The organism is Shewanella subflava, from assembly GCF_025971955.1.
In the GTDB taxonomy this organism is placed as follows: domain Bacteria; phylum Pseudomonadota; class Gammaproteobacteria; order Enterobacterales; family Shewanellaceae; genus Shewanella; species Shewanella subflava.
In genome coordinates, this window is record NZ_JAPDMX010000009.1 from 1 (window position 1) to 57671 (window position 57671).

General features: G+C 41.6%; 52 protein-coding genes, 1 tRNA gene, 2 pseudogenes and 1 riboswitch (1 of these 56 running past the window's edge). Of the genes and pseudogenes, 28 read left to right on the forward strand and 27 right to left on the reverse strand.

Annotation, left to right across the window (positions count from 1 at the left end; translation table 11 throughout):
* Position 1: 1 nt before the first annotated feature.
* Positions 2-77: transfer RNA gene (locus tag OHT75_RS05475), tRNA-Gly, on the reverse strand.
* Between the two features lie 228 nt (positions 78-305).
* Positions 306-1739 (reverse strand): glyceraldehyde-3-phosphate dehydrogenase, encoded by a 1434-nt coding sequence (locus tag OHT75_RS05480; RefSeq protein WP_264725457.1) that lies wholly within the window; start codon positions 1737-1739, stop codon positions 306-308.
* 202 nt (positions 1740-1941) lie between these two features.
* On the opposite strand from OHT75_RS05480, the gene OHT75_RS05485 reads away from it, so the two are divergent.
* Positions 1942-2793: a DUF2989 domain-containing protein gene (locus OHT75_RS05485; RefSeq protein WP_264725458.1), complete on the forward strand. Its 852-nt coding sequence runs from the start codon at positions 1942-1944 to the stop codon at positions 2791-2793.
* Between the two features lie 178 nt (positions 2794-2971).
* The gene (gene gap / locus OHT75_RS05490) at positions 2972-3982 is read left to right on the forward strand and encodes a type I glyceraldehyde-3-phosphate dehydrogenase (RefSeq protein WP_264725459.1); all 1011 of its coding nucleotides are present in this window, start codon (positions 2972-2974) and stop codon (positions 3980-3982) included.
* A gap of 226 nt (positions 3983-4208) precedes the next feature.
* Here gap and nadA read toward each other — a convergent pair whose 3' ends face one another.
* From nadA to astE, 5 genes are all read right to left on the reverse strand, one after another.
* Positions 4209-5276 carry a quinolinate synthase NadA gene (gene nadA / locus OHT75_RS05495; RefSeq protein WP_264725460.1) on the reverse strand — a complete coding sequence of 356 codons (1068 nt, stop codon included), beginning with the start codon at positions 5274-5276 and terminating at the stop codon, positions 4209-4211.
* A gap of 111 nt (positions 5277-5387) precedes the next feature.
* A complete protein-coding gene (locus OHT75_RS05500; RefSeq protein WP_264725461.1) occupies positions 5388-6959 on the reverse strand; it encodes a dihydrolipoyllysine-residue acetyltransferase in 1572 nt (523 codons plus the stop codon).
* 8 nt (positions 6960-6967) lie between these two features.
* The gene (locus OHT75_RS05505) at positions 6968-7945 is read right to left on the reverse strand and encodes an alpha-ketoacid dehydrogenase subunit beta (protein WP_264725462.1); all 978 of its coding nucleotides are present in this window, start codon (positions 7943-7945) and stop codon (positions 6968-6970) included.
* Positions 7946-7948: 3 nt separating this feature from the next.
* Positions 7949-9127, reverse strand: coding sequence for a thiamine pyrophosphate-dependent dehydrogenase E1 component subunit alpha (locus OHT75_RS05510; RefSeq protein WP_264725463.1), 1179 nt, complete (start codon positions 9125-9127; stop codon positions 7949-7951).
* A gap of 168 nt (positions 9128-9295) precedes the next feature.
* Positions 9296-10339 carry a succinylglutamate desuccinylase gene (gene astE / locus OHT75_RS05515; protein ID WP_264725464.1) on the reverse strand — a complete coding sequence of 348 codons (1044 nt, stop codon included), beginning with the start codon at positions 10337-10339 and terminating at the stop codon, positions 9296-9298.
* Positions 10340-10529: 190 nt separating this feature from the next.
* On the opposite strand from astE, the pseudogene msrA reads away from it, so the two are divergent.
* Positions 10530-10998: pseudogene (msrA, locus tag OHT75_RS05520) on the forward strand (peptide-methionine (S)-S-oxide reductase MsrA).
* Between the two features lie 163 nt (positions 10999-11161).
* Entirely contained in the window at positions 11162-12115 is a 954-nt protein-coding gene (gene trxB, locus OHT75_RS05525; protein ID WP_264725465.1) for a thioredoxin-disulfide reductase, read from the forward strand.
* 168 nt (positions 12116-12283) lie between these two features.
* On the opposite strand, the gene OHT75_RS05530 is transcribed toward trxB, so the two are convergent.
* Positions 12284-12853, reverse strand: a complete 570-nt coding sequence (locus OHT75_RS05530; protein WP_264725466.1) for a GNAT family N-acetyltransferase — start codon at positions 12851-12853, stop codon at positions 12284-12286.
* Positions 12854-13056: 203 nt separating this feature from the next.
* On the opposite strand from OHT75_RS05530, the gene OHT75_RS05535 reads away from it, so the two are divergent.
* From OHT75_RS05535 to OHT75_RS05565, 7 genes and pseudogenes are all read left to right on the forward strand, one after another.
* A complete protein-coding gene (locus OHT75_RS05535; protein ID WP_264725467.1) occupies positions 13057-14253 on the forward strand; it encodes an efflux RND transporter periplasmic adaptor subunit in 1197 nt (398 codons plus the stop codon).
* Positions 14254-14255: 2 nt separating this feature from the next.
* On the forward strand, positions 14256-17426 hold the full coding sequence (locus OHT75_RS05540; RefSeq protein WP_264725468.1) for an efflux RND transporter permease subunit: 3171 nt from the start codon (positions 14256-14258) through the stop codon (positions 17424-17426).
* A gap of 485 nt (positions 17427-17911) precedes the next feature.
* A complete protein-coding gene (locus OHT75_RS05545) occupies positions 17912-18403 on the forward strand; it encodes a LysR family transcriptional regulator (protein WP_264725469.1) in 492 nt (163 codons plus the stop codon).
* Positions 18403-18675 carry a hypothetical protein gene (locus OHT75_RS05550; RefSeq protein ID WP_264725470.1) on the forward strand — a complete coding sequence of 91 codons (273 nt, stop codon included), beginning with the start codon at positions 18403-18405 and terminating at the stop codon, positions 18673-18675. Before OHT75_RS05545 ends, OHT75_RS05550 begins: the two co-directional genes overlap by 1 nt.
* Positions 18676-18722: 47 nt before the next feature.
* Positions 18723-21446 (forward strand): bifunctional acetate--CoA ligase family protein/GNAT family N-acetyltransferase, encoded by a 2724-nt coding sequence (locus OHT75_RS05555; RefSeq protein WP_264725471.1) that lies wholly within the window; start codon positions 18723-18725, stop codon positions 21444-21446.
* A 2-nt stretch (positions 21447-21448) separates the two neighbouring features.
* Positions 21449-21613, forward strand: a pseudogene (locus OHT75_RS05560) (pentapeptide repeat-containing protein); the annotation flags it as partial.
* A 66-nt stretch (positions 21614-21679) separates the two neighbouring features.
* Positions 21680-22042, forward strand: a complete 363-nt coding sequence (locus OHT75_RS05565; protein ID WP_264725549.1) for a pentapeptide repeat-containing protein — start codon at positions 21680-21682, stop codon at positions 22040-22042.
* Positions 22043-22275: 233 nt separating this feature from the next.
* Here the strand turns inward: OHT75_RS05565 and OHT75_RS05570 are convergent, their stop codons facing one another.
* A complete protein-coding gene (locus tag OHT75_RS05570) occupies positions 22276-22695 on the reverse strand; it encodes a VOC family protein (RefSeq protein ID WP_264725473.1) in 420 nt (139 codons plus the stop codon).
* A 116-nt stretch (positions 22696-22811) separates the two neighbouring features.
* Between OHT75_RS05570 and soxR the strand changes: the two genes are divergently transcribed.
* On the forward strand, positions 22812-23258 hold the full coding sequence (gene soxR, locus OHT75_RS05575; protein ID WP_264725475.1) for a redox-sensitive transcriptional activator SoxR: 447 nt from the start codon (positions 22812-22814) through the stop codon (positions 23256-23258).
* A 326-nt stretch (positions 23259-23584) separates the two neighbouring features.
* Here soxR and OHT75_RS05580 read toward each other — a convergent pair whose 3' ends face one another.
* From OHT75_RS05580 to OHT75_RS05605, 6 genes are all read right to left on the reverse strand, one after another.
* Positions 23585-24034, reverse strand: coding sequence for an Hsp20 family protein (locus OHT75_RS05580; protein ID WP_264725477.1), 450 nt, complete (start codon positions 24032-24034; stop codon positions 23585-23587).
* Positions 24035-24288: 254 nt separating this feature from the next.
* Positions 24289-25995 carry a bifunctional UDP-sugar hydrolase/5'-nucleotidase UshA gene (ushA, locus tag OHT75_RS05585; protein ID WP_264725478.1) on the reverse strand — a complete coding sequence of 569 codons (1707 nt, stop codon included), beginning with the start codon at positions 25993-25995 and terminating at the stop codon, positions 24289-24291.
* Between the two features lie 340 nt (positions 25996-26335).
* Positions 26336-27007, reverse strand: coding sequence for an alpha/beta hydrolase (locus tag OHT75_RS05590; RefSeq protein WP_264725479.1), 672 nt, complete (start codon positions 27005-27007; stop codon positions 26336-26338).
* 31 nt (positions 27008-27038) lie between these two features.
* Positions 27039-27266 (reverse strand): DUF3389 domain-containing protein, encoded by a 228-nt coding sequence (locus OHT75_RS05595; RefSeq protein WP_264725480.1) that lies wholly within the window; start codon positions 27264-27266, stop codon positions 27039-27041.
* Positions 27267-27337: 71 nt separating this feature from the next.
* Positions 27338-27820, reverse strand: a complete 483-nt coding sequence (locus OHT75_RS05600; protein ID WP_264725481.1) for an FKBP-type peptidyl-prolyl cis-trans isomerase — start codon at positions 27818-27820, stop codon at positions 27338-27340.
* Between the two features lie 90 nt (positions 27821-27910).
* The gene (locus OHT75_RS05605; protein WP_264725550.1) at positions 27911-29059 is read right to left on the reverse strand and encodes a lytic murein transglycosylase; all 1149 of its coding nucleotides are present in this window, start codon (positions 29057-29059) and stop codon (positions 27911-27913) included.
* A gap of 280 nt (positions 29060-29339) precedes the next feature.
* Between OHT75_RS05605 and OHT75_RS05610 the strand changes: the two genes are divergently transcribed.
* The gene (locus tag OHT75_RS05610) at positions 29340-29699 is read left to right on the forward strand and encodes a DUF2750 domain-containing protein (RefSeq protein WP_264725482.1); all 360 of its coding nucleotides are present in this window, start codon (positions 29340-29342) and stop codon (positions 29697-29699) included.
* Positions 29700-29789: 90 nt separating this feature from the next.
* The gene (locus OHT75_RS05615) at positions 29790-30449 is read left to right on the forward strand and encodes a hypothetical protein (protein WP_264725483.1); all 660 of its coding nucleotides are present in this window, start codon (positions 29790-29792) and stop codon (positions 30447-30449) included.
* Between the two features lie 23 nt (positions 30450-30472).
* Here the strand turns inward: OHT75_RS05615 and OHT75_RS05620 are convergent, their stop codons facing one another.
* Positions 30473-31414: a chemotaxis protein CheV gene (locus OHT75_RS05620; RefSeq protein WP_264725484.1), complete on the reverse strand. Its 942-nt coding sequence runs from the start codon at positions 31412-31414 to the stop codon at positions 30473-30475.
* Between the two features lie 193 nt (positions 31415-31607).
* On the opposite strand from OHT75_RS05620, the gene OHT75_RS05625 reads away from it, so the two are divergent.
* Together OHT75_RS05625 and OHT75_RS05630 are read left to right on the forward strand one after the other, a co-directional pair.
* A complete protein-coding gene (locus OHT75_RS05625; protein ID WP_264725485.1) occupies positions 31608-32132 on the forward strand; it encodes a lipocalin family protein in 525 nt (174 codons plus the stop codon).
* 484 nt (positions 32133-32616) lie between these two features.
* Complete coding sequence (locus tag OHT75_RS05630; RefSeq protein ID WP_264725486.1) at positions 32617-33540, forward strand: LysR family transcriptional regulator; 924 nt, start codon at positions 32617-32619, stop codon at positions 33538-33540.
* On the opposite strand, the gene OHT75_RS05635 is transcribed toward OHT75_RS05630, so the two are convergent.
* The 8 genes from OHT75_RS05635 to thiC form a co-directional block, all read right to left on the reverse strand.
* The gene (locus OHT75_RS05635) at positions 33516-35000 is read right to left on the reverse strand and encodes a putative metalloprotease CJM1_0395 family protein (protein ID WP_264725487.1); all 1485 of its coding nucleotides are present in this window, start codon (positions 34998-35000) and stop codon (positions 33516-33518) included. The two genes, OHT75_RS05630 and OHT75_RS05635, sit on opposite strands and share 25 nt — an antisense overlap.
* A 62-nt stretch (positions 35001-35062) precedes the next feature.
* On the reverse strand, positions 35063-35344 hold the full coding sequence (locus OHT75_RS05640; protein ID WP_264725488.1) for a chemotaxis protein: 282 nt from the start codon (positions 35342-35344) through the stop codon (positions 35063-35065).
* A 69-nt stretch (positions 35345-35413) separates the two neighbouring features.
* Entirely contained in the window at positions 35414-36541 is a 1128-nt protein-coding gene (thiH, locus tag OHT75_RS05645) for a 2-iminoacetate synthase ThiH (protein ID WP_264725489.1), read from the reverse strand.
* Positions 36541-37317 carry a thiazole synthase gene (locus OHT75_RS05650; RefSeq protein WP_264725551.1) on the reverse strand — a complete coding sequence of 259 codons (777 nt, stop codon included), beginning with the start codon at positions 37315-37317 and terminating at the stop codon, positions 36541-36543. The genes thiH and OHT75_RS05650 overlap by 1 nt, the downstream gene beginning before the upstream one ends.
* A 2-nt stretch (positions 37318-37319) precedes the next feature.
* A complete protein-coding gene (gene thiS, locus OHT75_RS05655; RefSeq protein ID WP_264725490.1) occupies positions 37320-37523 on the reverse strand; it encodes a sulfur carrier protein ThiS in 204 nt (67 codons plus the stop codon).
* A 48-nt stretch (positions 37524-37571) separates the two neighbouring features.
* Positions 37572-38357, reverse strand: coding sequence for a HesA/MoeB/ThiF family protein (locus OHT75_RS05660; RefSeq protein WP_264725491.1), 786 nt, complete (start codon positions 38355-38357; stop codon positions 37572-37574).
* Positions 38354-40189 (reverse strand): bifunctional hydroxymethylpyrimidine kinase/phosphomethylpyrimidine kinase, encoded by a 1836-nt coding sequence (locus tag OHT75_RS05665; protein ID WP_264725492.1) that lies wholly within the window; start codon positions 40187-40189, stop codon positions 38354-38356. The genes OHT75_RS05660 and OHT75_RS05665 overlap by 4 nt, the downstream gene beginning before the upstream one ends.
* Entirely contained in the window at positions 40189-42162 is a 1974-nt protein-coding gene (gene thiC / locus OHT75_RS05670) for a phosphomethylpyrimidine synthase ThiC (RefSeq protein WP_264725493.1), read from the reverse strand. The genes OHT75_RS05665 and thiC overlap by 1 nt, the downstream gene beginning before the upstream one ends.
* A gap of 190 nt (positions 42163-42352) precedes the next feature.
* Positions 42353-42452: riboswitch (TPP riboswitch) on the reverse strand.
* Positions 42453-42701: 249 nt separating this feature from the next.
* On the opposite strand from thiC, the gene kdnA reads away from it, so the two are divergent.
* The 5 genes from kdnA to OHT75_RS05695 all read left to right on the forward strand — a co-directional run bounded on the left by kdnA (position 42702) and on the right by OHT75_RS05695 (position 46767).
* Entirely contained in the window at positions 42702-43886 is a 1185-nt protein-coding gene (kdnA, locus tag OHT75_RS05675; protein ID WP_264725494.1) for an 8-amino-3,8-dideoxy-alpha-D-manno-octulosonate transaminase KdnA, read from the forward strand.
* Between the two features lie 76 nt (positions 43887-43962).
* Entirely contained in the window at positions 43963-45033 is a 1071-nt protein-coding gene (gene kdnB / locus OHT75_RS05680) for a 3-deoxy-alpha-D-manno-octulosonate 8-oxidase KdnB (protein WP_264725495.1), read from the forward strand.
* A gap of 71 nt (positions 45034-45104) precedes the next feature.
* A complete protein-coding gene (gene kdsB / locus OHT75_RS05685; RefSeq protein ID WP_264725496.1) occupies positions 45105-45842 on the forward strand; it encodes an 8-amino-3,8-dideoxy-manno-octulosonate cytidylyltransferase KdsB in 738 nt (245 codons plus the stop codon).
* A gap of 20 nt (positions 45843-45862) precedes the next feature.
* Entirely contained in the window at positions 45863-46078 is a 216-nt protein-coding gene (locus tag OHT75_RS05690) for a DUF2897 family protein (RefSeq protein ID WP_264725497.1), read from the forward strand.
* A 302-nt stretch (positions 46079-46380) separates the two neighbouring features.
* Positions 46381-46767: an acyl-CoA thioesterase gene (locus OHT75_RS05695; RefSeq protein ID WP_264725553.1), complete on the forward strand. Its 387-nt coding sequence runs from the start codon at positions 46381-46383 to the stop codon at positions 46765-46767.
* Positions 46768-46920: 153 nt separating this feature from the next.
* Here the strand turns inward: OHT75_RS05695 and katG are convergent, their stop codons facing one another.
* A complete protein-coding gene (gene katG / locus OHT75_RS05700; RefSeq protein WP_264725498.1) occupies positions 46921-49077 on the reverse strand; it encodes a catalase/peroxidase HPI in 2157 nt (718 codons plus the stop codon).
* A 564-nt stretch (positions 49078-49641) separates the two neighbouring features.
* On the opposite strand from katG, the gene OHT75_RS05705 reads away from it, so the two are divergent.
* The 6 genes from OHT75_RS05705 (at position 49642) to OHT75_RS05730 (ending at position 55615) form a co-directional block, all read left to right on the forward strand.
* Entirely contained in the window at positions 49642-50304 is a 663-nt protein-coding gene (locus OHT75_RS05705) for a response regulator transcription factor (RefSeq protein ID WP_264725499.1), read from the forward strand.
* Positions 50304-50903 (forward strand): class I SAM-dependent methyltransferase, encoded by a 600-nt coding sequence (locus tag OHT75_RS05710; protein WP_264725500.1) that lies wholly within the window; start codon positions 50304-50306, stop codon positions 50901-50903. Before OHT75_RS05705 ends, OHT75_RS05710 begins: the two co-directional genes overlap by 1 nt.
* A gap of 96 nt (positions 50904-50999) precedes the next feature.
* Positions 51000-51845: a D-hexose-6-phosphate mutarotase gene (locus tag OHT75_RS05715; protein WP_264725502.1), complete on the forward strand. Its 846-nt coding sequence runs from the start codon at positions 51000-51002 to the stop codon at positions 51843-51845.
* Positions 51846-51949: 104 nt separating this feature from the next.
* A complete protein-coding gene (locus OHT75_RS05720; protein WP_264725504.1) occupies positions 51950-55078 on the forward strand; it encodes a YdbH domain-containing protein in 3129 nt (1042 codons plus the stop codon).
* 10 nt (positions 55079-55088) lie between these two features.
* Positions 55089-55280 (forward strand): YnbE family lipoprotein, encoded by a 192-nt coding sequence (locus OHT75_RS05725; protein WP_406681977.1) that lies wholly within the window; start codon positions 55089-55091, stop codon positions 55278-55280.
* Positions 55281-55291: 11 nt separating this feature from the next.
* Positions 55292-55615 (forward strand): YdbL family protein, encoded by a 324-nt coding sequence (locus tag OHT75_RS05730; protein ID WP_264725505.1) that lies wholly within the window; start codon positions 55292-55294, stop codon positions 55613-55615.
* A 67-nt stretch (positions 55616-55682) separates the two neighbouring features.
* Here OHT75_RS05730 and OHT75_RS05735 read toward each other — a convergent pair whose 3' ends face one another.
* On the reverse strand, positions 55683-56435 hold the full coding sequence (locus OHT75_RS05735; RefSeq protein WP_319803627.1) for a Nif3-like dinuclear metal center hexameric protein: 753 nt from the start codon (positions 56433-56435) through the stop codon (positions 55683-55685).
* Positions 56436-57050: 615 nt separating this feature from the next.
* Here OHT75_RS05735 and OHT75_RS05740 point away from each other — a divergent pair.
* Positions 57051-57428 carry a hypothetical protein gene (locus OHT75_RS05740; protein WP_264725508.1) on the forward strand — a complete coding sequence of 126 codons (378 nt, stop codon included), beginning with the start codon at positions 57051-57053 and terminating at the stop codon, positions 57426-57428.
* Positions 57429-57497: 69 nt separating this feature from the next.
* Here OHT75_RS05740 and OHT75_RS05745 read toward each other — a convergent pair whose 3' ends face one another.
* A protein-coding gene (locus tag OHT75_RS05745; protein ID WP_264725556.1) for an outer membrane lipoprotein crosses the window boundary here: on the reverse strand, positions 57498-57671 show its 3' portion. 237 nt of this gene lie beyond the right edge of the window; 174 of the gene's 411 nt are visible here — the last part of the coding sequence; the start codon falls outside the window, past its right edge; it ends in the stop codon at positions 57498-57500.

Below are 57671 nucleotides of genomic sequence, written 5' to 3' on the forward strand. Positions count from 1 at the left end.
TTGGAGCGACATATCGGGTTCGAACCGATGACCTATACCTTGGCAAGGTATCGCTCTACCAACTGAGCTAATGTCGCTGAATCTTTACGCATTTAGTTTAACTGTCAGCTACTGCCGAAGTTCCCCTGAGTGCGGGTTCGCATTTTACCTTTTCTAATTTAAGAGTCAATCAATAAAATAACAATTTAATCTTATTCTTGCTCAACTGCTTTATAAATGTCCATAGTGGTGTAAATCATGGTAGAAAATCTGAAAAAAAATAAAAGCACCCGCAGATGCTTTTATTTACTTGCCACGTTAATAAATTACTTTGGCAATGATAGCGTTGTTAAACCAAGCATCTTTTGCATCACGCCAACAACTTGGCAGCTATAACCAAACTCGTTGTCATACCACACGTATAAAATGGCACGTTTACCATCCGCAATGGTCGCTTGAGAATCAATGACCCCTGCGTAACGTGAACCGACTAAATCACTCGATACAATTTCAGTCGACTCCGTAAAGTCGATTTGATTTTGTAACTCTGATAACAAAGCGATGTCTTTCAAGTACTCGTTTAGTTCATCACGGTTTGTTTCAGCATTTAAATTAACACTGATAATGGCCATTGACACATTTGGCGTAGGCACGCGGATAGCGTTACCCGTTAACTTACCCGCAAGCACTGGTAGCGCTTTAGCAACCGCTTTAGCTGCGCCTGTTTCGGTGATAACCATGTTCAATGGTGCACTTCTACCACGACGGTCAGCACTATGATAATTATCAATCAAGTTTTGATCGTTGGTGTAAGAGTGGATTGTTTCAACATGACCATTCTCGATACCATACTTATCGTTAACCGCTTTCAATACAGGTGTGATCGCATTAGTGGTACAGCTTGCTGCAGAGACAATTAAATCTTCTGCAAGAATATCGTCCTCGTTAACACCGTATACGACATTCTTGATTGCGCCTTTAGCGGGTGCAGTTAATAACACTTTTGAGGCACCAGGACTTTTTAAGTGCAATCCTAAACCGTCTTCATCTTTCCAAATACCGGTATTATCGACAATTAAAGCATCTTTAATACCGTATTTAGTGTAATCCACTTGATCAGGTGAATTCGCATAAATCACTTGAATATAAGTACCGTTGGCGATGATAGCGTTGTTTTCTTCATCCACTTCAACAGAACCATTAAATGGACCATGAACTGAGTCACGGCGTAATAAACTAGCACGCTTCTCTAAATCACCTTTCTTACCACCACGTAACACGATAGCACGTAAACATAACTTATTACTTTTGCCTGTTCTTTCAATTAATAAACGCGCAAGTAAACGTCCAATACGGCCAAAGCCATATAAAACCACATCACGAGCAGGCATATCATCGCCATGGTTGATACCTTGCGCTAATTGATTCGCCATGTAAGCTTCAATTTGGCTTGCATCGTTATGTTCACGCCAGTAGTTAACCGCTAACTTACCGATATCGACTTTGCAGTGCTTAACAGCAAGCTTGCTAAGCGCCTGAATAAATGGGAAACTTTCACGTAGTCTTAATTTTTCACCCACATGACGACGAACCAAACGGTGCGACTTGATGATTTCAATAGTCGATGCGTTTAATAATGGCTTACCGTATACCACAACCTCAACACCTTGGTTACGATATAACTTACCAAGTAGAGGCTGCATTGCCTCTGCCATTTCGAAACGTTCTTGCCAACTTTGTAGATGTTTATCTGCGCTCATGTAGGGTTCCTTTATCTCACTTTTCTTTAATATATTTTTAGAAAGGTTTGAGTAACAAAAAGAAAAGACCAATAATTAGTGTATTGTGGGGAATATCCCCGCTAGGTCGGCGACATTGTAATGAAATTAACCGCATTTCGCCAGTAACAAATTTTCGCTAAATATGTAATTTTATTAGACAAATACCCTAAAGGAGCTAGTTTTGAAGCGAAATCTAGTAATAATTACATCATTTAGTTTTATAAGTGCTTTTTTAGGGCTTTTAGGCTGCGAAAATGACCGAAATATTGATGTGATTTGTAAAAATAATCCTGAACTTTGTGCCGATTTACACAAAGATAGTTGGTGCAGATTCGAAAAAGGTGATCTTGTTCGCCACAGATTAGTACTCAAGAAAGCTGCAACACCTTCGGGACAACAACTGTTTCAACAACTTATTTATCTTGAAAACTACAGTAATTGTATCGAACTCGCTGCTGGTGTTCAGCACATATTAAATCCTCAACGTACCCAAGATAGAGAACGTGCTTTTGCTGTCAGCACTCAAACGTTAAGCGAACTGCGTGAATACACTAAAAACAATACTGATGTTTATCTCGCATATTACCGTTGGTTACGTTTTAACGACAAACCTTCACAAGATATTGTGATTGCGGCTTACGAAAAAAATTCGATCAGCGACCCGCAAATTTTAAATCAACTTGCGGCCTACTATGTCAGAGTTTCCCCCAGCGAGGCCAAACGTATCTACCGTGATTTATTTGCCCAAACGAGTTTTGATAAATTCAATTCTGACTGGTTACTTGGCCTAGCAAGCATTTTTCAACAACAACAAAATTTTGAATACGTTTACTTATTCACTAAAGCAAATACGTTACTCACCGACAATCAGGTTGATGAAAAACAACTTTTAGGCTTGATAGGAGGTAATCAGGTGTTAGCACAGGCATTAGATCGACAAGCGCAAGCTTTGATACTCGATTTGAAAAGTGACAATTTTGCCAATACAGCAAGCGCAACATTGCTTAATAACCCAGAAAATACCCAAGAATAACTTTCATTTTTTTGCTCACAAAAACCACAAAACACGCAAAATGGAAATAAATTACGAAATTTTCGGGTCTAAAAGCACTTTTAGAACCGATTTAGCTTGACGAACCCCACCAATTTGGTAATTTTACAACTAGGCGATTTATCTGCCACCAAATTTATTTTTAACTGAGGGATATGAGATGACTATCCGTGTTGCTATTAACGGCTATGGCCGTATCGGTCGTAATGTGTTACGTGCTTTGTATGAAAGCGAGAAAAACTACCCAATCAAAATCGTTGCTTTAAATGATTTGGGTGATGCTTCAATTAACGCACATTTAACCAAGTATGATTCTGTTCATGGTCGTTTCAACGCCAAAGTTGATCACGATGAAGAAGCGATTTACGTCAATGGTGATAAAATTCTCACTTTTCAAGAACGTGATCCTTCCAAATTACCTTGGGCTGACTTAAACGTTGATGTTGTATTCGAATGTACTGGCATTTTCACTTCAAAAGAATCGGTTCAGCCGCATCTGAATGCAGGCGCGAAGAAAGTCATAATCTCTGCGCCGGGTAAGAATGTCGACGCAACAGTGGTATATGGCGTGAACAACGACGTATTAACAGCAGACATGACTGTGATTTCAAATGCTTCATGTACAACCAACTGTTTAGCTCCTTTTGCTAAGCCATTAAGCGATGAAATTGGTATTGAATCAGGTTTAATGACCACCATTCATGCTTATACCAACGATCAACGTTTATCAGATGTATACCACACTGACTTACGTCGTGCTCGTGCTGCGGCAATGTCAATGATCCCAACTAAAACAGGTGCTGCGGCAGCTGTTGGGTTAGTGGTACCTGAGTTACAAGGTAAATTTGACGGTTTAGCTGTTCGTGTACCAACAGTAAACGTTTCTTTAGTTGATTTAACTTTCTTAGCGTCACGTGACACAACAGTTGAAGAAATCAATGAAATTGTAACCCGCGCTTCTAAACAAGCTCCAATGTCTGAAGTACTGGCCATTAATGAAGAACCTTTAGTGTCTATCGACTTCAACCACAATGCATTCTCTTCAAACTTCGATGCTACACAAACCCGTGTAAATGGTCGTCTTGTCAAAGTTATGTCATGGTATGACAACGAATGGGGTTTCAGTAACCGCATGCTAGATAATGCTGTCGCACTAATGAACGCTAAATAATCATCTGATCGATTAACTTAGCCTCTAGAAAGCCTCGCATAACGCGGGGCTTTTTGTTTTTTATTCGTTTTTCTACCTGGTATCTCGATAACAGCATTAAATTTTTAGACCGTAAAATAATGGTTTACCCTAAACATCTGCGTTAGTGTGCATTTTACTTTCACTATTTCTGATACATAAAAAAACCGACAATAAGTCGGCTTTTATGTTCAGCAAGTATTAACGTTTAAGCATTGCCCTTCACTTTCATGTTCAATGCTTTAGCAAAATCCAACATGCGTGTTAATGGAATAAGTGCTTTTAAACGTAATGCATCATCAACGAAAATTTCATGACCGCTTTTATCCGTATCCGATAAAGAGGCTTCAATGGCTTGTAAACCATTCATCGCCATCCAAGGACAATGAGCACAACTTTTACAGGTTGCACCATTTCCGCCCGTTGGCGCTTCGATTAACGTTTTACCTGGCGCAGCTTGCTGCATTTTGTAAAAAATGCCCCGATCGGTAGCCACAATGAATGTTTGGTTATCCATCGTTTGGGCTGCTTTTATCAACTGACTAGTTGAACCAACCGCATCAGCCATGTTAACTACGCTTGCAGGTGATTCTGGGTGCACCAAAATTGCCGCATCTGGATGTAACTTTTTTAACTCCAGTAATGCGTTAGATTTGAACTCATCATGAACAATACAATCGCCCTGCCACATCAGCATTTCTGCTCCTGTTTGCTTGGCAATATATGACCCTAAGTGACGATCTGGACCCCAAATGATTTTTTTACCCTCTGCATCCAAATGCTCAACAATTTCAAGGGCAATACTTGATGTCACAACCCAATCAGCACGGGCTTTAACCGCCGCAGAGGTATTAGCATACACCACAACTGTGTGATCGGGATGGGCATCACAAAACTCGCTAAACTCCTCAATAGGACATCCTATATCGAGTGAGCATGTGGCTTCTAGGGTCGGCATCAAAATGGTTTTCTCAGGGCTGAGAATTTTTGCTGTTTCGCCCATAAACTTTACACCTGCCACAATTAAGGTTTTAGCAGGATGATCACGACCAAAACGGGCCATTTCTAATGAATCTGAAACACAGCCTCCCGTTTCTTCAGCTAAAGCTTGAATTTCAGGATCGGTATAATAATGCGCCACTAATACGGCATTGTGATCAATCAATAATTGTTTAATACGGGCCTTATAATCCTGCTTTTGTGCATCAGACAAAACAGCAGGTTTAGGCGGAAAAGGATAATCAATTGTTTTAATTTGCGGTGCCGACAAGCTCATAACGGTTCCAATGGTGTGGATCTTGGGCAGAATTATACGAAAACTGACTCGAAAACTAAAGGACGCATTCAGCGTCCTTTATAATTAAACCTATTTACTGTATTCACTCGCTTAACGCATTGCCATCATCATTTCGTGTGGCTGCTCTAAATAGTGTTTCCACAGGTTACAAAAACGGGCAATCGTACCACCATCAATAACTCTATGGTCGCCAGACCAACTCACTTGCATAATCTTACGCGCTTCGACTTCACCTTTGGCATTGAATCGAGGTAAGGTTTGTAATTTTCCTAACGCCACAATTGCCACTTCAGGTTTATTGATGATTGGCGTGGCAACTGTGCCACCTAATGCACCTATGTTTGAAATTGAAATGGTACCTTCTTTCAAATCAGCTGGAGATACACGCCCGCTTCTTGCATCATTCGTCAAACGAGTAATTTCAGCAGCAACATCTAAAATCGATTTTAAATTCACATCTTTCACATTAGGGACTAATAAACCCACTTTTGAATCGACAGCCATACCAATATTATGGCGCGATTTATAGGTGATTTCAGTGCAATCAGCATTCACTTGGCTATTGAGTATCGGAAATTCATTCAATGCCAGTGACATGGCCTTCATAAAAAATGGCATCATGGTGAGTTTAACTTCATCGGATGAATAACGCTGCTTCATGCTTTCACGTAACGCAACCAGTTCTGTTAAATCAAACTCTTCGCAATAGGTAAAATGAGGAATAGTCGAAACAGACTCCACCATCATTCTTGCCATAACCGCTTTAACACCTTTTATCGGTTCAACGCGATCAGTACCTATTGCAACAGACGTTGCCACACTTGTTGAGGCCACAGCACTGCTTACAGCAGGTTCGATTACTGCAATCTTGGCCACTGCGCCTTTTTGGTGACGCTCTACATCTTCCTTGTAAACACGGCCATGTTTACCAGAACCTTGCACTTGGGCAATGTTGATGTCTAACGCCCTAGCTAAACGGCGCACCGCAGGGCTGGCTAATGCTTTACCTTGAACCACAGGTTCGATAGAAGCTGCAGTGCTAGCCACCTGATTAACAACTTGGTGTGTAGATTGAGACACGGAATTAGTTGCAACAACATCACTTTCGACTTCAATCGCAAACAATGGCGAATGAACTTTAGCCAGCTGGCCTTTGCGATAATAATGCTTCACGATTTTACCGGCTTTCATTGCAGGTATTTGAACTAACGCTTTATCTGTCATCACGTCAGCGATGGGTTGGTCTTCAACCACCATTTCACCTTCCGCAACGAGCCAATCGACAAGTTCACATTCAACGATACCTTCACCGATATCCGGTAAAAGAAAATCTTCAACCATCACACCTGAAACAACCGCTGTCGGTGTCACTTCAGCTGCCATTGCATTCACGGCGGTGTCGCTGGAATCTGAAACGCTATCATCAGCCACTTTTACTGCGTACAAAGGCGCATGAACGATTGCGATTTCGCCTTTGGCGTAATAAAGCTTAGTGATCACTCCTGCATAAGGCGCAGGAATTTGCACTAAAGCTTTATCTGTCATCACATCTGCAATGGGCTGATCTTCAACTACTGTGTCACCTTCAGCAACTAACCAGTCCACCAATTCGCATTCAACAACGCCTTCACCGATATCGGGTAAAATAAAATCTTTAATCATGACCACTCCTAAAATGCCATTGTTGCTTTGATAGCTTCAAATGTTTTCAGCTCATCTGGCATATATTCTTTTTCATGAATGAGTGGGTATGGTGTATCTAAACCACAAACTCGGTTGATGGGTGATTCTAGATGCAAGAAACACTCTTGTTGAATCGTGGCGGCAATCTCACCCGCAAAGCCACCGGTTAATGGCGCTTCATGGTTGATGACCAGACGACCCGTTTTCTTCACTGACTTAGCAACGGTATCAATATCCCAAGGAGATAAAGTACGTAAGTCAATTATTTCACAAGAAATGCCCTCTTTCTCAGCCATCACACAAGCTTTTTCAACAATTTCCATCTGTGCGCCCCAAGCAAGCACTGTAATATCAGTCCCTTGCTTGACGACATCTGCTTTACCTAACTCAATTTGATAATCGCCTTCAGGCACTTCGCCAACAGATGCACGATATAATCGTTTAGGTTCAAAGAAAATAACCGGATTAGGGTCGCGAATTGCCGCCAATAATAAGCCTTTGGCTTGTTCAGGATTACGCGGCACGACTACCTTCAAACCCGGTGTTTGAGTAAAATATGCCTCTGGAGATTGCGAATGATAATGTCCACCAGCAATGCCGCCGCCATAAGGGGTACGGAACGTTAATCCGCCCACATTAAATTCATTGCCACTACGGTAGCGAAATTTAGCCGCCTCATTGACGATTTGATCAAATGCAGGAAAGATATAATCCGCAAATTGAATTTCAGCAACAGGCGTCATACCGTGTGATGCTAAACCATTGGCAAATCCGGCAATACCTTGTTCTGTAAGCGGCGTATTAAAACAGCGGTCGCGACCAAACTGCTCTTGTAAGCCTGAAGTTGCACGGAAAACACCGCCAAAATGGCCAACATCTTCCCCAAAAACTACCATGCGCTCATCTGCTTTCATGGCAATTGATAACGCCTCATTGATGGCGTGTAACATATTCATTTGAGCCACGGCTTATAATCTCCCTGCACTTTTCGGATAGGCTTTAGGATATTTGTTGATGTGTTCTTTTAAGTCTTTCAGCTGTTTTTTAAGTACGGCTGTCGGCTTATCCAACACATCTTCAATGATTTCATCCAATCGAGGTACAGGTAGCTTTTCAGCGACTTTAACCGCGGCAAGTACTTCTTCACGATATTGTTCATGGGTTTTAACGTCATCAGCTTCATTTAACCAACCTTTGTTGATTAACCATAATTTGAAACGTTTAACCGGATCATGTTGCTGCCATTTAGCTTCTTCATCTTTAGAGCGGTAACCTGACGGATCGTCAGACGATGAATGAGCACCTAAACGGTAAGTCATGGCTTCAATCAGAACTGGGGCATTATTCTCTAACGCATAAGCTCTGGCTTGCTGAGTCGCGGCTAAAACTGCCAACATATCATTGCCGTCAACACGAATGGTGTGCATACCATAACCCACACCACGACTGGCAATCCCGTTGCCTGCATATTGTTCTTCCGTTGGTGTTGAAATGGCATAGCCATTATTACGACAAAAGAAAATAACCGGTGCTTTAAGTACCGCGGCCATGTTTAGACCTGCGTGAAAATCACCTTCAGAGGCAGCGCCTTCACCAAAATAGCAAATGGTCACATTGCGTTCACCCTTGAGCTTTTGCCCATAAGCAACACCAGTAGCTTGGGGGATTTGCGTAGCTAAAGGAGATGAAATGGTATGGTAATTGAGTGCCTTGCTACCGTAATGGATTGGCATTTGACGGCCTTTACCAAGATCTTTTTCGTTACTGAACATTTGATTCATAAATTGTTCAGTAGTAAATCCTCGGTAACGTAACGCGGCATGTTCACGGTATTGCGCTAAAATCACATCGCCGTCATCTAAGGCTGCTGTGCTACCTATAATCGCGGCTTCTTCACCGGTACAGGTCATATAAAAACTAATACGCCCCTGACGCTGTGCCCCTAACATTCGCTCATCTAATACTCGGGTAAATACGCAAGTATCATAAATTTTTGCGGCTAGATCTTGATCAATAACCGGTAACACAGCATTTTCGTATGTTGTGCCGTCTGCCTGTAAAACGCGCAGAATAGGAATGTGCAATGACGCCTTGTCAAGAAAGCTGACACGATGCACTGTTTCGTTGCTCAGTGTTGCGTTGCTCATAATGTGCTCTTGTTCTTGTGAAGTGCCACCTCAAAGGTAGCAGTCTAATTATAATTCGCCGACAAACATTACGTTAACGTAAACTTCCATACAATAGTTTACTGAACCGAGTTATCAAATCTTAGTCGACAAGCTTGTATATTTTGCTTTACGCCTATTAAAAAGGGTCTAATGTACATCTTCATTAGGTGCAGGAACTAAACACAATACCGTACGCTGACCAATTGGTACCTTAGCATTAGGAAACACAATCGCCTCAAGCTGATGCTCAACTTTAATATCTTGACCGGCTTCAATGGCTAATGATTCACCTTGTTTGAATTGACTAAAGTTTGGTGCATCATTGGCAAAAGTAAATGCAAAGTCTTCAGCATTTTTATTAATAGAGCGTGACACCTTATATAAGTTCAACTTGGAAGGCTGATAAGGTGCCACGGCCACCACATCTTGAGTAATAAGCTGTGTGAGCATGTGCTTGGTGTCTTCAAAACGGCTCATATCATTTTCACCAAAAGGCATGACTTTGCCTAATTCAACCGTGAAGGCATCGGCTTGAAATTGTTCAGACGAATAATAGCTAAATGTGGTGGTCGGTTCATGGTGAAACAATATGGTATCCACACCACACGCTGCCAAAAACATCATTTGTTCGCCGCTATAACTTCTGCCAGGACGATAAGGGTAAATTGCAAATTTTTCATGTTTGGATGCGCGGATCGCGGTATGCAAATCATAATGAATGCGCTGGGCACCTGCCTGACCTTGATTAAAAAAATCTGCCACATACTGCTCTAACGCTTTTGCTCTTACTCGTTCAGCATTGACTAAACCTTGTCCTTTAGAGTGAGCACCACTGAATAAACGATTCATGTTTTCTTCAACAAAGCGGGTTTTATTCAATATGGCTGGCGGATTACCAATTAAAAACAGCACACGGTGTTGGCTAATCATGGTTTCACTAAGTAATGATTTAATTAATTGGTTACAAATTTCGATTGGTGCAGTTTCATTACCGTGAATTGCGCATGACAAAACAATGTCTTTTGGTGATTGTGCCGTTGAATTAAGTGGCGTGAAAACAATCACTCCGGTATCAAGTATGTCAACTTGAGTATGATTACCTAAATGAAAATGGTATTGCTGCGGCAGAGAAAGCGGGCTTTCTAGGGTGAAAGCTAAAAAATCTCGAGTTTCCATAAGCGGTGAAGTCAATTTACGCTCCTTGCTGTTGTTATTATTTTGGTATTTACTTGTTTTTCCTGAGCTGAATTCTACCACATGCTAGAACAATTTAAATTGTTAGCCTAAAAACTCCTGTTTATCAAAAACTCTACTTGCATATCGTCTTAAACCTTATCACAATTACAGCCATCTAGACTTCTATAATTGAAAAGGGTATGTCATGGCGTTAGCAACATTTGGTGCCGGTTGTTTTTGGGGTGTTGAATATTTTTTCCGCGAAATAAAAGGCGTTAGTCACGCGACATGCGGCTATATGGGTGGTAAAGATAGTGCGATAACCTATGAAGAAGTCAAAACGGGTACCACTGGGCATGCCGAAGTTGTCCAAGTCGAGTTTGATGAAAACATTGTCAGTTATGATGATCTATTGGATGTATTTTGGAAAAATCACAATCCAACTCAGCTAAATATGCAGGGAGGGGATATTGGTAAGTACTATTTTCTTCCATGATAAGCAGCAAAAAGCACAGGCTGAAGCATCTAAGCTTGCGTTTGCCAGAAGCGGACGCTGGGGAATGCGTCATATTGTGACTGAAATCGTGCCTTTACAGACTTTTCATATCGCTGAAGATTATCATCAGAATTATCTTGAGAAAAATAATCTCCCTTCTTGTCATATCGCGTATTAAATTTTTAGGTGTCAGGTGACTTTTCGCACTGACACCATTTATTGACACACTAGATTAGCCCAATCGACTATCAATCTGACTTGTGGCCTTTACCCGCTTTGGTAAATTCCCTACAATCTTAGCCAATTGCATCATGCATCATGCATCAAATTGGAGAATTAAAATGAGTGAAGCTCGTCATAGTAACCTATTAATTTTAGGTTCTGGCCCAGCGGGTTATACCGCAGCGGTATATGCTGCGCGTGCAAACCTAAAACCTGTGATGATTACGGGTATGCAGCAAGGTGGTCAATTAACCACCACAACTGAAGTTGAAAACTGGCCAGGCGATGCAGAAGACTTAACGGGTCCAGCATTAATGGAGCGTATGCAAAAGCATGCCGAGAAGTTTGATACTGAGATTCTTTTTGACCATATTAACGAAGTGACCTTAACTGAACGTCCTTTTCGTTTAAAGGGTGATAATGGCGAATACACATGTGATGCATTAATTATTGCCACAGGTGCATCTGCTAAGTATTTAGGTCTACCTTCAGAAGAAGCTTTCATGGGGCGCGGCGTTTCTGCTTGTGCCACTTGTGACGGTTTTTTCTATCGTAACCAAAAAGTTGCCGTGATCGGTGGAGGCAACACCGCCGTTGAAGAAGCACTTTATCTCAGCAATATTGCCTCAGAAGTTCACCTAATCCACCGTCGTGATTCTTTCCGCTCTGAAAAAATCTTGATCGACCGTTTGATGGATAAAGTTGCTAATGGCAACATTATTCTTCATTTAGACCAAACACTGGAAGAAGTGGTTGGTAACGAGATGGGTGTAACCGGGCTTAAAAAGAAAAGCACCAAAGATGGCTCGATTACTGATTTAGAAGTCGCTGGTGTTTTCGTTGCTATTGGTCATAGTCCTAATACTGGTATTTTTGAAGGTCAGCTTGAAATGAACCACGGTTACTTAAAGGTAAATAGCGGTTTACAAGGCAATGCGACACAAACCAGCATTGAAGGCATTTATGCTTGTGGCGATGTAATGGATCAACATTATCGTCAAGCGATTACTTCAGCGGGTACAGGTTGTATGGCCGCATTAGACGCTGAGCGTTATCTTGATGCTAAAAAGTAATTAAATGACTTTTTAATAAAAATGCCAATCAATCGATTGGCATTTTTTTTAAGCATAATAAAAACATTTAACATTGAAACCCGTTACTTATCTTGGAGGTATGGCTCTTTAACTCAAAATACAAGCTGTGTTATACAAACCCTATCGCAATATTTAGTCTACTGTAATTCAAATTTTGCGCTGGTAAAACACTACCTGTTGGTTATCTGGCACATCTGGATGAGGTGCTTTTTTAACGAAGGACATTCCCAATTTAGTCATAATATTAATTGAAGCATGATTGTCTTCATCTGCAATTGCGCTTAAGGCGTTGACTTCTGAATGGCTAGCGACAAAATCAGCCACCGCTCTGGCAGCTTCGGTACCAATGCCCTGCCCCCAAGCTATCTTCTTAAAACGCCAACCCAATTCAATATCATTAACATGAGGAGAATCAGTAAAAAAGAACATCGGACGCACTAAAATCCAACCGAGATATTGTCCTGCTAATGTTTCAGGGATCCCTTTAACGGCTTTTGGATACACCTTCCATAAACCATATCCCTTAACCGGATCATGATAACGTCTTAAGCGTGGCATGAAATATTGCTCAATTTGTTCCATGGTGGTTTTATGGCCGCCATTGATAAAACGCATCACAGCTTCATCTTGATCAAGCTCAAACAGTAAACCTTGCTCTTCAAGTGTCATTTGTATCAGCTGAAGCCGAGTTGTTTCTAAAATGCGAGGCTCTGCCATAACTGCTAATCCTAGTGTTGATGATCTTCGACTTTATAAACACAGTATAAATGTAAGTATTTTGTTCTCATTTGACACACAAGTTTACACATTGAAATAACACCGAGACAACAATTAGATTAATATAACCTTAAATTACGCCATGATTGGATTGCATCTCATGGCAAAATAATTGCTAACACAATGATAAAAGAGGAAGTGTCGTGGCGACGAGAAAACAAATCATATTACCCATAGTCGTTTTAGGACTTGGCGTGGGTGCTTTAGTCGGGATATCGGCATTAAAAAAGCCTCCAGAAGAAAAGCCTGCATTAGATACCACCCCATTAGTCTCAGTTGAAGCCATTGAATATCAACCAATGACATTCAGTGTATCCTCTTATGGTGTGGTGCAACCCAAATACAATACCGATCTTGTGTCACAAGTTAATGGTGAAATTACATATTTATCAGATACCTTTGTTAAAGGTGGTTTTGTCAAAGCTGGTGAAATATTGGCAAAAATTGATGCCAGTGATTACGAGTCAGACTTACTCGATGCCCAAGCCAATATCGCCTCAGCACAAGCTTCATTGGTACAAGAGCGAGCAAATGCTAAGGTCGCTGAAAAAGAATGGGCTCAAATCAGTAATGGCACGCCTACCGATTTAAGTTTACGTAAACCACAGTTAGCCCAAGAAATTGCACGCCTAAAAAGTGCCGAGGCTGGCCTACACCGCGCAGAAAGAAACTTAGAAAGAACCATTATTCGCGCGCCCTACGATTCGTTAGTTTCAAGCAGAGAAATTGGTTTAGGCTCTTATGTCAGCAAAGGCTCACCTATTGGTGGGTTACTAAGTACTGATGTAGCCGAGGTCCGTCTTCCGCTAGCCGATAAAGAGATTCAATATTTAGACGCAAAAGGCTTACATGCCACGGTTGCCTTAGTGGGCAGTTTTGCCGGCAGCAAACAAGCATGGCAAGGCAAAATAGTTCGCAGTGAAGGCGTGGTTGATAATAAAAGCCGTATGACCTATTTAGTGGCTGAAGTCATTGACCCATACGGCTTAAAATCAGAAAAGCGTGAACTGCGTTTTGGCACCTATGTTACTGCAAACATTAATGGTGCCAACGCTGGCGAAGTTGCTATTGTTCCACGCCACCTAATTGTTAATGGCCAAGTTGCCATTATGGATGATGAACAAAAATTGCGTTACAAAGACGTGACAATGCTTCGTCAAGAAGGCTCTAAGGTAGTGATATCTGAAGGGCTTGAAGACGGTATGCAACTCATCACCTCCGCACTCGATTATCCGGTGGAAGGCATGAAGCTTGCGCTTCCTGCAGATAAGTTATTGCAAAAAGAGCCGCAAACTGACAGCGAACCGCAGACGGAACTGGCAATGGGATCTGAGGACTAATCATGGCAGATACTAACAAGGGATTGATCGCCTGGTTTGCACGTAATTCAGTTGCTGCAAACTTATTGATGATCATCATTTTACTTGGCGGACTGTTAACCGCAAATTCAATTCGCAAGCAATTTTTCCCCGCAGTTGAAATAAACTGGATAGAATTCAGTGCCGTATATTCAGGTACCGCACCGCAAGAGGTAGAAGAAGGCATTACAGTTAAAATTGAGCAGGCACTTGAGCGCGTTCAAGGATTAAAACGCATTATCACCTACTCTAACCGCAATATGGCCAATGGTTATTTCCAGATTGAAGATGAATACGATCCGCAAGTGGTGTTAGAAGAAGTGAAATCTGAAATTGATTCTATTTCTACCTTCCCCGCAGGCATGGAACCCCCAAAAGTAGAACGCATTAAAATTCGTCAAGAAGTGATGTACCTGAGTTTGTACGGTGATTTGTCACAACGTCAGTTAAAAGACCTAGGTGAACGTATTCATGATGAAATGATGCAGCTACCAGGTGTCAATATCACGGAGTATTATGGTGGCTTAGCATATGAAATTAGCGTCGAGGTCAGTAAAGATCGTTTACGTGAATTTGGCTTAACTTTCAATGATGTCGCTGAAGCTGTTCGTGGCTATTCCCGCAATATGTCTGCAGGACAAATCAAAGCTGAAAATGGTTACATTAACCTAAGGGTAGAAAACCAAGCCTATGTCGGTTACGAGTTTGAAGATTTACCGTTATTGACCCTTGAAGATGGTACGACAGTGCTCGTCGGGGATATTGCTACTGTTAGCGACGGCTTTGAAGATGGGATTCAATACTCAAAATTTAATGGTAAAAACTCAGTTACTTTCTTTATCGGCGCGGCACGGAATCAAAGTATTACCGATGTGGCTAAGACTATCCGCGATTACGTCGATAAAAAACAAAAAGTATTACCCCAAGGCGTGCAACTTGAACCTTGGGTTGATATGACCTACTACCTTGAAGGTCGTTTAGATTTAATGCTTGATAGCATGAAGTCAGGTGCCGTCTTAGTATTTTTAATGCTGGCGCTGTTTCTTCGTGTGCGCTTAGCGTTTTGGGTAATGATGGGGCTACCAGTGTGTTTTCTCGGTACATTACTGTTCATGCCACTTGCGTTTATCGATGTCACCATTAATGTGATAAGTTTATTCGCCTTTATTCTGGTGTTAGGGATTGTGGTCGATGACGCCATTGTCATGGGCGAAAGCGCACATACAGAATGCCAAGAACACGGTCAAAATGTTGAGAGTGTGATTCGAGGCGTGCAACGTGTCGCTATGCCTGCAACCTTTGGTGTATTAACCACCATTGCTGCATTTTTACCCATAACACTCGATGACGGCCCATCAAGCGCTTTTGGTCAGGCGATTGGCTTTGTGGTGATTTTATGCCTGTTGTTTTCACTTATAGAATCTAAGCTCATCCTGCCGTCACACTTAGCCCATATGAAACGACCAAAGATAGTTCAGCCTGGGTCTAAAAACCCACTGGATTGGTTACGTAATGGGGTTAATTTTATTCAGGCGCGTGTTGATAAAGGCTTAAGTTGGTTTATAGAAACCATATACCGCCCTAGCTTGCAACTTGCAGTTAAGTACCGTTACACCGTGATAATGCTGTTTATCAGCTTTATTTTAATTTGTGCAGGATTATATGCCGGTGGACTAGTTCGATTTATCGGCCAGCCGAAAATTCCACATGATTTTCCGCGGGTTAATATTGAAATGAACGTTGATGCATCTGAAAAATCAACACTTGAAGCTGCGTTAGCTATCGAATCAACCTTATATAGCGTTGATAAGGAACTGGTTGAAAAATACGGCCAAGGTATGATCGCTGAAATGCAGGTCGATCTTCGTGGTCGTACTAGCGCTGAGGTGATGACCAAGTTAGTTGACCCAGAATTACGCCCTATGAATACTTTTGAGGTGGCTGAATTATGGCGTCAAAAAATGCCGCAAATTCCAGGGGTAAAATCCTTCACCATACAGGACAGTTTATTTGGTGGTGGCCGAGAAGACGGTGATATCAGTTTCCGTTTAGAAGGCAAAGACGAAACGCAATTAGTCGCAGCATCCTTAGCCCTTAAAGAGAAGCTCAACTCCCTTAAAGGGGTGAGCGATGTTAACGACAGCCGCCAATCCAGCGCTAAAGAAGTTCAGTTCCAACTTAAACCGTTAGCACACAGTTTAGGCCTAACTTTAGCCAACATTGCAGGCCAAGTTGGCAATAGTTTTTACGGCTTGGAAGCGCAACGGATTATCCGTAACGGCGAAGAAATCAAGGTCATGTTACGTTACCCAGAAGAGCAACGTAACTCGATTGCTTTAGTGCAGGATGTGTTAATTAAAACCAGCCAAGGCGCAGAGCTGCCTTTATCTGAAGTGGCTGAAATAACAGTGGTGCAAGGCGTCAACAGTATTCGTCGCGAAAATGGTAATCGTACTATCAATGTTTGGGCAAATGTGGATGCCGATCAAGCAGAGCCATTTAAACTTGCTAAAGATATCCGGGATAACTTTATTCCTGAGTTATTAGCAAAATACCCAAGGGTTAACAGTGAAGTATCAGGCAGTATTCAGGAACAATTAGACAGTGCAGATACACAAGTTCGAGATTTTATCATCTCGTTATTAGTGATCTACAGCCTGCTGGCTATTCCGTTGAGATCTTATCTGCAACCAATCATGATCATGTCAGTGATCCCTTTTGGTGTCATTGGTTCGGTGTTTGGGCATATCTTATTAGGTATTGATTTGAGCGCATTATCTATGTTCGGTATCATTGCCGCCGCTGGGGTGGTAGTTAACGACAGCCTAGTGATGGTGGATTATGTCAATAATTCACGTTTACAAGGGGTGGCAATAAAAGAGGCTGTATTAAACGCAGGTTGTCGTCGATTTAGAGCGATCATGTTGACATCATTAACCACTTTTATTGGCCTTGTTCCGATTATGGCCGAAACCAGTATGCAAGCCCAAATGGTTATTCCGATGGCGGTTTCACTTGCTTTTGGTGTGTTGTTTGCCACCGTGGTGACATTATGTCTCATACCGTGTTTATATATTGCGATTGAGGATAGCAAAACCATGATGCGCAAAATGATCGCGCTTTACATGCCTGAAAAAGCTCATCCTGCTACTTAATATCGATAGATTACTTTTCGATAATAATGTCAGCAGTTTCGTAACACCATTCAGTTAAGAGTGTCTTAAATTAACTGAATGGTGATTTTTGTTAGTTCGAACGGCCCTACTTTTGGACCGTTTTCTTTTTTTGAGCAACATCATTTATTTAACATTTTCCCTTTTCGCTTCAATATTTTAGGGATCGCTCTGAAATGTTGAGATGGCATGAATGCTCGATGACTTCGGTTTCACAATCGGGACTTGCTACATACTCTTCTCCACTATGCTAATTGGTAACCACTGGAATACTAAATGAAAATTGAAGTACAAATGGAATATAGGTTATTCCTGTTATAAGATGAGTCTTTGATTAAGTGAATCAAGCGTATTGAGTATCAACACGCTACGAGTGTTTGAGTACCCTCTTCATTGTAATAACCTTTAAATTCACTTTTCACTACAACTCAAAACATTTCTAGCCTAAATAACTAAAATGGTTGTGTATGGATCTCAATGCATTAAATATATTTGTCACTTTATTTAAAACGGGTTCAACATTGCGAGCGGCTGCAAAGCTTAATCGTTCACAATCTTTTGTGTCTAAAATACTGGCACAATTAAAAGAAGACTTAGGCGATCCATTATTTATCCGCACAGCCAGTGGCTTGCAACCTACTTCCTATGCCATCCAAATTGCTCCCAAATTACAAAATGCCATAGAACAAATTTCAATAGCATTAGAGCCAGAATCTTTTAGTCCAGCTAAATTAGAATTTATCTCTATCCATACCTCTGAGTCGTTATTAGTTATGATAGCCAAGCCGCTAATCAATAAAATTCGGGCCGAAACCGATGCGATAGTAGAGCTTAGACAATGGCGCAAAGAAAGTAACAACCAGCTAATAGACGGTAACGTTGATATTGGCATACAAGCATTAAAAGAACGCCCACAAGCGCTTTATCAGAAAAAATTGCCTGTGGCACGGCCAAATTGATGATCGATGATTACAACGAAAACCTGAATTTATTTCGAACTGTGATTGATGAAAAATTAAATGCGACAATTTTAGTGGATAATTATGCGGTACTCAGTCAACTTATGGATCAACATTTTACCTATAATTTTCAATTACCAAATAAGCAGCATACGGAAGATAACATTGGAGTGGATATTGCGATCATATGCCACTCAGCTAAACGTTATAACCCTAAAACCCTCTGGTTATCGCATATTTGTGAGTCGGTGATCAAGGATGCGATTAAGTAACAATTCATAGTTTGACAAATACGTCATAAATAGTAGAGGTGAAGTCAATGAGTCAGCGCAGTATTGTTTCATTATTTAAACCCACCTCTGTGGCGGTGATCGGTGCTTCTGATAACCCCGCCAGAGCCGGCCGCGCCATCATGAGAAACCTTCTTTCAGGTGGATTTTCTGGGCCTATTATGCCTGTCACCCCTAAATATACTGCGGTGATGGGCGTATTGGCTTATCCCAATATTGAAGCACTACCGGTCAAACCTGATTTAGCCATCATCTGTACCGCAGCCCATCGTGTTCCTTCAATTATTGAGCGCCTAGCGCAATTTGGCTGCAAAGCAGCAATCATCATGGCCAGTGGGATGGCCGATACCTATGATGATAATGGAGTCAGTTTACTTGCCCTAACCCAACAACATGCAAAACGCTACGGTATGCGGATTTTAGGCCCTAACAGTTTAGGCATGATATTGCCAACTATCGGCTTAAATGCCAGTCTGGCTCATGCCAGCGCAAAATCAGGTAAAGTGGCATTTGTCTCTCAATCGGCGGCCATTTGCACCACTGTGCTCGACTGGGCCAATAATAAGGATATTGGTTTCTCTTCGTTTATTTCACTTGGTGATGCATCAGATATCGATTTTGATGAACTACTAGACTACTTAGGTCGAGACAGTAAAACCTCGGCCATTATGTTGTACATAGATTCCATTAACGACAAGCGCCGATTTCTATCTGCCGCCAGAGCGGCATCACGCAATAAGCCGATATTTGTGATCAAATCAGGCCGAAGTAACGAAGGTGCCAGAGCCGCAATGATCCACACTGGCGGCGTGCGAGGTAATGATGCCGTATTTGAAGCCGCATTTCGCCGAGCTGGTATGCTGCGGGTCAATGACCTAATTGAATTATTTGCTGCGGTAGAAAGCCTTGCCCATGCCAGTGCCTTAAAAGGTGAACGCTTGGCCATTATGAGTAATGGCGGTGGGCCTGCTGTATTAGCCGCCGATGAGTTAATCATCAAAGGTGGTAAACTGGCGCAATTATCGCCCGCTTTGTTAAATGATTTAAATCAGTATTTACCCAATACTTGGTCAAAACAAAACCCGATAGATATGGTAGGTGATGCGAATGCGCAGCGCTATGGTGACACCTTAAAACGTCTGATGGATGAAGATAATATTGATGCGATTTTGATCCTACATTCGCCATCGATATTGCAACAAAGTGAACAAATTGCCCAAGCGATCATCGATACTTACTCCCAGCACCCTCGTAAAAACAGGCTCAATATTCTAACCAATTGGAGTGGCGAAGACTCTGCCTATGTTGCGCGTAAAAAGTTCAATCAGGCCAGCATTCCCACTTATCGAACACCTGAGGGAGCGGTGCGTGCATTTATGCACATGGTTGAATACCGCCGCAATCAAAAGTTACTGCAAGAAGTCCCCCAGTCTATTCCGGATAACATTCCAACCGACAGTGTTACAGCACGGCAATTGTTGCAGGCCTATCAAAATGAAAATCAATTGGTGTTAGGCACTTACCAAGTGAGCAATATCTTAAAGGCCTATGGCTTAAACACCATTAATACCTGGTTTGTAACGGATGTCGCTGATGCCGTCACTGTGGCAGATAACGCCGGTTATCCCGTGGCCTTAAAAGTACAATCTCCTGACTTACAATATAAATCAGATGTTCATGGAGTAATGCTTAACTTAACCAGTTCAGATGAGGTTAACCAAGCCGCGCACTCAATTATTGATAGAGTACATCAGGCTAATCCCAATGCTCGAATTGAAGGCTTAGTGATCCAAAAAATGGCATTAACTGCTGGCACCCAAGAAATTCGTGTATCGGTGATCAACGATCCGGTATTTGGCCCCGCAATTTGTTTAGGTGAAAGCGGCACCCAATGGGATCCCACCCAAGATGCATCGGTTGCTCTGCCCCCGCTGAATATGACCTTGGCACGTTACATGGTTATTCAAGCACTCAAAACCAACAAACTGCGTGACCGTCACCTGCCGCTTGGGCTGAATATGAACGCCCTATGTGTGATGCTCACGCAAATTTCGCATCTCATTATTGATTGCCCTGAAATTGCCGAAATCGACTTTAATCCCGTGCTGGCTGCCGGCGAGAACATTACCCTGCTGGATGTTGACGTACGCATACATCCTTTGGGACATGACAGCAGTAATCGCCTTGCAATTTTACCCTACCCTAAAGAATTGGAAGAAACCTTAATTCTTAAAAACGGTTTAGAGGTAATGTTAAGACCGATCCTGCCAGAAGATGAACCTAAGCATATGGACTTTGACAACGCACTGTCTGAAGAAGACAGATATAAACGCTACTTTGGCGTGCGCTCAAAAATGACCCATGAAGAAATGGCGGTATTAACCCAGATTGATTACTCACGTGAAATGGCGTTTATTGCCACCACAAAACTGGCAGATGGACAAGAGCTAACCTTAGGCGCAGTAAGAGCATCGACTGACCCAGATAATACTGAAGCCGAATTTGCCATGGCTGTGCGTACTGATTATCAGGGAATTGGTTTAGGTAAACGATTGCTAGAAAAACTTATCCATTATTATCGTGGCAACAACACCCCTGTCCTGACCGGCTTTACCATGTTTGAAAACCGTAACATGGCTAATTTAGCTAAGTCACTCGGTTTTGAAGTGACCTTTGATATGGAAGAGCACTTGATAAAAATGCACATGGCGTTTGACCATAAAAACACCCCGTCTGAGAAAACTGACAATTGATTATGCTTCAAGATAACCAACAATATTATGATCAACTATTTACTGAGTTATCACTGAGCGATACAACCCTTGTATCGATTGAATTTGAACAGTGTGATTTTAGTGGCTGTGACTTTTCAGCGACGACATTCAGTCATTGTAAGTTCATTAACTGCGCTTTTAACCAATGTAATTTAAGCTTACTCAAAATAAATTACTCGCAGTTTCTCGAGATACGCTTCATTGATTGTAAAATGATTGGTATCGATTGGACGCAAGCAAATTGGCCTAAATTTACCGTTAATCCTGAGCTGTCATTCACGCGGTGCATATTAAACGATAGCTCCTTTTTCGGTTTAACCATACATGAACTGGTTTTAGAAGAGTGTAAAGTACAGGAGGTTGATTTTAGAAGTGGTGACTTTTTTAACGCATCGATGACCTACAGTGATTTTCATAACAGTTTGTTTATGCGCACCAATCTACAAAAAGTTGATTTTACAGAGTCAACCAATTTCAGCATTAATGTGAATGAAAATAATCTCACTAAAGCTAAGTTTTCCCGCTTCGAAGCGCTCAGCTTATTGGAAAGTTTAGGTATAGAGCTAGTCGATTAAATAAGGGGATTGCATGTTTTTTACAAAACATGCAACTGCCACTAAACCAAGTCAAGCGTTGGTGAATCGCAAGCTGATTAAATAACTATTCCCCTCGCCCAAGTTTTCATCGGCTATCTTCTTAATGGCTTTCACCAAAGATGAGCAAAATACCTATCAAAACATTAAAAATCAGAGAAGCGCTAACGCGCTATTGAGCATAAATTAGCCCAAGTCGACTTTCATCAGCGATTTCATTCTTGATAGACATTACGTTCGCTGGGTAGATCCGTTAAATATTGCACAAACTCAACTTCATAACCATTTGGGTCAATAAAATACACACTTTTAGCATGGGGCACATTTCCACCCCAAATTCTCACCTCAAAACCAGCACCCTTTAAGCGCTCGATCAAACCTGCTAAATCATTCACCACATAAGCAAAATGGGCTACACCAAGCTCATTTGAGGTTAACTCTCGCACTTTGCCAGTGCCTGAATCGTTTAATGACAAGTAGTGATTATCATCACCAAAATGCAGCCATTTACGTGAAACGCCATACCATGTCGACTCGCCGCCACCTCTTACTCGCCAATGGGGCATAGCAGCACGGTAAAATGCTAAAGTTTGTTCTAAATCTTTTACTACAATATTTAAATGCTCTAAGTACATATCCAATCCTGTTTAATAAATTTATTCACTCACTGAGCACAAGCATAAAATCTCAAGTTAACTTGAGGTAAAGTGATTTTTTGGTTATGTTAGAAAAAAATCTTTGAAGGACTGTTATGCTCAACGAATATGACTTATCTGTTGGTCAAGTCGCAACACGCTGCGGGGTAAAGGTTTCGACATTACACTTTTATGAGCAAAAGGGATTAATAAAATCATTGCGCAATCAAGGAAATCAGCGGCGTTACCCACGTGATGTGTTAAGAAGGATTTCAGTGATTAAAGCGGCACAGCAATTCGGTATCAGTTTACACGACATCCAACAAGCATTTAGTCATCTACCCAATCAACGCACGCCCAACAAAGATGATTGGAGTCAACTTTCAAAGACATGGAAAAACCAACTCAATACCCAAATTAATGCATTAGAAGATTTAAGAGATTCGCTTGAGGGCTGTATCGGCTGTGGTTGTCTGTCGATGACAAGTTGTCCTTTGTATAATCCCAATGACACCTTAGCAACCAAAGGCGATGGCGCAGTGTTATTGGCCAAACCTAAGTAATGAATCCACCTTCTGAAGAAGGTGGCTTTGATATCACTCCCTAAAAGGGCACTTTCCTACCGTGCGTGACAAGGCCCCGTAAATATATCCCTATAGGCTCTACTAAATCATCCCTGATTTAGAAGCTTGTATTGCACCATTTGCAAAGCTCACGTATCACTTAAGTTAATCAGCTATTGAACGTACTTCGGGTAAAGCCTAATTGAAGATAACCCCCTACTGAAGTAGGTGTTTTGGGGCTGAAAATGAAAAAGGGTTTAGCCTTGCGACTAAACCCTGATGAAAATATCATCTAATGGGGGAAGATTGAGAACAATGAAACAAGCTTATTCAGAGATGAGTCTAGCGCTCGTAATTTCAATTTTACGTGCTTTCATTGCTTCAGGAATTTCACGTTCCAAATCAATATTCAACAACCCATTTTCTAATTCTGCACCTATCACTTTAACATGATCGGCTAGCTGAAAAGTGCGTTCAAATCCGCGTTCAGCAATGCCTTGGTGCAAATATTTACGTTCATCCTTTTGGTTAGCTTTGCTACCTTTGATCACAAGTTTTTCACCTTCACTGGTGATATCAAGTTCTGTCATGCTAAAACCCGCTACGGCCATGGTGATCCGATAATGGTTTTCACCTAATAATTCGATATTGTATGGCGGGTAACCATTGCTACCATTATTGGCTGCTGCATGCTCCGCAAGTTGCGCTAAACGGTCAAAACCTATCGCACTGCGGTAAAGAGGTGTTAAATCTGGAGAAATAGAAAAATTACGCATAATCATATCCTTGTCTAAAGCAATATGTAAAAAATTAAGCCATTATTGGCAAAAGTACATTGCCCTTTCGGCGCAATGGATCGCAAAATGTTAAAACCTCAATTGAGCATTTAAATGTGTCATCTTGCTACAAAATAGATATGTGGGTAGCCATAATAAATTCAAGGGCACGCATTAAAAAAATGACAAAAAAAAGAACAATCCACTGAATAAGTGGATTGTTCTTAAGGTATCACGCCCAATTTACGGCTAAATTAGTTTAACTCACAACCTAAAACGCTATTAGAGTTAGTGTAGATAATGTCGCCTACTGGTGCATAATCTGCAGCCACAATCATGCCTTTATCTTTAAAGTAAGTATAAAGTACTTCGGCATCCACATAACCTGTTTGAACTGATTCAAGTTTAGGGTATCCATCACCACCGGCAGCATTATAGCTTGGTACCGTAAAGGTATAGCTGCTATCTGCTGCAAAGGTTTTTCCGTTAATTTCGCTGATATCAACCGTATTTGCGGCACAATCTACGGTCATTTTAACCCCAGTGATTTGTGCATATGCCCCTGAATTACGTCGAAATGAAGCAACAGCACCTAAATAATCAGCAACCTCTGCACCCGTTAAGGTATTTAAGGTAACCATGTTACCAAATGGCTGAACAGTCAAAACGTCGCGGTAAGAAATATCACCAGCATCGATAGAGGCACGAACGCCACCAGAGTTCATTACTGAGAAATCAGCATTGACTTTGGTCCTTTGTGCTTCAGCAATTAAACGCCCTAGGTTGGTTTGCTGGAAGCGGACAATACTTCTGTCACCTTCTAATCGTGCATCGGTCTGAGCAATCACTTCACCTAATTGTCCTTGACCACGATCTTGATAATATTGCAGTAATTGCTTCAAATCTGCATCAGGTACAATTTCTTCACCAATAAACACTTTGGTTTTATTACCTGCCGCATCTTCAACGGTTTTCTTCAGGTTTACCGGGATCAATTTATAACTGGCAAGGTTTAACTTACCATTGAAGTATTCGAAATCCGCACGGCCCACATATTTACCCCATTCATGGGCTTGCATGATGTAAGTACCATTTTGCATATCAGGCACACAGTCATCTCCTGGTTTGAAGTCAGCGTATTCGTTTGTACCCGGCTCCATACACACTGGATTTTGTGAGTGACCACCGATAACCGCGTGTAAATCGCCTTCATTTAATGCACGAGCAAGCTCTACATCACCTGGGGCATTGCTACCATGTTTACCATCCTCATAATGGCCCATATGCGTGGTAGCAAAAATTAAGTCAGCTTCATTGTTGGCTTTGATTTCAGCAATCACTTTCGCCACTTCGGTTTTCGGATCGGTAAACACGATATCACTGATGTATTCAGGATTACCCAGTTTCGCGGTATCTTCTGTTGTTAAGCCAATAACGGCAATGCGCACACCATTAATATTAAAGACTTTGTAGGGTTCAAAATAACGTGTGACGCCGTCAGCGTGATAAATATTAGCCGCAAGCATTGGGAAGTTAGCGATAGAGCGTTGTGAGTCAAGCACTGCTAATGGATTATCAAATTCATGATTACCCACGGCCATCGCGTCGTAACGGATTTCATTCATGCCAATGAAGTCTGGGATTGCATCTTGTAAATCTGACTCTGGCACACCGGTATTGATATCTCCCCCAGATAACAAAATACTCTCGCCACCGTTAGCGCTCACCTGTGCGCGGATTTGGTCAATTAATGCCTTACGTGCAGCCATGCCATATTCACCGTCTTTGTTTTCCCAAAAACGACCATGGTTATCATTGGTGTGCAATACAGTAAAGATTTTACATTCAGCCCCTGCTTCAGCACAGGTTGTCGGGACTTTTACATCGTCATCGCTGTTACAACCTACTAGCGCGGCAAGCACGGCAGATGCCAAGATCCCTTTCATTAACATTTTAGACATTTGTAACCCCATTGATTAATTATCTTGTATTTATTTATCTTGATTTGATAAGCGAATTTTTTAATTCACCACAAAATAATAGCAAACAATGGGTCAATAACGTGACAACTTTATGACAGAAAAATGACATTTAATGCAGTATTAACAAAGAGTTATCTTGCAAATTATTCTCATACAAGAACAAGTGAGCCCACATTATCACCATTCAAAGGGACCAACAAAAAAGGCTTAATCCATTAATTCGGATTAAGCCTTTAAAATACCGTACTATTTATGTTTAAAAGCCAATGCGCCAAACTGTCTTATATACAGAACAAGCTCAATCTAAAGCGAGCACACGTTAATTCAATAACGAATTTATCCATTGACCAATCTCAGCTAATTGGTTAGGTAAAACGCTATGAGCCATCGGATAGGTCTTCCATGTCGTGTGATAACCGGCATTATTTAATGCATCAAATGCCATTTTACCCGCAAATAACGGCACAACTTCATCCTGTTCACCATGATTTTGTAAAATGGGCGTTTGCTTATTAGCGGCAGATAACTGCTCAGGTAAATGTTCGCCACCAGGCAAGTAACAAGAAAGCGCCATAATCCCTGCGAGGGGCTGCTCAAAGCGTAAGCCGGTAAACAAGCTCATGACCCCGCCTTGGCTGAATCCAGCTAGAATAATGCGATTTGCGGGGATACCAGATGCAATTTGTTGCTCAATGAGGTGCTTAATCTGTAACTCTGACGCCAAAACGCCCTCAATATCGGCACGGTCATGTAAATCCATACTTTTAATGTCATACCAAGAACGCATAATATAGCCGCCATTTATGGTAACAGGCTGCTCTGGTGCATGGGGGAATATAAAACGAATAGCATGGCCAGCAGGTAACCCAAATACAGGTACAACGGGCGCAAAACCCGCGCCAGAGTCACCTAAACCATGTAACCAGATCACGCATGATGTGGCCGTAATACTTGGTTCTACAACAATGGCATCAAGAGTTGATTGATTCATGTAATTCCTTAATTAATCAGTAATTTCTTATCTATTGAGCCTGAATGCCCGTTTCTTGTAATAACAGCTCAAACTGCTGCGGTGTATCGAGTTTAATCGTCCACTTTACTGTGCCAGCATCAGCTGCGATAACCAAGCCATGATGAAAGCAACTAATGTCATCAACGGCGGCGCTCAAAATAATGTGATTTTGAAATAAGCGGCATTGGATTTCATTAGGCGTAATGATGAGTTTGCCTTGGGAAAATTCGAGGATCATAGCAGTACTTATTTGAGGAGGTGCGGAATAACACTCCAATCCTTGCAGTATTGGAGTGTGAAAACAGGATACTAGTGGTGGTGACCACCTACGCCATGCGCATGGCCGTGAGCAATTTCTTCATCAGTTGCATCACGAGCACTCACCACTTCAATATCAAATGTCAGCTCTCTGCCCGCTAACGGATGGTTGACATCTACTGTTGCCATAAACTTACCAACTTTCAAAATGGTAACTTGACGTTGGCCTTGATCAGTATTGATCACTGCTGCCATGCCCGGTTTCCATACTTTAGCGCCAACTAAATGCTTCACAGATACACGTTGCTCAGCACCTTCTTGGCGCTCGCCGTAGGTATCTGCCGCGGGTGGCGTAACGGTGAACTTATCACCCACAGCTTTACCGGTAATGGCATCTTCAATACCAGGCATCATGTTGTCATTGCCATGAAGGTAAGCGATTGGATCTCGGCCTTCGTTTGACTCAAGCACTTCGCCTTTTTCATCGCGCAGCGTGTAATTAAACTGCACAACCATATTGTCTTTAATGCTCATTACTTATCCTTTAAATTTAATGGGTGTTGCTTGGTACAGTGCTCACAATCTGTAACAAGCAATAAAAAGTCGCAAGAGCTTAACAAATGCTTATTGCATCGGCAATTTGTTTAAGTTAATCCCTAATTTTTCAAAGGTGGCATTATCAGGGTAACCATCGGCAATTAACCCTTGTTGACGTTGGTATGCTTGTAGTCCTGTTACTGAGTTACGACCTAGAATGCCATCGGGTTTACCCACATCAAACCCTGCATCTAACAATTTTTGCTGCAGTGCACTGACCATTTCACGACTTAAACGTGGGTGATCAGGTAAGGCTTTAACAATACCACTGCCGCCGTTAATTTGATCCGCAAGCTGGCCAACTGACACTGCGTAAAATTCGGAGCGATTCCAACGCATGATGACATTGAAGTTTTCATAACCCAAAAATGCGGGTCCCATATGACCCGCAGGCACATATAATGCCGCTTTCATATCCGGTGTGGACAGAGGTTTTCCATTGGCTTGTTTAACACCTAACGCGGCCCACTTCACTAAAGACTGACTATCTTTACTGCCCATATATGCAAAATCGTAATTGGAGGGCAGTTGTACTTCTCGCCCCCAACGCTCGGTGGCTTGCCAGCCAAGTTGCTGTAAAAAATTCGCTGCTGAAGTTAACGCATCTGCAGTACTATTCCATAAATCCGCTTTACCATCTCCATCACCGTCAACGGCATATTTTAGATAGTTAGTTGGCATAAATTGGGTGTGCCCCATCGCCCCAGCCCATGAGCCAACCATGTCTTCATCAGCAAATTGGTATCGCTCTTTTAAGGTTAATGCTTGCATTAGCTCCTGTGTAAAATACTCACTACGTCTAGGGTCACAGGCAAGCGTAGCCAATGAGTTTAACACCGACATATTACCTTTATAGCTACCGTAATTGGTTTCTAGGCCCCAAAAAGCAACAATATATTGGCCCGGTACACCGTATTGCGCCGTTAATTGATTTAACAATTTACGATGCTTGGCAAACAGCTTACGCCCCTCTTTGATGCGCCAGTCTGTTACCCGTTTACCATAATAATCTTTAAAGGTAGTAGTAAATTCAGGCTGCTGATTATCAAGCTCGATGACTCTAGGCACAAAAGATAAATTTGCCACTGTGGTGTCAATCGTATGTTGAGAAATCCCCTTTTGTTTGGCGGTCAACTGCAATTGACTCACACATTGTGCAAAATCTTCGTTAGCCATAACCAGATGTGGAAAACTGATACTCAACAACAAAGCTGGAATGGATAAATAAACGTGTTTACGACTCAAAATGCACCCAATTAATCACAAAAGTTAGTGTGTGATAATCGTGACCGATCAGCCCCAACTTCACAAGAGGCTTATTAGCATAAAAGGGCTGATTTTATGTTAAAAGGTGTGTTTATAAACAATGCCCGTGTCATTTATCAATCCTACCTTGAGCTCAGTCGGGTATTCAGTATAATGAAATTGTTTTTAATCCCAATTAAAGAGAATAATCATGTCCGAACTAAACCCAGCGTTAACAAGCTTCATCGAAAGTGTAAAAGAACACCAAATCGTTTGGGGCCTTCAAGATGAAACTGGTGAAGGATGGGTTGTGTGTGATTCATCAGAATATGAAGATACTGACGTTATGCCACTTTGGTCATCTGAAGCAGCGGCAAAAATTCATTGCACAGAAGAATGGTCTGAATATAAAGCGGTTAGCATTACGCTGATGGACTTCCTTGAATATTGGGTAAGCGATTTAAACGACGACGGTGTTTTAGTTGGCGTTGATTGGGAAAGCGATCAAGAATGCCTTGAAATCGACCCAATTGTATTGGCTAAAAGTTTAGTTGATATTGAAAAAGAATAACCTACACCTAATACATAGCGCGTTGAGTTCGAATGAGTTTAGTTGCTTCACTTAGCGCGTTAACCTTCCTTCATCACTAAGCCACTTTTAATGACTAGCCCAGTACTTGTAGATATTCCTTTTGATAAACGACATATGTGTTGGTTTTGTGATGAGCCATGCAATGCCGAATTATCTTATTGGCGTATGGCACACACCCCTCACCCATCATTAAGCGTGCCCGCCTGTAATGAATGTTTATCACTTGCAAAAAAGCAACTATTAACTTCTATTTGGGAATGTCGTGAGGCGGTTAAGGACGGATTAATGCAGCGTTACAGCAAAGATCTTGCCATCGGCATTAACTGGACCGAACAAGAACTGCAAGAGTCTGAATTTGAATGTAAGATTTTTGGTGGTTTTAAGAAAAGTGCTTGGATGATGTACCAAATTGCTCAACAAAGAATTAATGCGCCTGGCTGGGTATTAAGCATTGATGGAGTGCAATTTGATGAGGACCCTTTATTTGCCGGTAATAACACACTGGGATTTGAATTTGATGGACTGCAATTTAATAATCTAACCCAAGGGATAAAGCACTACAGCAAAGTATTGGCTTTAGATGAAGCATTTCTTCAACAGTTAGTCACTTTATTGGGAAAAGATCAGTTTGGTCATGCAATTAAACTTGCTAGACTCAATATTGGAATAACAAAATCCATGCAACAAAAAATCCTCAATGAACTTATTGAGGATTTAGACGTTAAATGATTGGCATAGGTTTAACTTAAGCGCTATTCCAAAATAGATCTTAACCTATTTTGAACCTCGGTCACCAGTAAGTCAGGCTGAAACTTAGAGATAAACGCATCACAGCCGACCTTTTCCACCATGGCATTATTAAAACTGCCACTTAACGATGTATTCAGTGTGATAAATAATGATGCCATTCGTGGATCTGAGCGTACTTCTGATGTCAGTTTGTAGCCGTCCATTTCTGGCATTTCAGCATCGGTGATCATCATTAATAATTCGGTGGCAACATTTTTACCGTCATTAGCCCATGACTTGAGCAAATTCAACGCTTGTAAACCGTCCGATGCCTCAATGATCTCAATCCCTAACTGGCCTAATGTTTCCCTAACCTGTTTTCTGGCAGTGCTTGAGTCATCAACGATGAGTATTTTACGTCCCGGCATTTCAGGGACTAACGTTTCATCTAACACCCCATCAGACAAGCGGATATCATAATTAATGATTTCAGCTAAAACCTTTTCAACGTCAATAATAGATACTAAATGTGACTTGCCTTGCTCTTCAAGACGAGTAATCGCCGTTAAATAATTGTTTTTACCTGCTGTTTTAGGTGGGGGCATAATATCCCCCCAAGTTAAGTTAACAATATGTTCAACTTTACCAACCAAGAAACCTTGAATACTGCGGTTATATTCGGTGATGATTAAGTTGCAATCGTTGGTTATCGGTAATGGTGAGAAACCGATAGCACCACGTAAATTGATCACCGGAATAGATGTGCCCCTAATATTGGCTACACCAGCAATACTATGATTACTCCCCGGCATCGCACTTAAAGACGGCACCTTGACCACTTCTTTTACTTTAAAGACGTTAATCGCAAATAGTTGAGTAGAATTAATACGAAATAGAAGTAATTCCAGGCGGTTTTCACCGACTAGATTGGTACGTTGATCAACTGTATCGAGCATTTTTTTCATTTACATTTACCACCAATCTTTAAATATGATCCATCACGTATTAGCCAGCACATATCTAATTGCTATTATAAACTAAAACACATAAAAACATCGGATGCTATCTCATCTTATGAAGATCTACAGGGCATGTTTTTACGTAAAGTATAATATTAGCTTAATTTATAATTTCATTAATTCTTACACTGGGACAAACATGCGACTAATACTGACTTTATTAACGGCATTAATCTTAACCTCTTGCACTATGATAGATAAAAAAGTGGACGTTGTTGAAAACTTCACCATCGATAATTATCTCGGAACTTGGTATGAAATCGCAAGGCTTGATCATTCATTTGAAAGAGGTATGGATAACGTTACAGCTACTTATCAATTAGATGCCGACAAAGTGATTGTCACTAACAGAGGATACCATGTAGATAAACAAGTTTGGAAAGAAGCTCTTGGTAAAGCATATTTTATTGAAGGAAGTGACAAAGGCTTATTAAAAGTTTCTTTTTTTGGTCCATTTTACGGCGCTTATCAAATTCATGATGCTATTCAAGACACTAGCGGACGATACTCAGACGCACTGGTTATTGGCCCAGACAATAGCTACGCGTGGATTCTATCCCGTCACAAGCAAATAGCCCCTGAAACTAAACAAAGATTTGTCATTAAAATGGCAAAGTTAGGCATACAAAACAGCGATATAATCTGGGTAAATCAGCAGAAATAATATGCCAATCAGATAGATTTCCCATAGATTTAGTAAGGCGTGTTTATCTTTGGTTATTTTTATTCTGCCCGCAAATTAAGTTATTTAGCAGGCTAGACGGTGTTGATTAATGATTACCTGATAGAAAATAGCCTACTGATTATTTATCAACAAAAATAAACACGCCCAAAACAGTCATAAAATGTAAAAGGCAAGTTCATCACAATCACATTGGAATATCGTCAACAAAAAGCATATCCTTTGTGCAATATAAGAATTGAACTGGCACAAAGGGGACCTGTGCATTGTTTCACCGCGTGACACAGCGATAGTCCCGCTTGACCAATATTTTGTCCCGACGTAAAAACACTGATGCCATAGTGACAACCGTTCTAAAAGCGCCCAATATTCCACGTTTTGAGTGATTTTGAGCAATTAAATACAACTACTCTATCGCTGGTTAGATCTATTCAACGACCCGAACACCCAAGATAAAGGCTTTTATATGAATCGTGCAAAATCCACACTAGAACAATGGCGAATTTTACAAGCTGTGGTTGACCATGGTGGCTATGCTCAGGCGGCAGAACAACTCAATAAAAGCCAGTCATCTCTTAATCATGCTGTTGCCAAACTACAGCATCAATTGGGAATTCAATTACTCGAAGTAAAAGGTCGCAAAGCCTATCTCACAGAGCAAGGTGAAGTTCTATTGCGACGCTCTCGTCACCTTACACAATCCGTTGATGAGCTTGAGCAACTGGCAACCAACTTAGGCCAAGGTTGGGAGCCGAGTTTAACCATAGCAAAAGAAATTATTTACCCAACTGAAAAGTTAGTCGATGCACTTGAAGCTTTTATTCCGCTCAGTCGCGGCACCCGCATCAGCGTGCTTGATTCAGTGATATCCGGCACCCATGATTTAATTAATCAGCAGATGGTTAACATTGCTATTTGCGCGACTCCACCGCGTGGACATTTAGCACAACCATTATGCGAATGTGATTTTGATTTGGTGTGCCATCCTGATCATCCTTTAGCACAATTGGGCGTGATCGAAGATGAAAAACAGCTGGCTCAACATTTACAGATAGTCATCAAAGACACGGGCTCTAATTCAATGAATGACATAGGTTGGTTGAAAGCTGAGCAGCGGATTACTGTATCCAATTTTCATGAAGCCAAAGTCATATTAGGACGCAAAATAGGATTTTGTTGGATCCCCAATTTTTTGGTAGAAGAGGATTTAAAACACGGAAAATTACACAAACTTAAGTTACATGGCAGTTACCAGCGCAGGATCACCCTTAACATCATCATTCCCAACCGAGACAGACAAGGTCCAGCCAGCCGCTTACTTGAAAGTTTAATTTTACTTCAACATGATATTGAGGCTGTTGCGGTTTATACCGAAAAAGCTAAAGCTTGATAGCGGTTATCATCGGTAGGTAAGTTTTTGTTAGACTCTGGCTGTTGATTTTTAAGGTAAGCTAAAGTTGCCGATGGCATTTGCGGGGATTGGGTATCGACAGCTTCATTCATTTTCTCAATAAATCGACTTGCTGGGGTGGATACTTCATCCGCTTCATTATTCACGCTAAAGGGCATTTTGGGCATGGCATCATTGCTATCAGGTAACGTAAAAGGCGTTAATTGCGACTCCTGAAAACCATTTTGTTCAACATTTGCCTGTTTATAAATATTGGCTAATTCATTGATATGTTGTACGTCTTCGACAGGAACAATTTTTTCCTGTCTTTGCTCGGCAAGTTCAGCTTTGGCTTGATTCATTTTTTGTACCGCCTCTGCCGCCACGCGAATATCGGCACTGGATGGCTGATTCGGTGCCATTGCAGCAGCGTAGACTTTTTGCATTTTGTTGAAGGTTGCCTGAGGATCGCCTTTAACGATAGCCACATCAATTTTCACTTCACCATCAACAGCATAACGCTTGCCATCTGGACCCTTTTCATATGAATAGGAAGGACTTTGGGCAAACATTCCGCCAATGGCTTTATGGGCTTGTTCATGGGTTTTCACTTCAGTATCACGTTTTGACAGTTCACTGATGATTTGTTGTTCAGCTTGAATCTGTTTTTGTTGTTGCGCCTTTACTTGCTTTTCAGCGTGTTCAGCAGCTTTTTCTGCATCTGACTGTTGGTTAGTCTGGCTAAATTGAGGTTGAACAGATTGTTGATTTTCTGCCTCAACATCCTTTGCTCCCTCTTGCATTACTGGCGGTAATTCATCTTGCTGAGTCGTATCATCTATCAAGCCTGTATCCTCAAATGGATTTAGCCTTTCTTCTACGACGCCATCTAATTCGGGGGATCTTGATTGAAAAGGATTGGCGACTGAAGTGGTATCAAATAATGAATTTGAACTAGAATTTGAGTTGATGGCCCTACTGGTGCTTGTTGGAGAAACACCTGCTTCAGTTAACGATGTAAATGACGGCGTTGTGGCCGATATAGCCCCAGAGAGATTAGCTATTTGCCCGGGATTCACTCCGCCAATTTGGCTAGGGCCAGTACGTAAGTTAAAACTGTTGCTCTGACTTTGTGATACCGCCAAGGCCGAAGATGTTGCTATCGCCCTTACAGAGGCTGCAGCGACCTTTGGGTCAGATGATACCTTTGCAGGAATTGGAGCAGAATTTAACTGAGTAACTGCGGGGCGGGAAAATACGGTGTTTGAATTTAAGGGGGTTGCAAGTACCGCTGATTTACTGATGTTTGCTGCCAAAGTATTAGCACTGGATACCACGCTGGACAAAGAAGCAGCATGACTTTGCGTGGCGGCATTAGCAATTAATGAAGAAACCTGCTTTGATTGAATCGCTGCAGGTTGTAAAGAATTCATGGTTAAGCTTGATTGACGAATGTCCATTTTTCATCACTAATAAGCTAAGTTTGGTTGAATAATTTTTAAATCAACAACCAGCTTAGTTATTAGGCCTCAATATTGATAATGCTACCCACTGTTTCAGAGGCAGCTTCTATCACTTTAACTGAGGCTTCGCCTTGCTGTTGTGACTCAACAGCAGACACCAAGGCACTTGTTTTATCAGACTGCTCAACAGCGCGGCTACTTAATGTAACCGTATCTTGTTGTGCTTGAGGTGCTGTTGGCTTTGGATCCGGTGCGGCTACTGCAGTAGTAGCCTGAGCAAGACCTTGCTGTGCACTCTGTAAACCTTGAACACCCGATGAATACGCGGATTGAATTTGCATAAAACGTCCTTAAATAAACAGGTGAGTCTGCAAAACAGTATCGCTCATAATGGCTTAAATGTACAGTATTTAACCATTGGCATGATTCAGTCCCCATGCTTTTTCCCAATCTTTAAATACTGGATTAAAACCGCGATTTTTCATAGCTGCGATCACTTCAGTCACAGTGCGTTCATCGCTGATGTCAAATTGATCTAATTGACTATCAGGTTGCTGATAACCTCCGGGCTGAGTAGAACTGCCTGCACTTAATTGAGTCACCCCAAGCGGCAATAAATTATCCCTTAGTTCAGGTGTTTCGCGGGTTGATAGGCTAATATCAAGTTGTTGATTAAAAAGTCTAAAAGCGCAAATCATTTGCACCAAACCCTTGTCCGTTAACAGCACTTTTGGTTCAATCCCTCCGGTACATGGTCGAAGCCTTGGTAGTGAAATACTATAACGAGTGCGCCAATACTTGCGTTCAAGATACTCAAGATGATATCCCATTAGCAATGCATCTATTCGCCAATCATCTAAGCCCAGTAATACCCCTAAACCAATTTTATCCACGCCAGCCTGCGCAACTCTATCAGGGGTATCGAGACGGTTAATAAAATTCTGCTTATTACCCCGAGTGTGATGTTTGGCATACGTCTGCGCGCGATAGGTTTCTTGATAAACCATCACGGCATCTAACCCCAGTGCAACCAGACGCTGATACTCGCCTGCTTTTAATGGCTGTACTTCCATTGCAACATAACTAAAATGCTGTTTTATTTGTGGCAATACATGGGCAAAATACTCAATACCCACTTTAGTTTCATGCTCACCAGAAACCAATAAAATCGAATCAAATCCTCGCGATTTGATGATATCGACTTCGGCGAGTATCTCTTCATCATTTAGGGTTTTGCGCTTGATTTTATTGCTCATGCTAAAACCACAGTAATCACATTCATTGGCACACAAATTTGATAGGTATAGCGGTAAATAAAGCCCCAAATTAGCACCAAAACGCTGGCGGGTAATTTGTGCAGCAGCCTGAGCCATGTGTTCAATATAAGCTTCTGCTGCCGGTGACAATAACGCCATCAAGCTAGTTAAATTGCCACTAGGCTGTTGTAATGCGCGCTCAACATCAGCCGATGTTGAGGCATAAAGTTTCATTGACAAGTCATCAATATTTAACTGGCTAAAACGTGTTGAAAAATTCATTACAACACCTTGTCAGTGGCTAAAAAGCCTGTAAGAGGACTGGTATTATTGGCATTAAGACTTACCGTTCCTAGTCCTGCCTTGTAGGCTTTGCGCCCACTTTGTACCGCTTGCTGAAAACATTGCGCCATTAAAATTGGATTAGCGCTACTGGCGATAGCGGTATTGACTAATACCGCGTCAGCCCCCATTTCCATCGCCCGACATGCCTGTGACGGCGCACCAATCCCTGCATCAACGATCACAGGAACAGAAGATTGTTCGATGATAATTTTCAAAAAAGCTTCGGTGGCGAGTCCTTGATTACTGCCAATGGGACTGCCTAATGGCATAACCGCAGCGCAGCCAACATCTTCCAATCGTTTGCAAAGTACAGGATCAGCATGAATATAAGGCAATACAATAAAGCCCTTTTCACACAATACTTTGGCGGCATTGAGGGTTTCAATAGGATCGGGGAGTAAATACTTAGGGTCAGGATGGATTTCTAACTTAATCCATTTTGTACCAAGCATTTGGTAGGCAAGTTCAGCGGCAAATACCGCTTCTTTAGCATTTCTTGCCCCAGCGGTATTAGGTAAAAGTTTAACCCCGCGTGATTGTAACGGGCTGAGTAAATCATCTAAGCCCATGTCAAAATCAATGCGTTTCATGGCTAAGGTCACCAACTCTGAACCCGATGCTGCTATTGATGCCAGCATGGTTGCCGAGTTGGCAAATTTGCCTGTGCCAGTAAATAAACGTGATTCAAATTGATGATCGGCTATCGTTAACATCATTATCCCCCCGCCACAGCAGAAAAAAATTCAATCTGATCATCTGCTTGGCACTGATATTGTGACCATTCGCTACGGGGTATGATGGCTTGATTAACCACCACAGCAACGCTTTGCGGTGCAACTTGCTTACATACAAGTAGCTCCGCCAAGGTTTGATTGTCAGCAAGTTGTTGTAACTCGCCATTGATGTGTATTGTTATCACTGAAAATCCTTATTCTTTGCTATTGGCTTAATCTGATGCGTTAATCAATTAACGACAAACACAGCAGTGTTTATCAATGGGCATCGTCGCTTTAGACCATGACAAGCGCTTCGCATCAAATCGATGCAATACACCAAATTCAACCTGCCTGCCTATAATGTGGTTCATGCCTGCTAACGCCTGCATCGAGGCCATTATTCCCACAGCAGGCCCTAACACCCCCATTTGGCTGCAGTTTTGACTAAGCAAACTGTCAGCTGGAAATACACAGTGGTAACATCCGTGTGGCTTAATGTTGGTTGCTGATAAATTTGTCAATACTGACTCTGGAAGGTAAGCAAACCATTGCCCCTGATCAGCTGAGATAGCAGCACTGAACAACGGCAGATGTTGCTCAACCGCAATACGATTGATTAATTGACGCGTTGCAAAGTTATCACTGCAATCAAATATCACTTGTGGTGATATGGCATTAAATAACTGCAGGTAATTTTCCGGCGCTAACCGAACTGAATGAGCCAATATTTTGCTGTCACGATTGCGCTGTTGCAGTTTGCCTGCAGCAACATGGGCTTTGTTCACATCAATATCATTTGCGCTAAACAATAACTGCCTTGGCAAATTAGATAACGTCACCTTATCGTCATCAATCAGATGTATCTGCCCCACGCCAGATGCCGCTAAATACTGAGCCACCAGCTGCCCTAACCCACCCACGCCAACCACTATTACTTCAGCGTTCATCAAGGCGAGTTGCCCTTGCTCAGATACATCAGTCAACAGCATTTGCTTGGAATAGAGTATGTATTGATGATCGTTCAAACTCGTTTTCACATTGCCTCCTGATATTTCTCAGAGATAATGCAGCTTTTCGCCAATGTCTTTGAATGGACAATAGGCGCTAAGTTTTTCAGGGATTGCCATTGTTGATTTAATGCTTGATAGGCCACGACAGGATTGCGTGCTTGAGTGACCGCTCTTACCACAGCCACATCATCCACACCTGTGACAGCAATATCACTTAGTTTTTCACTCGTGATACCTCCAATCGCAACCGTTGGAAAATGGTCCTTCAACAACGAACAATATCGAGCGAGTTTGCCAATGCCTTGGGGATCTGAGGGTATATTTTTTGTGGTGGTGGCAAAAATATGCCCCAGTGCGATATAAGATGGATTAACTTGCGTGGCGAGTAATATTTCAAAATAACTGTGGCTAGATAAGCCCAGTGCTATGTTATTTTGCGCTAAAACGGCCAAATCAGCTGATAAGGCATCTTCTTGGCCTAAGTGAACACCAAACGCACCGTATTTAAGTGCCAACTGCCAGTGATCATTAATAAAAAGTTGTGCATTATATTTTCGGCCGAGCTCAATGGCATTAGCCACTTGCTGCTCAATCCAGAAAGCTTTTTGCTGTTCATTTTCAAATCCAATGCCTTTATCACAGCAGTTTATGTCTTGTTTAAGCCGAAGTTGCAGGGTTTTACAGCCCGCTTGTAACAACAACGTCAACATAGAGACATTTGAAACCACGGGATAGACTTCAAGTGGCAAGGATAACTGCTTAAATGCTAATTGCGTTTTTTGGCTAGTTGATTGACTGACTAACTGCTCAATACTGGCATTATCCAGCAATACTGATTGGCGAGAAGGCCCAGTTAGTTGAACAATATGTGGCATAACATTAAGGGTTGAAGGCCAGCCTGTTTTGGATAAATAGCCAGCGCCTTCACCCATTTTAATGCCGTGTTTAAGCCCCTGTGTCACATAGGCTTTGGCGAGTACCACCGCATCATGTAACACAAAATCCTGCGCTAAAAAGCTGGCTATGGCACTGGATAGCCTGCAGCCACTGCCGTGATTATTATCCGTGTCAATTCGCTCACTGCTCAGTATAAAAACACTGTTGTTATGTTCAATACTGCCACCCGCAACATGCTGACAGACATACACATCCATTGCTTTATCTGCTTGCCATTTAGCATCACCGCCCTTGGCAACTAGATGACAATCAAAAAAATGGCTGACTTGCTGCGCCATTGACACCATTTGGGCTAAATCCATCTCGTGATCCGCAAGTGATAACAGCCTGTTACTTGCTAAAGGCTTACCTTGTATTAGCACTTGCTGCTCGTCAGCTTGTTGTTGAACATCACAAGCCAAAGTAATCAACTCTGATTGATTTGGGGTGATGACACTGACAACACCCCGAAATGGCGAAAAATCCACTGCAACTTGGCTTAATCTCTGACCTGTGGTTGCCACCATCACTGGGTCTAAAATGATCGGAATGCCAGCCTCTTTAGCAAAACAATCCTTTAACCATTTAGCCAATTGATTAACTTGCTGCTGATTTGCCATTAAACCAATTTTAATAGCATCAGGCGGCATGTCTAACTTAAGGGTATCTAATTGAGCCAATAACATTGCCTCAGATACCGCTTCAACCGAAGTCACATTGACCGAGTTTTGCGCTGTCAACGTGGTGATGACGGTACAAGCATGGCAATCCAAATCCTGAATGGTGGCTAAATCGGCTTGAATACCCGCACCGCCACCACTATCTGAGCCCGCAATTGTCCAAACAATTTTAGCCACCGATGCATGTTGACGACTGGCCGTTCCAGCGGCAGGTATTTGCGATGACACTTCATTAGCTACCATTACTCAACCTCATCTAGCGCTTTTTGATGATAAAGCTTTGAACCCGTGGCTTTAAACTCAGCAGATTTTTGCGCCATTTGCGCCGCAATATCATCGGCGATATTGCTACCCGACTGGTACGACTGATAGTCAGCCGGTGAAATAACCTCGACAGTTTGCGCGGCTTGTTTTTCAAGGTTGGCGGCATATTCACGTACATCTTGGGTAATTTTCATCGAACAAAATTTGGGGCCACACATCGAACAAAAATGGGCCACTTTAGCAGACTCCTGTGGCAATGACTCATCGTGATAGGCTCTGGCGGTATCTGGATCAAGCCCAAGGTTGTATTGATCTTCCCAGCGAAATTCAAAACGCGCTTTTGATAGGGCATTATCTCGAACTTGCGCAGCCGGATGACCTTTAGCCACATCAGCAGCATGAGCGGCAATTTTATATGCAATAAGCCCCTGTTTTACATCTTCTTTATTAGGTAATCCTAAATGCTCTTTCGGGGTGACATAACACAGCATGGCTACGCCATACCAAGCCATCATCGCGGCGCCAATACCTGAGGTAAAATGATCATATCCCGGTGCAATATCGGTTGTTTGCGGACCTAAGGTATAAAATGGTGCTTCATCACAATGGGCGAGTTGCTTCTCCATATTCACTTTGATTAGCTGCATTGGCACGTGCCCTGGTCCTTCTATGATGGTTTGCACATCGTATTCCCAGGCAATTTTCACTAGCTCACCCAAGGTTTCTAACTCTGCGAATTGCGCCTCATCATTGGCATCGGCAATCGAGCCAGGACGCATGCCATCCCCCAATGACAATGACACATCATACGCCGCGCAAAGCTCACAAATTTCCCTAAAGTTTTCATATAAAAAGCTTTCTTTATGGTGACTTAAACACCATTTCGCCATTATCGAACCACCACGGGAAACGATACCCGTTAAGCGTTTTGCCGTCATTGGCACATAACGTAGTAACACCCCGGCATGAATCGTAAAGTAATCAACGCCCTGCTCGGCCTGTTCAATCAAGGTATCTCTAAAGACTTCCCAGCTGAGATCTTCAGCAACACCATTCACTTTTTCGAGTGCTTGATAAATCGGAACGGTTCCAATTGGCACGGGTGAATTTCGGATGATCCATTCACGGGTTTCGTGAATATAACGCCCTGTTGATAAATCCATCACGGTATCAGCGCCCCAACGCGTCGACCAGACCAGTTTTTCAACTTCTTCTTCAATTGAGGATGTCACCGCAGAGTTACCAATATTGGCGTTCACTTTAACCAAAAAGTTTCGCCCAATAATCATAGGTTCAGATTCAGGATGATTGATATTCAACGGGATAATTGCCCGACCTCTTGCCACTTCGCTACGCACGAACTCAGGGGTGATCAACGCGCCAATTTCAGCGCCAAAAGATTCGCCTTGCGCTTTTTGGGTTAATACTGTGTCGGTGATTTCTTGCCTTGCCATGTTTTCCCGAATGGCAATGTATTCCATTTCAGGAGTAATAATCCCTTGACGAGCATAAAACATCTGGGTCACTCGCTTACCCGCTTTGGCGCGGCGCGGTGGCACAAGCGCATCAAAACGTAAATGATCTAAGCCATCATCGGCTAATCTTTGCTGAGTAAAATGCGAGCTTGCACTATCGAGTTGCTCGCTATCATCACGCTCTTCAATCCAGCGTTGCCTTAGCTTTGCTAAGCCTTCACGCACATTGATGTTTGCTTGCGGATCAGAATAAGCGCCTGCACAGTCATAGACTTTAATCGGCGGATTCGCTTCCATTATTGGGTGTTGTTCATCGCCCCCAATTAGGGTATCGGTTTGCAGTATTTGGCGCATCCCTACCCGCAAATCATCACGACTGCCTGACAGGTATATTTTTTCAGAATTAGGGTGTTGTAGCGGTTTTAAGTTATCGATAAAAGCTTGTGCACTAGCACGGGTTTGGCGACGATTTGACATGAGCAACCTCGAATTTAATGAGAAAAAGTTGCTTGTCTGGAGGAAAATGTGTTGAGAGCGAGCAATATGAGAAATACATTAAACATCTGTATTTAACTCAAGTAGCTATCAATAATCTACAGGGGGAAACATGGGTAAAGCTAAGAGGGTATGGTAAAACCACTTAAGTTTTACGCATGAATAATCACACAAGATTATTATGCTTGTTACCTACGCAGGTTTTAGCCTGATCAGGTTCAACGGATCCCGAATTAACGGTCTCAGCCTTAATGGCACTCCGACAAGATGGCTGCAGTATAGCCAGAATGATTGATTAAAAACAAGTCGTACCAATCTGATTAAATATTTGCCCCCTTATAATTCGACGCTTTATTTGGGGGTTGTTGTATTGATACTTATCCGTGATGGCTAATTAATATGCAGCACTAAAGAAAAATGAATTATTTTTCAATAACTGTCGCAGTCTCCCCATTAACCTAGTTATAATTAGCGGGTTTATGTAAACGCAAAGATGCGTAGAATTTTAGGAGATAATTTCCATGCCAGGTTTTGAATTATTCGGTCCAGAAGAAAAGCAGGAAGTCGCTGATGTAATGGAGAACGGTTTTACCTTCCGTTATAACTTTGACCACATGCGCAATGATCGCTGGAAAACTCGCGACATGGAGCAGTTACTCTGTGAAAAGATGAACGTTAAACACGCTCATCTTTTATCAAGTGGCACCGCCGCTCTTCAAACCGCTATGGCTGCTGCGGGTATTGGCGCAGGTGATGAAGTTATCGTTCCACCATTTACCTTTGTCGCTTCTGTTGAAGCGGTATTTATGGCTGGCGCTATCCCTATTTTTGCTGAAATTGATGAAACCTTATGTTTATCACCTGAAGGCATTGAAGCCGTTATTACGCCTCGCACTAAAGCCATTAACTTAGTCCACATGTGTGGTTCTATGGCCAAAATGGACGAAATTAAAGCCATTTGTAAAAAGCATAACTTAGTCATTTTAGAAGATGCTTGTCAGGCCATCGGTGGTAGTTATAAAGGTCAAGCATTAGGGACTATCGGTGACGTTGGTTGTTACTCATTTGATTCAGTAAAAACCATTACCTGTGGTGAAGGTGGCGCGGTGGTCACTAATAACACTGAAATCTACAACCACAGCCACATGTTTTCAGATCACGGCCATGACCATGTAGGTAACGATCGTGGTGCTGAAGGCCACCCTATTATGGGTTTGAACTTCCGTATTTCTGAAATGAATGCCGCTATGGGTTTAGCTCAGCTACGCAAGTTAGATAAAATTATTGCGATTCAGCGTAAAAACAAAAAAACCATTAAAGATGCCATGGCGAGCATTCCTGAAGTGACTTTCCGTGAAATTCCGGATCCACAGGGTGACTCAGCGGGTTTCTTAACGTTCTTTTTACCCACAGAAGAGCGCACCATTGAAATCAACAAAAAGCTGGCTGCTAATAAAGTAGATGGTTGTTTTTATTGGTATATTAACAACTGGCACTACTTGAAAAACTGGAAGCACATCCAGGAGCTAAAAGCACCTGCAGCGTTACCGATTATGCTTATTGCCGATCGTCCTGACTATACTCAGATTAAGACACCAAAGTCTGATGCCATTATGAGCCGCACCATTTCTATGCTGATCAAGCTGTCTTGGACTGACGAGCAAATTGCTGAACGTATTGAAAACATTAAACGTGCTTTTGCCTAATTAGCCTTAATCTCTGTCACCTCATTTGAGGTGACAGTACTTTTTACAGTAAATATCTCAACTGGAGAGTGTTGTAATGAGTTTTAAAAATTTTAAATGTGTACCAAAAATGATTTTCGGCCGTGGTTCATTCGCGCAACTTGATGATGTTTTAGCTCAAGAGCGTAAAGAAGCCGATGATTTTGTGGTATTTCTGGTTGACGATGTTCACCAAGACAAACCGTTAGCAGGCCGAGTACCTAGCAAAAGCCATGACTTAGTCATTTACGTTAACGTAGATGATGAGCCAACAACAGTACAAGTTGATGCGTTAACCGCACAGGTAAAAGCCTTTAATGTTAAACAGCCAGTGAGTGTGGTTGGTTTAGGCGGCGGTTCTACGATGGATTTAGCTAAAGCTGTATCGCTTATGCTAACTAACCCAGGTAGTTCATCTGAATACCAAGGTTGGGATTTAATCAAAAACCCAGCTATCCACCATATTGGTATCCCGACGGTATCAGGTACTGGTGCAGAAGCATCACGTACTGCGGTACTATGTGGCCCAGTACGTAAATTAGGTTTGAACTCAGACTACACAGTATTTGATCAAATCATTATGGATTCGGAACTGATTGCAGGTGTCCCTACTGATCAATGGTTCTACACAGGTATGGATTGTTTTATCCACTGTGTTGAGTCTTTACAAGGCACTTACCTCAATGAGTTTGCTAAGGCCTTCGCTGAAAAATCAATGGATTTATGCCGTGAAGTCTACTTAGACAATCACCCAGAAAAAGATGACAAGCTAATGATGGCCTCTTACATGGGCGGTATGAGTATTGCTTACAGCCAAGTAGGTGCCTGTCATGCGGTATCGTATGGTTTAGGGTATGTACTGGGTTATCACCATGGTATCGGTAACTGCTTAGCCTTTGATGTGTTAGAAGAGTTCTATCCTGAAGGTGTGGCTGAGTTCCGTAAAATGATGGAAATTCATAACATCACATTACCGAAAAACATCTGTAAAGACTTGCCAGACGAAACGATCGCTAAGATGGTTGCTGTTACTAAGAGCATGGGCCCATTATGGGACAATGTTTATGGTAAAGGCTGGGAAGAAAAAGTTACCGATGAAATGCTGACTAAGCTGTTCCGTCGTATATAATACGTCTAAGTCATTTTGTCATAAGGGCTCAGATGAGCCCTTTTGTTTACCATTAAAATAGGTTTTTATTAATGAATGTTACTCTATTAATTCCAGCTCGTTATGGTTCAAGTCGTTTTCCTGGCAAACCATTAGCGCCGATTAATGGTAAACCCATGATCCAACACGTTTACGAACGCGCGTCTTTAGCTAAGGGATTAAACAACATTTACGTTGCCACTGATGATGTGCGCATTAAAGATGCTGTTGAAGCCTTTGGTGGCAAAGTAGTCATGACCAGTGCAGATGCCGCATCGGGGACAGACAGAATAAATGACGCAATTAGCCAATTAGGGTTAGCCGATGATGATTTGGTGATTAACCTACAAGGCGACCAACCACTTATTGACCCGATTTCAATTGAGCAAATCATTAGCTTATTTGAACGTCACCCTGGTGAGTTTGAAATGGCCACCTTAGGGTTTGAAATTGTCGATAAGAAAGAATTAGACGACCCGATGCACGTTAAAATGGTGTTTGACAATGATTTTAATGCATTGTATTTCTCGCGTGCGCGCATTCCTTTTGGTCGCGACACCCAAGATTACCCTGTGTATAAACATTTAGGAGTTTATGCTTACACGCGTCGTTTTGTTAATGCATTTGCTCAATTACCTTTAGGTAAGCTTGAAGATTTAGAGAAGTTAGAACAATTGCGTGCCTTGGAATATGGCCACAAAATTAAAGTGGCTATTAGCGCGTTTGATTCTCCCGAGGTAGACACCCCTGAAGATATTCGTAAATGTGAATTGCGTTTAGCGGTTGACTAACAAAATCTTGGAGAACCATCATGGATTTATCAGGTTTTGAAGTGTGGATTATCATAGGTTTAGTGGTTGGCATTATTGCCAGTAATCTAGCCGTGTTAAAATACAGTGCTAAATTTAAAATGCCTCATTTAGGCTCCCACAAGGATAAGAGCATTGTTTCTGGGGATGATGCTAAAGCCACTGATGAGCAACGCCAAGTTAATTCAAAAGATAATCCATCATCAAAAACAGACTAATTCAAGACAGATTTAACATCCGGCCAGCATATGTTGGCCGTATTTTGAGCAGGATTTATAGATAAAAAGTAAAAACTCAGCCTTATGTCATAGGTCGCAGAAATGGGTAACCATCCAAAGTAAAATAACGTTAACTGCAACTCGCTCAACTCAATTTAATCGCTTATTTAACGCTTCTCATGTGAATGAAATGAAGCTTTTAATTATTGTTACAACACCCACATTTTAGATACAAATCAGGTAGTCATATGCCCCTTACCGTTACAGATACTAGCTCAGAAGCAAGTCAACTTTCTGATGCCATGCTTGCCCGTATAGAGCACTCTGAAGCTCGCGTGATCAAAGCCATCTTCCCTTCAAATACTAACCACCATAACACCTTATTTGGTGGTGATGCCTTAGCTTGGATGGATGAAACAGCCTTTATTGCTGCCACTCGTTTTTGCCGTAAATCATTAGTCACTGTGAGCTCCGATAGAATTGATTTTAAAAAAGCGATCCCCGCAGGTAGTCTTGCGGAATTAGTGGCTCGAGTGATCCATGTTGGTAATACTTCACTGAAAGTTGAGGTGAATATTTTTGTTGAAGACATGTATAACGACCATCGTGAACATGCTATTAGAGGTGTGTTTACCTTTGTAGCCGTTGATAAGCAGCGCAATCCAACTAAAGTGTGGCCTTTAAGCTAACTTTGATACTGCAACTGACTTTTCTCTGTTGACGGTAAATTGCTGAACATTTATTGACTGCCAACAGCGAAAGCAAAAAAAGATAAAAATCCATCCGCAATCGTTTATAACACGACTCGGATGGATTTATTTATCGTCTTACTTTGATTAACACTATAATGTTAAATCAAATCTATCGGCATTCATCACCTTAACCCAAGCGGCAACGAAATCTTTTACAAACTTTGCTTGGTTATCATCTTGCGCATACACTTCAGCGTAACCGCGAAGAATAGAATTAGAACCAAACACCAAATCAACCCGAGTAGCCGTCCATTTTACTTTACCAGTCGCTCGGTCACAGATTTCATATAGATTTTTACCCGTAGGTTTCCAGCTGTAATTCATGTCCGTTAAGTTAACGAAAAAGTCATTACTGAGTGCTCCCACATTTTCAGTGAACACGCCATGTTGAGTATCGCCATAGTTGGTTGCCATTACGCGCATGCCGCCAACTAAAACCGTCATCTCATGGGCAGTCAATCCCATTAATTGAGTACGGTCTAATAATAACTCTTCTGCACTAACAACATAATCGCCTTTAAGCCAATTACGATAACCATCATGTAATGGCTCTAAAACATCAAATGATGCAGCATCTGTCATCTCAGCGGTTGCATCACCCCGACCGGGTGAAAATGGCACAATCACTTCATGCCCTGCTTTTTGGGCTGCTAATTCAATACCCAAATTTCCAGCTATCACAATCACATCTGCGACACTCGCGCCGCTTTTTTGAGCTATGGGTTTAAGTACATCAAGCACTTTGGCTAATCGAGTCGGCTCGTTACCTTGCCATTGAGCTTGAGGCGACAAACAAATTCGAGCGCCATTTGCACCACCTCGACGATCTGACGCTCTAAAAGTTCTCGCACTGTCCCATGCCGTTGTGACCATTTCTGACACAGTTAAACCACTGGCGGCAATGCTATCCTTAATGCTCTGGACATCATAATCTGAATTACCCGCCGGAATAGGATCTTGCCAGATGAGAGTTTCACTTGGCACATCAGGACCGATGTAACAGGCTCTAGGTCCCATATCACGGTGAGTTAATTTAAACCATGCTCTGGCAAATACATCTGAAAAATAGGCTTGATCTTTGGCGAATCGCTCTGAAATTTTACGATACTCAGGATCCATTTTCATCGCCATATCGGCATCGGTCATAATAGGGTTATGACGAATAGTAGCATCTTCCACATCAACAGGTTTATGCTCATCTTTTATTGCAATTGGTTCCCATTGCCATGCCCCTGCTGGACTTTTCTTCAGTTCCCAGTCGTAATTGAGCAGCATGTCAAAATAGCCGTTATCCCATTTTGTCGGATGGGTTGTCCATGCGCCTTCTATACCGCTAGTTACTGTGTCTCGACCTATGCCTCGGGACGTTTTATTTAGCCAACCAAAACCTTGATCTTCTATTTCAGCACCTTCAGGTTCAGGACCTAATAAACTGGCTTTGCCATTACCATGGGCCTTACCAACAGTATGACCTCCAGCTGTTAACGCTACGGTTTCTTCATCATTCATTGCCATGCGGGCAAAGGTAACACGCACATCTTGCGCTGTTTTCAATGGATCAGGTTTACCGTCAACGCCTTCAGGATTAACATAAATAAGCCCCATCATAACCGCGGCCAATGGATTAGCTAAATCACGTTCACCTGAATAACGGCTATTTGGATTATCACTTGGGGCAAGCCATTCTTTTTCAGCGCCCCAGTAAATGTCTTTTTCTGGATGCCAAATATCTTCGCGACCAAATCCAAAACCAAACGTTTTCAATCCCATCGACTCATAGGCGATGGTTCCTGCATAGGCGATTAAATCTGCCCAACTAAGTTTATTACCGTATTTCTTTTTAATTGGCCAAAGTAGGCGTCTGGCTTTATCTAAGTTGCCATTATCAGGCCATGAATTTAAGGGGGCAAACCTTTGATTACCTGTACTTGCTCCGCCACGACCATCAGCAATACGATAAGTACCAGCAGCATGCCATGTCATGCGGATCATTAATCCACCGTAATGACCCCAATCAGCTGGCCACCAAGGTTGACTGTGAGTCATTAATTTGTGTAAATCTTTTTTTAACCCATTCACATCAAGCTTTTTCACTTCTTGCTGATAATCAAAATCAGCTCCCATTGGATTAGTTTTGCTATCATGCTGATGCAAAATATCTAAGTTCAATGACTTAGGCCACCAATCTGTACTTACCATGGATGGAGTTGTTGCACTGCCGTGCATTACTGGACATTTTCCTGACATTTCTAATCTCCTTATGAAACTTGAATGGACTTTCACTCAGTTTAGCTTTGAATAAAAAATATGCGCTGATACCCGCATCGCGTACATAACAAAGCGACAACGCCTTAAGTTATATTATTTAACAAAATCAATAAATTAAGAGTTGCGTCAAAATCTAAACTAGAGTTTGATATTTATCGATAAAACAAAAGCTGAAATGTGATGTGTTTAACATCAATAAGTTAAAAAGGTATCATGCCTTGATATAGCTGATTTTATTTGATGAAAGAACAGCCTCTGCTTTACATTGGCGATGTATTCAACTCAGCCATTTTTTTATACCTCATAAGGCTGGTTTAAGATCAATACCGTTATTATCAAATAAGCTTGGTGATAGACTTAGATAAACAAAAGATATGCAGTAATATGATTCAACGCAGCAGAATGTCTAACACAAGCGCTTATTAGACCAAAGTCTAACTTTTTATAAATCTTAGTTAATTCTGATATAAAGCGTTGGAATTGCCAGTTACTTTTCTGTTACATTGACTTAATCTTCACGTGCCACAACGAAATATAACAGCCATGAAGCTAGAAAATTTAAACATTATTATTGCCGATGATCATCCCTTATTTCGCAATGCCTTACGCCAAGCTTTAAGTTCAGCTTTCAATAATACTCAATGGTTTGAGGCTGACAGTGCAGAAGCATTGCAACAATTAATGGATAATAACGACGTATCATTCGATCTTATTTTACTTGATTTACAAATGCCTGGGTCGCATGGATATTCAACTCTTATCCATTTACGCAGCCACTACCCTAACATTCCTGTTGTAGTGATCTCTGCCCATGAGGATATTAATACTGTCAGTCGAGCGATTCACTACGGTAGCTGTGGTTTTATACCCAAATCATCATCAATGGAGACCCTTGCACAAGCCCTTAATGCTGTGCTTTATGGCGATATTTGGTTACCTCCTGGAACACAAATTGTGCCGGTGAGTGATGATTCAACAGATCAAATGGCCAGCCGTTTATCCGACTTAACTCCCCAGCAATACAAAGTGTTGCAAATGTTTGCCGAAGGGTTACTCAATAAACAAATTGCTTATGATTTTGGTGTATCAGAAGCCACAATCAAAGCTCACGCAACGGCTATTTTTAGAAAGCTTGGGGTGAGAAATCGCACCCAGGCGGTTATTGCGTTACAACAACTTGAAATGGAAAAGGTCAATTTATCTTGATGGAGTTATCGCAGCTGCCGTTTTCTCAAGCCTGTGAAAATAACCAACGCCCCATTTTATCAATTTTAGCGCCCAAACTGACCAACTCACTTCATTTACTCGAAGTGGGTTCTGGGACAGGACAACATGCGACATTTTTTGCCAGCCAGTTTTCCCACTTAACTTGGCAAGCCAGCGATCAACATTGCAACCTTGATCATATCAATTGCCGTATTAAGCACTTTAACCTACCTAATTTACCTGCAGCAATCGCACTAGATATCAACCAAACATGGCCTATACATCGCTATGATGCTGTCTTTACAGCTAATACTTTGCACATTATTAACCGTGAACTTGTAGAAATATTTTTTACTGGCGTTGCCAGAATAACTACTACAAATGCACACCTGCTAATTTATGGACCATTTAACTATCAAAAACGCTATACCAGTGACAGCAATGCTCATTTTGATCTTTGGCTCAAAGAACGCGACCCACAAAGTGGTATTCGTGATATTGAATGGATTGAAGCCTTGGCCAACGCTCAGCAATTTGAACTTATAGAAGATGTTTCTATGCCTGCCAACAATCGTTTATTGCATTTTATCAAGCGATAATTTCCACAGTTCGTTGGCTTACATTTTTGCCCAAAAACAGTTAATTTAAGTACCACTCTTAAAAGCACTATGTAGTTGAACACAAGGAAATATATTATGGGTTCAGTGACCACTAAGAAACATCCTAATGGCCTTGATTATGTCGAGGTGAACACGGATTTATGCCAAGCACGTATTTTTATGCAAGGCGCACAAATTGATCAGTTTACCCCTACAGGTAAAGCCCCGTTGTTATGGGTGTCAGAAGCGGACGATTATCAAATAGGTAATGGGATCCGCGGTGGCATTCCCGTATGTTGGCCTTGGTTTGGAATGAACGGTGTTGAAGGTTTTCCGCAGCATGGGTTTGCCCGCACACGCATCTGGAACCTAGATTCAGTTAACATGCGAAATCAACTCGTAGATTTAACATTCAGTTTAAAAATCAAAGAACAAGATAAGCAATATTGGCCTCATAATACCACAGTCAAAGTGCTATTTACCTTGGGCGAAACCTTATCTGTTAGCATAGTGAACCAAAATAATGCTGATTATGAAGTGAGCCTAACTCAAGCATTACACAGCTATTTTCCAATAAATGATATCCATCAACTTAAGGCATCTGGTTTTGAACACTCTAAATACATAGAGTTTGGCAAAGGCCCCTATAAACAACCAACTGATGATGTAAGTTTTGATAAAGAAACCGATCGCGTTTATACCGATTTATCGTCAGTACAGCAATTACATACCCCACAAGGCACAATTGAAGTCAGCCGTGAAAATAGTCACTCAGCGGTGTTATGGAACCCTTGGATAGAAAAGTCGACTCGTCTCTCGCGCTTTAAAGCCGATGATTATTTAACTATGGTGTGTCTCGAAGCGGCAAATGTACTTGAAGATAAAGTGGTATTAGCGCCAGGTGAAACGCATACCTTAACGACCCATATCCGTTGGGTTTAGCTTTCATCCATCCTTGCTAATATGTGTTAAACCAAAGCGTTTTTAGCATTACTTTTAAAGCCAGAGTTTGATACTCTGGCTTTTTAATTGACCATGAAGTCTTAATGATTAAAGGCCTATTCACCGTTAAACGATTATTACTTTTTATCCTGCTGATGTTTATCGGTGCGGGTTGGTATGTCAGCCAAAATATTCATCCCATCAGTGTCAAGGTGCTTAATAAACTTCTTGCACCTTATGATATTCAGGTAATTAACCTAGACTCACAATTTGTGTCGATCAATCAATTGCAAATTCCAAGGCTTATTTTGCAAATTGAAGACAGTTATTTGGCGATTCAGGACTTTGAACTCAACCTGACTGATACGTTAGCGATTGTACAAAAACAACAACTCGACCCAAGTGATATCATCAAGATCACCAGCCAAAGTGTGTATATTGATTTGGGGGCAAGCTTTTTTAAACGCCAACGTCAGCAAAAAACCGAATCCAGTGCTGCATGGCAACTGGTTTTTAATCACATTCCCAATATTGATTTAGGCGAAGTGCTAATTAACCTACCAGCAATAGCCGCAACTGATGCTATTGCGGGTCATAACGCTGCAAAAACGACTCCGGTGAGTTTTCGTCACAGTTTAAAAATGGATAAGTTAACCCTTAATAGTCAAGGTGAGCTTAACACCCTGTGGCGGTTTGATAATAATGTATTATTTAACCTGCAAGCCCAGCTAAAACCCAAGGCTATTTCATTGACATCGACGCTAAATTTGGGACAAAGCCAACAAGGTTTATATGCATTTTCATCATACTTAACCGCAGCGTTGCACACCTTATCATTACAAGATAAAGAACAGATACAAAACAGTATTATTGTTGAAATTGAACAACAACTTGCACAGGCGTTATCTCCATTAAAACAACAACAAATCAATATTACAGGTGAATGGCATACTACAACACACTTTGATTTCGCTAATAGAGAGATAGCCTCTTCAAACCATTTTACCTCGCTAAATATTAGTTCAGCTCTATATCCCTCGCTAAACTTTGCATTGCAAGATGAATTTAATATAGAACTTGCCATTAAAGACCAATTAATGCCTGTCACCATTAGTGATAATTCCACAGAACAAACAACACACATGGCCTATGGGGCAAAAATCGAGTTTGCACCTTTTAACCAGCAATTAACCTTTAACCCTGAACAGTTAAAACAACTACTCAAGCAATTTTCTCCACCATTACACGCTAATCAGTATGCTGAACTGTTGAAGGGGTTGTTACTTCCCAACAACGAAGACAATCTTGCCCAAGTCACGCTGTCAGCCTCATTAACAGAAGCGAGTTCGCTTTGGTTGCCGTTAAATAATCCACCACATCCCAAGGTGACTGACTTATCGCAAACTTGGCCTATGACTTTTAGTACCCCAAAGGTGGACGCCTATATATCCGGTACAATATTTAAAAACCAATTTAGTTTGAGCAAATTACAGCTTAATAGCCTAGGTGAAATGCACTTTTCTATGAAGAGTGAATTATCGCTTGAACAGCCCAGTAATATTGTCAGCCTAATGTTGCCCCTGCAAGCCGAACCATTTTCTTTAAGATTGCCCATCGATGAATTGTCTTTAGGTAAAGGAGTCGTCAAATTGGCTGCTGATTATCAACGTGCATGGGTTAATAATGGTTTTGAACAGGTCATCATGTTACAGCCATCAAGTATGATTAGCCTAGATAAGCTACAAGTCACGAAAAAAAATCACAATGCTGCCGATTTACAAGTGCAAAAAATAGCTAGTGATCAAGCTAAGATCAGACTAAATCACATCAGTAAAGTAAAGATTAACCAGAATAGTATTGACCTAAATATCTCTCCTATGCAGGCCTCTTTTGACAAAGTAACTGCACTGTTATCATCACCTGCAGCCAAGCAACAAATTAACGCTGAACAAGCCCTGATTTCATGGCAACCCCCTACGACATATTCGCTTTCGTGGGATCACGCATCCCCGCTAATAGACCAACTACTCACATACAGCAGTCGTCACTCACTCAACACACAGCTTGGACAACTAAAAGTCAGTAAAACACCACTAAAGCAACACAAACAAACATTGCTTAATTTAGATCAATTGGACATTAATCAGCAGTTCAGTATTCAAAATGGCTTAATTCAAAGTGATGATAAATGGCAATTTGATACTATCACCGCCAGCAGCCAACATTATTTTCAACCCAAATTATTGTCATTAGCCGGACAATGGCAACTAGAAACGGATATCACAACCGCCCTACCCACAATCACTAAAAACCAAAAGCTACCATCGGGTTTAAATATTGAGGGAATGATGAAGCTTAATGGCAGCTTTTCGATGAGCCAACGGGCGGGAGTTAATTACTTTGAAATGTTAATCCAGCCCAATATCGATAAACTGAAAGTGGATTATATAGATCAATACATTGCCGATACCCAAATTAACACTGAGTGTAAATTCAATTGGCAACAAGCGATGACAGAAGCCATGGCATTTAGTCAACTTAATTGCCCCGAAACACTTATCAACATCCCCAATGGCCGTTCAGGGTTAATCTTCGAAGATGTTGATATCCGAGCCAATGTCGCGCTGGCCATTGATCCGAGTAAACCCGTAAATAACTGGTTGCAAAAGCTCACTGGTTTAAGTCATACCGATATCAGTATGACATTGACAGGTGATGTATTAGGTGGTCAATTTTTAATTCCTGAATTTGTATTTAAGTTGCATGACAAGTCCCATGGCTACTTATTATTACAAGGCTTAAGCCTAGAAAAATTACTTGCCCAGCAGCCGCAAGTGGGTGTGTATGCTAATGGTACGTTTGATGGTGTTCTGCCTGCTGAGTTTATCGATGGCAAACTTTCTATAACAGGAGGACATTTGGCGGCTCGAGAACCTGGCGGAGTCATTGAGGTTGCTAACAGCGAGGCCATTGAGCAATTAAAACAAACTCAACCCTATTTAGGTTTAGTCTTTGATGCGTTAGAGCATTTAAATTACCAACAACTGGCAGGTACGCTCGATATGCAACCTAATGGTGATGCCCTATTTAATATTGCAGTCAAAGGAAAAAGCCGAGATATTGTCAGGCCGATACACCTCAATTATGCCCATGAAGAAAATTTGATCCAATTATACCGCAGCAGCCAAATTGGTAATCAGCTACAATCGAATATAGAAAAGTCTGTTAAATAAGGAAGATACTTTGAAACTTGCCGCAGCACTGAGCTCAACCGTGTTACTCATCAGCGTAATGGCTGGTTGTACACCTACCGTAAAAATCGAGCCACCGGATAAACCCATCGTGATCAATTTGAACGTCAAAATTGAGCATGAGATCAGAATTAAAGTCGATAAAGAGCTCGATAACTTATTAGAAAATGAACAACTATTTTAATAGGAACACTTATGAAATTCACCTTTTCGACACTATTAATCAGTCTATTATTTTGTGTCAATGCTTGGGCGATGACACTGCAAGACGCTAAATCGAATGCTTTAGTCGGCGAACAAACCGATGGATATTTGGGGGTGGTGAAGCCTTCGGTAGAAATAGAAGCACTTGTCAAAGATATCAACGCAAAGCGTTTACAACACTATCAACGTATTGCAACTAAAAACGGCTTGAGCACGGCAAGCATTGCCAAATTAGCGGCAGAAAAAGCTATCGCGGCCACAGATAAAGGCCATATTTATCAAGATAATAATGGCCAATGGCAAGTCAGAAAGTAAACAAATAAAATTGCTGGCTAATCTGCATTAGCCAGCAAACTCACAATTAGGGCTTACCTCTCGTTGGTTAAACCGGATTGACTACATCAACAAAATGGTGAGTTAAACCAAATTTTTCAGATAAATGTTCACCTAAAGCCTGGATACCATAACGCTCTGTCGCATGATGGCCAGCGGCAAAATAATGAATATTTTGCTCCATCGCACTGTGGTAAGTTCGCTCTGACACCTCGCCGCTAATAAAGGCATCCACCCCCATAGCAACCGCATGATCAATATAGTCTTGTGCCCCACCTGTACACCAAGCAAGCGTATGAATAGGCTTAGCGCAATCACCAATATGTAAAGCATCGCGATGTAAAACACGACTAATGTGATTATTAAACTCTGCAGCAGACATGGGTTGCATTAAATGGCCGTGCCACAATAAATCTTGCGGAACCTCTTCATATACGGCGGGATTTAAAATACCTAACTGCTGCGCAAGCTGTGCATTATTGCCCACACCATGATGTGCATCTAAAGGTAAGTGATAGCCAAATAAACTGATGTCATTATCCATTAAGGCTTTAATGCGTTTGTACTTCATTCCGGTTAACACTTCAGGCTCATTTTTCCAAAAAAAGCCATGGTGAACCAATATCGCATCGGCATTTAACGCAATGGCTTGTTCAATCAGCGGTTGACAAGCGGTAACCCCGGTAACGATTGTGCGGATCTTATCTTTACCCTGCACCTGTAATCCATTTGGCGCATAATCTTTAAATTTGGCTACATTCAAAAACTCATTCAAGTACGATGACAGTGAATGACGATCTATTTCGTTATTAGTCATGCTGGTAATCCGTTATTTATCCTGGGTTGCTTAAACCATTTTAGCGTATCCACTAATCAAGTAACACCCTCTACCTGAAGCCTGTTGATCTTTGCTCGTTGAAATTGTTTGAATAAAAACGGGAATTGAGACAGTGAATTTATGCCAAGTCTTTTAAGCAGCTCTTTATTCACAAAGATGCACTCACAAAGATCCATTCAACAAAGAATAAAACTCTTTTTTACCGACCCCTTAGGGCTGCATTTGTTGGTCATTTCTGCGATATCGACTGTTAAACAGAGTCACAGCACCGCTATGTCTCAGCCTTGTTAAAATGACCAGCTATATGCAGCAACAATAACCTGTTATGCAATGGGGTTCTCATCTGGTATCACCGCTTTTATTGGCTTAGGCATATTATTCGAGGTGTTGTTTTGGGGGTTATTATAGTAAAAAAGCGTCTACCAAACTCCTCACTAACCTGCGCTCAAGTTAAGGGATTTGTTAAGTAAAAGTGTCACCTTGTAACACTAAAACTGCCCTAAATTGGACTTTTAGGCTATTTAACCTATAAAATTAGCTGAAACCAAAAAAGCCAGTTAGATAAAAATAGGTTAAATTATGACAACATTATCAAAGGAAGACGTGATCAGTTCATTGCAGGCAGCATTGGAAAAACAGTCAGGCACTGCGGTTAATATTGAGCAATCAGGAAGTTGGTATAAAATTGACGGCGGAAAATCCGTTCGTTTTAGTGAGCTTGAATCTATGCTCGCTGAAATGGGTAACGGTTCACAAACTGTAGCTAAGACGGCAACAAAACCAGCAGCAAAAAAAGCTGCTGTGACAAAAACCAAGCCGGTTGCGACTAAAAAAAGCGCTTCAGCCCCTGCAAAATCTGCCCAAACAGGTAAAGGTTCAGGGTTAACCCCAAAGGCACTATGGCGCGCCAAACTTGAAAATGCCAAAGGCAAAAATACCCTGCCACAGGGTTTTTAAGCTGATTTGAACACCTGTAATAAAGGCGCTTTATGCGCCTTTATTATTTTTTATTACATTTTTAACAACTTACATTGCCAAGTCGACTCTGACATAACCCTGTAAATAAACCACTCTGACTTCATCTCCTGCATTAAACCTCATGCCTGGGTCAAGGTCTTGAATGATCATGATCTGGGTGCCATCTTCTTGTTTAATCATCATTTCAACTAATTTGTATTCAAGATAATATTCTTGACTACC

What these genes read in the sequence shown, in the direction of transcription:
- nadA (WP_264725460.1), bottom strand. Translation starts at nt 5,276, where the DNA reads ATGAGCTTGTCGGCACCGCAAATTAAAACAATTGATTATCCTTTTCCG.
- soxR (WP_264725475.1), top strand. Translation starts at nt 22,812, where the DNA reads ATGCTCAACGAATATGACTTATCTGTTGGTCAAGTCGCAACACGCTGC.
- OHT75_RS05720 (WP_264725504.1), top strand. Translation starts at nt 51,950, where the DNA reads ATGATTAAAGGCCTATTCACCGTTAAACGATTATTACTTTTTATCCTG.
- gap (WP_264725459.1), top strand. Translation starts at nt 2,972, where the DNA reads ATGACTATCCGTGTTGCTATTAACGGCTATGGCCGTATCGGTCGTAAT.
- thiH (WP_264725489.1), bottom strand. Translation starts at nt 36,541, where the DNA reads ATGAATTTTTCAACACGTTTTAGCCAGTTAAATATTGATGACTTGTCA.
- OHT75_RS05545 (WP_264725469.1), top strand. Translation starts at nt 17,912, where the DNA reads ATGGATCTCAATGCATTAAATATATTTGTCACTTTATTTAAAACGGGT.
- katG (WP_264725498.1), bottom strand. Translation starts at nt 49,077, where the DNA reads ATGTCAGGAAAATGTCCAGTAATGCACGGCAGTGCAACAACTCCATCC.
- OHT75_RS05625 (WP_264725485.1), top strand. Translation starts at nt 31,608, where the DNA reads ATGCGACTAATACTGACTTTATTAACGGCATTAATCTTAACCTCTTGC.
- OHT75_RS05605 (WP_264725550.1), bottom strand. Translation starts at nt 29,059, where the DNA reads ATGGCTAACGAAGATTTTGCACAATGTGTGAGTCAATTGCAGTTGACC.
- OHT75_RS05500 (WP_264725461.1), bottom strand. Translation starts at nt 6,959, where the DNA reads ATGATTAAAGATTTTATTTTACCCGATATCGGTGAAGGCGTTGTTGAA.
- OHT75_RS05580 (WP_264725477.1), bottom strand. Translation starts at nt 24,034, where the DNA reads ATGCGTAATTTTTCTATTTCTCCAGATTTAACACCTCTTTACCGCAGT.
- kdnB (WP_264725495.1), top strand. Translation starts at nt 43,963, where the DNA reads ATGAGTTTTAAAAATTTTAAATGTGTACCAAAAATGATTTTCGGCCGT.
- OHT75_RS05565 (WP_264725549.1), top strand. Translation starts at nt 21,680, where the DNA reads ATGATTGGTATCGATTGGACGCAAGCAAATTGGCCTAAATTTACCGTT.
- OHT75_RS05695 (WP_264725553.1), top strand. Translation starts at nt 46,381, where the DNA reads ATGCTTGCCCGTATAGAGCACTCTGAAGCTCGCGTGATCAAAGCCATC.
- OHT75_RS05710 (WP_264725500.1), top strand. Translation starts at nt 50,304, where the DNA reads ATGGAGTTATCGCAGCTGCCGTTTTCTCAAGCCTGTGAAAATAACCAA.
- OHT75_RS05610 (WP_264725482.1), top strand. Translation starts at nt 29,340, where the DNA reads ATGTCCGAACTAAACCCAGCGTTAACAAGCTTCATCGAAAGTGTAAAA.
- OHT75_RS05615 (WP_264725483.1), top strand. Translation starts at nt 29,790, where the DNA reads ATGACTAGCCCAGTACTTGTAGATATTCCTTTTGATAAACGACATATG.
- thiC (WP_264725493.1), bottom strand. Translation starts at nt 42,162, where the DNA reads ATGTCAAATCGTCGCCAAACCCGTGCTAGTGCACAAGCTTTTATCGAT.
- OHT75_RS05635 (WP_264725487.1), bottom strand. Translation starts at nt 35,000, where the DNA reads ATGGACATTCGTCAATCAAGCTTAACCATGAATTCTTTACAACCTGCA.
- OHT75_RS05690 (WP_264725497.1), top strand. Translation starts at nt 45,863, where the DNA reads ATGGATTTATCAGGTTTTGAAGTGTGGATTATCATAGGTTTAGTGGTT.
- OHT75_RS05705 (WP_264725499.1), top strand. Translation starts at nt 49,642, where the DNA reads ATGAAGCTAGAAAATTTAAACATTATTATTGCCGATGATCATCCCTTA.
- ushA (WP_264725478.1), bottom strand. Translation starts at nt 25,995, where the DNA reads ATGTCTAAAATGTTAATGAAAGGGATCTTGGCATCTGCCGTGCTTGCC.
- OHT75_RS05555 (WP_264725471.1), top strand. Translation starts at nt 18,723, where the DNA reads ATGAGTCAGCGCAGTATTGTTTCATTATTTAAACCCACCTCTGTGGCG.
- OHT75_RS05665 (WP_264725492.1), bottom strand. Translation starts at nt 40,189, where the DNA reads ATGGTAGCTAATGAAGTGTCATCGCAAATACCTGCCGCTGGAACGGCC.
- OHT75_RS05570 (WP_264725473.1), bottom strand. Translation starts at nt 22,695, where the DNA reads ATGTACTTAGAGCATTTAAATATTGTAGTAAAAGATTTAGAACAAACT.
- OHT75_RS05595 (WP_264725480.1), bottom strand. Translation starts at nt 27,266, where the DNA reads ATGATCCTCGAATTTTCCCAAGGCAAACTCATCATTACGCCTAATGAA.
- OHT75_RS05600 (WP_264725481.1), bottom strand. Translation starts at nt 27,820, where the DNA reads ATGAGCATTAAAGACAATATGGTTGTGCAGTTTAATTACACGCTGCGC.
- OHT75_RS05640 (WP_264725488.1), bottom strand. Translation starts at nt 35,344, where the DNA reads ATGCAAATTCAATCCGCGTATTCATCGGGTGTTCAAGGTTTACAGAGT.
- OHT75_RS05550 (WP_264725470.1), top strand. Translation starts at nt 18,403, where the DNA reads ATGATCGATGATTACAACGAAAACCTGAATTTATTTCGAACTGTGATT.
- OHT75_RS05730 (WP_264725505.1), top strand. Translation starts at nt 55,292, where the DNA reads ATGAAATTCACCTTTTCGACACTATTAATCAGTCTATTATTTTGTGTC.
- OHT75_RS05480 (WP_264725457.1), bottom strand. Translation starts at nt 1,739, where the DNA reads ATGAGCGCAGATAAACATCTACAAAGTTGGCAAGAACGTTTCGAAATG.
- kdnA (WP_264725494.1), top strand. Translation starts at nt 42,702, where the DNA reads ATGCCAGGTTTTGAATTATTCGGTCCAGAAGAAAAGCAGGAAGTCGCT.
- kdsB (WP_264725496.1), top strand. Translation starts at nt 45,105, where the DNA reads ATGAATGTTACTCTATTAATTCCAGCTCGTTATGGTTCAAGTCGTTTT.
- OHT75_RS05740 (WP_264725508.1), top strand. Translation starts at nt 57,051, where the DNA reads ATGACAACATTATCAAAGGAAGACGTGATCAGTTCATTGCAGGCAGCA.
- OHT75_RS05530 (WP_264725466.1), bottom strand. Translation starts at nt 12,853, where the DNA reads ATGGCAGAGCCTCGCATTTTAGAAACAACTCGGCTTCAGCTGATACAA.
- OHT75_RS05510 (WP_264725463.1), bottom strand. Translation starts at nt 9,127, where the DNA reads ATGAGCAACGCAACACTGAGCAACGAAACAGTGCATCGTGTCAGCTTT.
- OHT75_RS05540 (WP_264725468.1), top strand. Translation starts at nt 14,256, where the DNA reads ATGGCAGATACTAACAAGGGATTGATCGCCTGGTTTGCACGTAATTCA.
- OHT75_RS05650 (WP_264725551.1), bottom strand. Translation starts at nt 37,317, where the DNA reads ATGTTAACGATAGCCGATCATCAATTTGAATCACGTTTATTTACTGGC.
- OHT75_RS05715 (WP_264725502.1), top strand. Translation starts at nt 51,000, where the DNA reads ATGGGTTCAGTGACCACTAAGAAACATCCTAATGGCCTTGATTATGTC.
- trxB (WP_264725465.1), top strand. Translation starts at nt 11,162, where the DNA reads ATGAGTGAAGCTCGTCATAGTAACCTATTAATTTTAGGTTCTGGCCCA.
- OHT75_RS05590 (WP_264725479.1), bottom strand. Translation starts at nt 27,007, where the DNA reads ATGAATCAATCAACTCTTGATGCCATTGTTGTAGAACCAAGTATTACG.
- OHT75_RS05620 (WP_264725484.1), bottom strand. Translation starts at nt 31,414, where the DNA reads ATGAAAAAAATGCTCGATACAGTTGATCAACGTACCAATCTAGTCGGT.
- OHT75_RS05630 (WP_264725486.1), top strand. Translation starts at nt 32,617, where the DNA reads ATGAATCGTGCAAAATCCACACTAGAACAATGGCGAATTTTACAAGCT.